This window comes from Mesorhizobium sp. NPDC059025 (genome assembly GCF_042739655.1).
Lineage (GTDB): Bacteria > Pseudomonadota > Alphaproteobacteria > Rhizobiales > Rhizobiaceae > Mesorhizobium.
This window is the reverse complement of the sequence record NZ_JBHYIM010000009.1, coordinates 1-57063: the sequence shown is the minus strand read 5'-3', so window position 1 is coordinate 57063 and position 57063 is coordinate 1. Positions and strand designations below refer to the sequence as shown.

The window sequence follows — 57063 nt, the reverse complement described above, 5'->3', positions numbered from 1 at the left end:
ATCGTAGAAATCGACGATGAAGCGGTTGTGCGAGGCGCTGTGGATCAGCCGATGGAAGCGCTCGTCCAGTTCCGAGAATTCGGGATAGCGATTGGCGATATCGCGCGCCAAAGCACGATGTTCGGCCTCCAGGCGGTCGAGATCGGCCCAGACCGGATTGTCACTCGGCAAGGCGACAAAGGCCGCTGCCGAGCGCAGTTCGAACATCTCGCGGATATCAGCCAGTTCCAGCGCAAAGGCACGGGTGAAACCTTTGAGAACCCAATGGCTGTTGCGGCGCTTTTCGATCAGGCCGAAGCGACTGAAGCGGATGAGGAACTCGCGCACGCTGGTGGTGCCGACGCCGATGTCGCGTGCCAGTTCCAGTTCGTTGATCTGCATGCCGGCTTCAGCTCCTTCGGCCAACAGCCGCCGCATGAAGGAGCGTTCGATGATCTGTGACAGCGAGTCGGTCTCTTCCTCCGGGAAGAAATCCTCTTCCGTCGGCGCACGCAGCACCGTCTTCTCGCGCTTGTCCCAGGTGATCAGCCCGTTGTCAGCCATCCGGGCCAGAATGCCGCGCACTGTGGTGCGGCTCACGCCCAATGTCGCTCCCAGTTCGGGCTCGGAAGGCAGGTTGCTGTTTTCCTCCAGCAGCCGCAGGCAGCGATTGTAGGCATCCTTGTAGACGTTGTTGTTCTTCGACATCCTGTTCTCTTGGCCCGCGCACCGTTCCCGGAGAGCGCTCTAACCGAAAATGCCAATTGACGCCCAAATGTTTTTTTACGATAAAAGACATTAGCTGCAGGATTGCCGGTGTCAATCCGGCATTCACCCAGGATAATCCCAGGAACCATCGTCGTGACCGCCGCCAATTCGATCGTGCTTTCGCCCTCCGACAATGTCGTTGTCGCCAATGGCCGACTTGAGAAAGGCACGACATTGCCGGGTGGAGCGACAACAGCCGATGCGATCGAATCCGGCCACAAGGTAGCGATCAGGTCGATCCCGGCAGGCTCGGCGGTCGTGAAATACGCACAGGCGATCGGCCGCGCCACGCAGGATATTGCTGCGGGCGAGCATGTTCATTCGCACAATCTGGTCTTCGAATCCGGACGCATGCCGGTGGTGCCGCCATCGGCCCCCCTGGAAGCCTCCGAGACCGACAAGGTCCGCACTTTCATGGGTTATCGCCGTGCTGACGGACGCGCCGGTACCCGCAATTTTGTCGGCATCGTCGCCAGTGTGAACTGTTCGGCCACCGTCTGCCACGCCATAGCCGACGAAGCCAACCGCCGCCTGCTGCCGCTCTATCCGGGCATCGATGGTTTCGTGCCGATCGTACACGGACAGGGCTGCGGCATGAGTGCCACCGGCGACGGCATGATGGTTCTGCACCGCACGCTGGCCGGCTACGCGCGCCATCCCAATTTCGGCGGCGTGCTGATGGTGGGGCTGGGATGCGAGGTCAACCAGCTCACCCTCTATGGCCAGAAGGGCGTCGCTGCCGGCAAGCGGCATTTCAATATCCAGGACGCAGGGGGCTCGCGCAGATCGGTCGAGATGGCGATGGGCGTGCTGGCCGAAATAGCCGAGGAAGTCGGCAGGCTGGAGCGTGAACCTATCCCGGTCTCGGAGATCGTGGTCGGCCTGCAGTGCGGAGGTTCAGACGGAATGTCCGGCATCACCGCCAACCCGGCCCTCGGCGCGGCAGTCGACCTGCTCGCCGGCGTCGGCGGCATCGGCATCCTTTCGGAGACCACCGAAATCTACGGTGCCGAACACCTGCTCGCCTATCGCGCCGCCACGCCGGAGATCGCCGACAAACTCGATCGCCTGATCAAATGGTGGGAGAACCATACCGCCATGCACGGCGCGTCCATCGACAACAACCCCTCGCCCGGCAACAAACGCGGCGGGCTGACCACCATTCTCGAAAAATCGCTCGGTGCCGTCGCCAAGGGTGGCCAGACGCCACTGAACGGGGTCTTCGCCTATGCCGAGAAGGTGACCGGCCGTGGCCTCGTCTTCATGGACACGCCCGGCTACGATCCCGTCTCCGCCACCGGCCAGGTGGCAGGTGGCGCCAACGTCATCGTCTTCACAACCGGGCGCGGCTCCTGCTTCGGCAGCCACCCGACCCCGTCGATCAAGGTGGCCACCAACACCACGCTCTTTGAAGCCATGGAAGAGGACATGGACGTCAACTGCGGGGTCATCGCCTCCGGCGACAGGACAATCGCGGAGATGGGGCGCGACATCTTCGAACTGATCATCGAGACCGCATCGGGCAAGAAGACCAAGAGCGAGTTGTTCGGCTACGGCGACAACGAGTTCGTGCCTTGGCATCTCGGCGCAACGCTGTAGCTTTGGCCGGAGCGTTTCCGCAAATTGGGAGTGTATGCATGAAGACGCGCCGCATCGGCAAAACCGCGCTCGATGTCACCGAGATCAGTTTCGGCGGCGCTTCGCTGGGCAATCTCTACCAGGCGGTGCCGAACAAAGACGCCGAGGCGGTTCTTGATGCGGCCTGGAATTCCGGCATCCGCTATTTCGACACGGCGCCCCACTATGGTTTTGGGCTTTCCGAACGCCGCTTCGGTGATTTCCTGCGTGACAAGCCGCGCGACAGCTATGCGCTTTCCACCAAGGTCGGCCGTCTCTTGAAGCCCGCGCCGGAACACGAAGTTCCCAATCTCGGTTTCTTCAACCCGCTGCCGTTCAAGCTGGAATATGACTACAGCTATGACGGCATCATGCGCTCGGTCGAGTTCAGCTATGCGCGCCTCGGCCTCAACCGCATCGACATCCTCTATGTGCACGACATCGGCGTCTACACGCACGGCGTCGAGCTTACCAAGGTGCATCTCGGCCAGTTGCTGGGCGGCGGCATCAAGGCACTGGAGGAGTTGAAGTCCGGTGGCGTCATTTCCGCTTACGGCCTCGGCGTCAACGAGGTGGAGATCTGCGTGGAGGTGATGCGCCGCGCCCCGCTGGACTGTATCCTGCTCGCCGGCCGCTATTCGCTGCTTGACCGCTCCGCCGAGGCGGAATTGCTGCCGCTCTGCCATCAAAGCGGCACCACGCTGGTCATCGGCGGCGTCTTCAACTCCGGCATTCTGGCGACAGGCGCAAAGCCCGGCTCGCATTTCGACTATGGCCCGGCCTCGCCCGAGATCCTGTCCAAGGTTTCGGCCATGGAAACGATCGCCGAAGCGGCCGGATATCCGCTGGCAGCGGCTGCGCTGCAATTCCCGCTGCATGATAAAGCGGTTTCGACAGTGCTGATCGGCACTGCCAAGGCCTCCAGCCTGACGCGCAACGTCGACCTGCTCAAGATCGAGGTTCCCGCACAGGACTTCGAGAAGTACCGCCCCTATACGACCGTGCAGCCGCGATTGACCGGAGCCGTGCGCGAATGAACCCGCTCGCGCGTCGCGACCAGACAATTGCAGACAAACCTGGAGCAATTCCGGGAAAAGTGCGGAACGGTTTTCGATCCGGAATTGCATAAAAACCAAGAGTTAGAGTGTTTCCGCGTTTCCGAAAAAACCGGAAACGCTCTCAGAAGGACATCGCCTGATGCTGCGCGGCATTCATCCTCTTCTCGGCCCCGACCTTCTGCATGCACTGCGCAGCATGGGCCATGGCGACGAGATCGTCATCGCAGACGGCAATTTTCCGGCAAGTACGCAGGGGCCCAAGGTCGTGCGCGCCGATGGGCTGGGCGGCGAGGCATTGCTCGAAGCGATCCTCACCCATATGCCGCTCGATACCTATGCGCCTGCCGCGGCCTTCCGCATGGCGGTCGTCGAAAACCCGGACCGCCTCCCCGAAATCTGCCGCTCCTACCAGTCGATCGTCGATCGACTGGCCGGCCCCTTTGTGATTGCTCCTCTGGAACGGTTCGCCTTCTATGAACGCGCGGCCAAGGCCGCCTACATCGTCGCTTCCGGCGAGCGCGCTGCCTATGCCAACATTCTGCTCAAGAAAGGCGTGGTCCGCTCGGAGCAGGATTGACCACGGAAGATACGTGATGACGCAATATGGAATGATTATTCCGCATTGACCTTATTTTGGAATTGATGCTTCATGTCAGAAAAAGGGTAAAGAGGGTCGTGAGGACCATAGGGGAGCGTCACACTTGCAAGCCCTGCCGCGATCCACTAAAAATCGAAATGCTGTTTTTTATCAATAAAGTCCTGATTGGACTTCGCCTATCCAGAAGGGACTTCGCGTAATCGACCGGGCGACTTTGGGAGGAAGCCTATGAAATTCGTGAAAAGCATACTCAGCCGCCGCACTTTCGTGGCGCTCGCCGCAGCCTCGATGCTGGCCGGTGCATTTCAGACGGGGCCGGCCGTTGCTGCCGACACCACCATTCCGATCATCGTGAAGGACACCACCTCCTTCTACTGGCAGATCGTTCTCGCCGGCGCCCGCAAGGCCGGCAAGGACCTCGGCGTCAACGTGCCGGAACTCGGCGCGCAGGCAGAGACCGACGTGAATGGCCAGATCTCGATTCTGGAAAACGCGGTGGCCGGCAATCCGGCCGCTGTCGTGATCGCGCCGACCGAAGCCAAGGCTCTCGGTAAACCGATCGACGAAGCCGCCAAGAAAGTGAAGATCATCGGCATCGACTCTTCGGCCGATTCCAAGGCCTTCACGTCCTTCCTGACCACCGACAACAAGGTCGGCGGCCAGGTTGCGGCCGATGGTCTGGCCGCCGCAATCGGCGCCGCCAATGGCGGCAAAGTCGAAGGCAAGGTAGCGATCATCACCGCGCTTCCAGGCGCCGGCTCACTTGAACAGCGGCGCGAGGGCTTCCTCGAACAGGTCAAGGCCAAATATCCGGGCCTGACGGTGGTCGCCGACAAATATGCCGATGGTCAGGCGACAACTGGTCTCAATATCGCAACCGACCTGATCACCGCGAATCCGGATCTCAAGGGCATCTTCGCCTCCAACCTGATCATGGCGCAGGGCGTCGGCCAGGCGATTGCCGAAAACAACCTTTCCGGCAAGGTCGGGCTGATCGGTTTCGACAGTGACGAGAAACTCATCAAGTTCCTCAATGACGGGGTCATTTCCGGCCTCGTCGTACAGGATCCGTATCGCATGGGTTACGACGGCATCAAGACCGCGCTGGCCGCCTCGAAGGGTGAGAAGGTCGAGACTTTCGTCGACACCGGCGCCAACCTCGTCACCAAGGCGAACATGAAGGAGCCGAAGATCGACGCGCTCCTCAATCCGAAACTCAACTGAGCACAGCTGAGGGAGTGTCTCCGGGGCCGTCTCGGCCCTGGAGAATTCGCCGGGATCGAGGCCTGCCGTACCCCGGCAACGAAACGGTACCGCTCTTGCGAGAGTTTTTCGGGAAGTCCGGCCGCAGAGACGCCTGTCCGGCTCGGAGCTCATGCGCTAGGCTGCACAAGCTGTCCTAAAGCGTGCCAATCGGGAGGATTGTCATGACATCAGCGGCATTGCATCAGCACCCCGCCCCGGAACTGGAACCCGGCAAGGTGATCCTGGAGCTGCGCGGCCTGGAGAAGAAATACCCGGGCACCCACGCGCTGAAGCCCGTGAATCTTGCCTTCAGGGCGGGCGAAATCCACGCGATCGTCGGTGAGAACGGCGCCGGCAAATCCACGCTCATCAAGCTGTTGACTGGGGTGATGCCGCGCACCTCCGGCGACGTGATCTGGGAAGGCAATTCGGTCGCGCTTGCCACCCCGCATGAAGCGATGGCGCTCGGCATCAATGCCGTCCACCAGGAAGTGGTGTTGTGCCGACACCTTACCGTAGCCGCCAACATGTTCCTCGGCGAAGAAAACGTCCGCTACGGTCTCCTGCAGCAGCGCGCCATGGTGCGTGACGCGCAGAAGATCATCAACGATCTCGGCTTCAACCTGCCCGCCCATGCCATGCTGGGCGACCTTACCATCGGCCAGCAGCAGCTGATCGCGGCAGCCCGCGCCACCGTTCGCGGCACCAAATTCCTGATCTTCGACGAGCCGACCGCCTACCTCACCCGCAAGGAAGCCGACCAGCTGTTCGCGCTGATCCGCCGCCTCAAGGCCGAGGGCGTCACCATCATCTACATCAGCCATCGCATGGAAGAGGTGTTCGAACTGGCCGACCGTGTCTCGGTGTTGCGCGACGGCACCTATGTCGGCACGCGCAACATCAAGGAGACCGACGAAGCCGAACTGGTGCGACTGATGATCAATCGCTCGATCGAACAGATCTACCACAAGGACACGTTCCCGATCGGCAAGACGATCCTGGAAGCCAGGCAGCTTTCCGGCAAGGGTTTCGAGAATGTCTCGATGACCGTGCACGAAGGCGAGATCGTTGGCCTCTACGGCCTGATAGGTGCCGGCCGCAGTGAATTCGTCACCACCCTCTATGGTCGCCACGCCAGATCCTCCGGCACGGTGTTGTGGGATGGCAAGGAAGTGCATATCCGTTCCGAGCATGACGCGATCAAGCTCGGCATGGCGCTGGCCCCTGAAAGCCGGCGCGATCAAGGCCTTTGCCTCAACCTGCCGGTGGGTCTGAACCTCAACCTGCCGATCTACAAGCGCATCAGCAGAAGCGCTCTGATCTCCGGCAGCGAAGAGACGAAACATGCCGAGCAGCAGATCGCCGGCCTGCGCATCAAGACCGCCGGACGACAGGCGCTGGCCTCCAGCCTCTCCGGCGGCAACCAGCAGAAGATCGTCATCGGCAAGTGGCTGAACCATGGCGCCAAGCTGTTCATCTTCGACGAGCCGACGGTGGGCGTCGACGTCGGCACCAAGGCCGAAATCTATCGCCTGTTCTCGACGCTCTTATCGCAAGGCGCCGGCATCATCCTGATCTCGTCCTATCTGCCGGAAGTCTATGAACTGGCCGATACGCTACATGTTTTCCGGCGCGGCAAGCTGGTCGCCACGCATGGTTTCCATACCGCCAGCCACGAAGACATCCTGACCCAGGCGCTGGCCGAGAAGCAGGAGAAAACGGGAGGACAACCATGAGCACCGAGGCGATCCCCGCGGAAAAACCGAAGCGCAATTACAATGCGCTGTTCGGGCTGACGCTGCTGGCGCTGCTGGTGCTGTTGTGGGTCCTGCTCTCCTTCTCGACCTCCAGCTTCGCCACAGCCAACAACATCTCCAACCTGCTGCGCCAGGGCTCGATGATCGCCATTCTGGCGGTCGGCCAGACATTCGTCATCATCACCGGCGGTATCGACCTTTCCGTCGGCGCAGTTGTCGGCTTTGCGACCGTGACGACGGCGATGCTGATCAATTCCGGCCTGCCGGTTTTTGTCGCCATCCTGATCACTCTGCTGATCGGCGTCGCCATCGGCCTCTTTCACGGCTTCGGCATCGTCAAGATGGGGCTGCCGCCCTTCATCATTACACTGGCCACATTGACCTCGCTGCGCGGCATCGGCCTTTTGATGACCAACGGCAACTCGATTTCCATCAACAACGACGCCTTCCAGGAATTCTCGCGCGGCTCCTTCGTCGGCGTTCCCAACCTGTTCTGGATGGTCATCCTTGTCGGCGTGCCCGCCTACGTCTTCCTGCACCACACACGCTGGGGCCGTTATCTGTTCTCGGTCGGCTCCAATGCCGAGGCAGCGCGCCTCTCCGGCGTCAACGTCCAGCGCACGATCTACATGGCCTATACGTTGTCAGGCCTGTGCGCCGCCTTTGTCGGCGTCCTGCTCGCCTCCCGCATCGGCATCGGCAATCCGACCCAGGCCGAAGGCTGGGAACTGCAGGCTATCGCCTCCTCGGTCATCGGCGGCACGTCGCTGTTCGGCGCCGTCGGTTCGGTGCACGGACCCTTGCTCGGTGCCTTCATCCTGGCCACCATCAACAACGGTGCCAACCTGCTCAACGTCAACGCCTTCTGGCAGCGGGTCATCACCGGCGTGCTGATTATCGTCATCGTCTATTTCGACGGGCTACGCCGGCGCGGCAGCAAATAACGAAAGGTCGATAGAGCAGATCCTGCTCTGTCGACTGCCTTCCACCTGGGACGGCTCAGGCCTTGAGCAAGGCCTCGACCGCAGCGGCAATCGCCAGCAGGCGGCGGTCGTCTCCGTGGCGACCGACAAGCATCAGGCCGGATGGCAAAACGGTGCCCGGCATCGGCAACGAGATCGCGCACTGATCGAAATAGTTGAACACCTCGGTGTTGCGCAGCAGCAAGCCTTCCATGCGATCCGCGAATTTCGGATCGGCCATCGCCGCTTCAATCAACGGGGCCATGATCGGCACGGTCGGCAGCGCCAGGACATCGAAATCGACCAACCTGCGGTCCATCTCGACAATGTGCCCGGCGCGACTGCGCATGGTGCGGATGTAGATCGGCACGGGTGCCTTGGCATAACGGGCCAACGGCACGCTGACATGTGGATCGACCGGCACATCCGTTCCAGCCTCCAGCCAATCGGCGTGAATGGCGGCCCCTTCCATGCCTGCGATCGAACCATATTGCGTGGCCTCATTCATCGCGTCGACCAGGTCGTCTATGGCAATGTCGAAGAGGCGCGCGCCTGACCGCTCCAGCTCGCGGATCGCATTCTCGAAGGCCCGCACGATCGGCTCTTCGGTATCGCTGAACAGGTAGCCGCGTGGAATACCGACGCGCAGGCCATCTAGCCTTGCCGGCAGGAGCGGCAGAGGCTCTTCGCCGGCCAGGACGGCATCGGTCGCAGCACATTCAGCAACGGTACGCGCCAGAGGCCCGAGCGAATCCAATGCGAAGGACAGTGGGAAGGCGCCATCCAAGGGTACACGGCGCGCCGTCGGCTTGAAGCCGACAACGCCGTTCAGCGCCGCCGGAATGCGGATCGATCCGCCGGTGTCCGACCCTATCGCAACGGTGCTGGTGCCTTCCGCCACCGACACGCCCGCGCCCGATGAAGAACCGCCTGGAATACGCCCGGCGTCGGCGCTATTGCCCGGCGTGCCGTAATGCGGATTGAGGCCAAGCGAGGTGAAGGCGAATTCGGTCATATTGGTCTTGCCGACGATGACGGCGCCGGCCCGGCGCAGTCGCTGTACCACAGGCGCATCCTGCTGCGCTGGTGGGGCGGTGCGGCGAAGCAGCGAACCGGCCAGCGTCGGCTCGCCGCCGACATCGAGCAGATCCTTGATCGAGACGATCTCGCCGTCGAGCGGCCCAAGCCGGATGCCGGCCTTCCGTCGAGCGTCGGCAACGTCGGCCGCCGCGCGGGCCACATCGGGATAGAGCTTGGTGAACACCTTCTCGCCGGCAGCCCGCTCCGCGAGGCGCGACAGAACAGCTTCAAGACGATCACGCGCTGAGGACATCGGCATCTCACCTCACGTTGACGAATTGGGACTGCTTTGCTGTCTCACGCGCCCCGCGAAACCGCAACGTTTTTGACCGGAACTGTGGCTGGTCCAGCGGACGGAAATTTCAACGCCAGGGCCTTTTGCGCCAATTCCTTCTCTGGCGAAACAGCCGACAAAGGTCATAATCCGTGTTGTGGAAGCAGGCGCCAAGGCCTGCCCGGAACTGTTGCACCCGCCTTGCGGGTAATTTTTTGGGGGTCAGTCATGTCGGATTTCAGCCTCACCAGACGCTCGGTGCTTTCTGGCGCCGCATTGTTGCTCGCCTCGACCGCCCTCCCCACCATTGGCTGGGCACAGGAACCGCAAAAAGGCGGGCGCCTGACGGTCGCGGCCGATTCCGAACCGCGCAATCTGAACCCGGCGATCGTCGCTTCCAACGGCGTCTTCTTCATCTCTTCCAAAATTGTCGAGCCGCTTGCCGAAGCCGACTATGAAGGCAAGGATGGCCTCAGCCCCCGCCTCGCCGTGAGTTGGGAAGGGTCGGAGGACGGCAAATCCGTCACCTTCAAGCTACGCGAAGGCGTGACATGGCATGACGGCAAGCCGTTCACCTCGGCCGATGTCGCCTTTTCGGCATTGCAGATCTGGAAGCCGTTGCAGAACCTCGGCCGCGTCGTCTTCAAGGACCTCGAAGCGGTCGAAACGCCGGACGAGCACACCGCCATCTTCAAATTCGCCAAGCCGACGCCTTTCCAGCTGATCCGCAACGCGCTGCCTGCGCTGACCAGCGTCGTGCCCAAGCACATCTATGAGAACGGCAAGATCGAGGAAAATCAGGCCAACACCGCGCCGATCGGCACGGGTCCGTTCAAGTTCGCCGAACACAAGGCCGGCCAGTATTACCGGCTGGAAAAGAACACGGCCTACTGGGGCAAGGGCGAGCCCAATCTCGACGAGATCGTCTACCAGGTGCTGCCGGATCGCTCGGCGGCGGCCAATGCGCTGGAGGCCGAGGAGATCCAGCTCGCCGCCTTCTCGGCCGTGCCGCTGGCTGACCTTGACCGTATCTCCAAGGTGCCGGGCCTCAAGGTCGTCACAAAGGGCTATGAGGGCCTCACCTATCAGCTCGTCGTGGAAATCAACCACCGCCGCAGGGAGCTGGCCGACGTAAAGGTACGGCAGGCGATCGCGCATGCGATCGACAAGGATTTTGTCGTCAAGACGATCTTCCTCGGCTACGCGGAAACCGCCTCCGGACCGGTGCCTAAGAACGACAAGCAGTTCTATACCTCCGACGTGCCGACCTATGCCTTCGACGTCGCCAAGGCCAACGCCCTGCTCGACGAGGCCGGCTACAAGGCCGGTGCCGACGGCAAGCGCTTCAAGCTCAAGCTGCTGCCGGCTCCCTATTTCAACGAAACCAAGCAATTCGGCGACTATCTGCGCCAGGCGCTGGCGGCCATCGGCATCGACGCCGAGCTGGTCAACAACGACTCGGCGGCACACATCAAAGCGGTCTATACCGATCATGCCTTCGACCTCGCGGTCGGCCCGCCAGTTTTCCGCGGCGACCCGGCGATCTCCACCACCATCCTGGCGCAGAGCGGTATTCCCGACGGCGTACCTTTCTCCAACCAGGGCGGCTACAAGAGCGCCGACATCGACGCCATCATCGCCAAGGCGGCCGAGACGCTGGATGCGAAGGCGCGTACCGATCTCTACAAGGAGTTCCAGAAGAAGGTGGTCGAAGACCTGCCCTTCATCAACGTTGCCGACTGGACTTTCATTTCGGTTGCCAGCGACAAGGTGGGCAACATCGCCGACAACCCGCGCTGGGCAGTGTCGAACTGGGCGGACACCTGGCTGGCGAAGTAATCTGGATCGGTGCTTGAGGTCGTCAGCCGCCAGCGGATAGACTGGCGTCTCCGGCCTCGAAGTTTTGTGCTCATGTCGCGTGCCTTCCTCCTCCTGCGCCGGCGGCTTGTCGGCTCCATCTTCGTGCTTCTGATCGTCGTTGTCGGCACCTTCCTCCTGCTCGAGGCGGCTCCCGGCGATGCGGTCGACGCCTATCTCGTATCGACCGGCGGCGATGCTGGCCTCGTCGAGGCGATGCGGCAGAGCTGGGGGCTCGATCAGTCCGCGGCGACACGGCTGGCCAACTACCTGTGGGCACTGCTGCATCTCGATCTCGGCCAGTCGGTTGCCTTCTCACGGCCGATTCGTGACGTCATCCTGGAACGCCTGCCGGTGACGCTCATCCTGATGGGTGCCTCGACCGCGCTGTCTTTCTGCCTTGGCTCGGCGCTCGGCATCTATGCCGGTGCGCGCCCCGGCAGCTTGCGCGACCGTTTCCTGTCGACGGCATCGCTGGCGCTCTATGCGGTTCCCGGCTTCTGGCTGGCGCTGGTTCTCGTCATCGTCTTTGCCGTCGATCTGCGCTGGTTCCCGATCTCCGGTTTCGAGACGATCGCCTCCGGCAAGACCGGCTTCGCGCGTGCAGCCGACATCGCCCATCACCTCGTCCTGCCGGTGACCTCGCTCGGCGTGATCTATCTGGCGCTCTATCTCAGGATGATGCGCGCCGGCATGGCCGAGGTTTGGCGGCTGGATTTCATACGCGCCGCCCGCGCCAGGGGGTTGAGCCGCCAGCGCATCGTGCTGGCCCATGTCGCGCGCAATGCACTGTTGCCCCTGGTCACCATGCTCGGCCTGCAGTCCGCCCAGATGCTGGGCGGCAGCGTCGTCATCGAAAGCATCTTTTCCGTGCCGGGCCTCGGCAGGCTGGCGCAGGAAGCCGTAGCGCTGCGCGACACGCCGCTGCTGCTCGGCATCATCCTGGTCAGCGCCATCCTGGTCGTCTTCATCAATCTCCTGGTCGATATCGCCTACGCCTTTCTCGACCCGCGCGTCGGTGCCAGCGAGGCCGGCGCATGAGGCGGTTTCTAGACGTCCCCGAAGCACTGGTTGGACTCGGCATCCTGGCCGCACTCGCGGTCATGGCGCTGGCAGCTTCCATGCTTTTCCCGGGCGATCCTCTCGCCATCAAGGGAGCACCGCTGCTGCCGCCGTTCCAGGACTGGTCGCTGCCGCTCGGCACCGATCGTCTCGGCCGCGACGTACTGGCCGAGCTTTTCCATGGCGCCCGCACATCGCTGGCCGTCGGGCTTGCCGCGGCGGCGGCGGCAATCGCCGTTGGCGCGGTAGTCGGCACATTGGCAGGCTTTGCCGGCGGCATGGTCGACGAGGCGCTGATGCGCATCACCGACGCTTTCCAGACCGTACCATCCTTCCTGTTGGCATTGGCTTTCGTCAGCGTCGTCGGCCCATCCCTTACTGTGGTGGTTATCGCCATCGCCCTTTCCGCGTGGACCGGACCGGCTCGCGTCGCACGCGCCGAAGTGCTTTCCATCCGCGAACGCGACTTCGTTGCCGGCGCACGGGTCATCGGCATGCATCCGCTGGAAATCGCTTTGCGCGAAGTGCTGCCGAATGCCTTGCCGCCGGTGCTCGCGCTCTCCTCCGTCATCGTCGCATCGGCGATCCTGATCGAGGCCGCGCTTTCCTTCCTCGGGCTCGGCGATCCCAACCGCGTCACCTGGGGCGGCATGATCGCGGAGGGCCGTACCGTCCTGCGTTCGGCACCGTTCCTCTCGATCTTCCCCGGCATCGCGCTGGTGCTGACCGTGCTTGGTGTCTATCTCGCCGGCGAAGGTGTGGTCGAAGGTACTGCAGTCAGGAAGAGGCTGTCGTGACCAGCCCTCTCGTCTCGATCCGCAACCTGTCCGTCTCCTATGAGCGCAACGCGACTTCACTTTCGCTCGGCAACATCGCTCTCGAGATCGCCGCCGGCGAGCGGCTGGCGATCATCGGCGAAAGCGGTTCCGGCAAGAGCACGCTGGCGCTTGCCATCGCCGGGCTGTTGCCGCCGACCGCGGCGGTGAAAGGCACGATCCTGTGGTCGGGGCAGCCGCAGCCGCCAAGTGGTGGCCACGACATCGGCTTCGTCTTCCAGGACGCCTCGGCGAGCCTGGACCCGGTGATGGCTGTCGGCCGGCAGATCGCAGAGGTTGCCCGCACCCATCTCGACCTCAGTCGGGCGCAGGCGCAAGGTCGCGCACTCGATCTGTTGCGACGCGTCAGATTGCCAGACCCCGACACCGCGCTGCATGCCTATCCGCACCAGTTGTCCGGCGGACAAAGACAGCGCGTGGCAATTGCCGCTGCCATCGCCGCCGGGCCCAGATTGCTGATCGCCGACGAAGCTACCAGCGCCTTGGATACCATTGTGCAGGCCGATATCGTCGCGCTCATCCGGCAACTGGTGGTCGAGGACGGAATGGCGTTGCTGTTCGTCAGCCATGACATCGCGCTTGCCGCGGAACTGGCCGACCGCATCGCTGTCTTCCGCAACGGCGAGATGGTCGAATTGGGCGTCGCCGACGCTGTGATCCAGAACCCTCGGCATGCCTACACCAGGAAGCTGCTGGACGCCCATATCGGCCTCGACGCCGCGCCAATGATCGTCCCCACGGAACGTGGCCATGTCTGAGCCGCTGCTTGCCGTCTCCGGACTCAGCAAACGGTTCCACCGCAGTGGAACAACCGTCACTGCCGCCGACGACATCTCCTTGTCCATTTCGCCCGGCGAAACGCTGGCGTTGGCGGGCCCTTCGGGCTCCGGCAAATCCACCATCGCCCGATTGATCCTGCGGCTGATCGAACCCGATGCCGGCCAGGTGGATTTCGAAGGCGGAGACTTTCTTGCCTTGCGCGGCGCGGCGCTGCGCGCCCAGCGTGCCCGGCTGCAGATGGTGTTTCAGGATCCGCTTGCCGCACTCAATCCGCGCGCGACGATCGCCCGTGTTCTGGATGATCCGTTGCGCATCCATGGACTTGCCGGCGGCAGTCAACGACCGGAGCGCATTGCAGCCCTCCTCGAACGCGTCGGCCTGTCACCGGATCTCGCCGGTCGCCATCTTCACGAGATTTCCGGCGGCCAGCGCCAGCGCGTGGCGATCGCCCGCGCCATCGCCACAAACCCATCCCTGATCGTGCTCGATGAAGCCGTTTCGGCGCTCGACGTTTCGGTGCGCGGCCAGATCCTCGAACTGCTCCTCGACCTGCAGCGTACCGGACGCATTGCCTATCTGTTCGTCTCCCACGACCTTGGCGTGGTGCGCGCCTTCGCGCATCGCGTCGTCCTTCTTGAGGGCGGCCGTATCGCCGAGCAAGGCGATGCCCGTGCCGTCATCGACAATCCGCAATCGACCATCGGCAAGGCGCTGGTTTCCGCTGTGCCCAGACTGATAAGAACACAGGACTGATCATGACCGATCCTCAGGCCCGCGCGGAAAAACTTGCGCGCGAACTCGATTCCGCCTTCCGCAACCGCGCCGATCTCTACCGGCTCATGCTGGACGAACTCACAACAGAACTTGGCGCGGAGCAGGCCGAAGCGATCATGGTGCGCGCCATCGAAAAACGCGGCCAGGAGGTAGCGACTGTGGCGTTCGGCAAGTTCGGCCCCAATGACGCACGCGCCATCGGCGAGGCCTTCCTGTCTGTCAGCCCGGATGACGGGCGCATGTATCCGACCGATGTCGAGCGGGCGCCGGACCGCATCGCCTTCAAAGTGAAGCGTTGCCCGCTCAAGGACGCCTGGGTCGAGGCCGGTGTCGGCGAGGAACAGCTCACCACGCTCTGCCGCATTGCTGGTGCCTTCGACCGCGGCCTGTTCGAGGCCACAGGCGTGCGCTTTGACAACGTCACCTGGTCGCCCGGCCATGGCAGCGGTTGCTGCCACATCGCGCTCACCGACCGCGACGCGTAATCGGCTTGATGGCCCTGGTGCGTCCTTCGAGGCTCGCCCGTATAAATCCGCACCCCTACCTCAAGCTTGTTGCGGGCTCGCGTCTCAGGATGAGGGCCGTCGGTGCCGGCGCACTCCAGCGATGGTTCCGGGCCGCTCAGCGGTCCTCATCCTGAGGCGTGAGCCCGCACGACCTTGGATAGATTGCACAACCGGGGCGGGCGAGCCTCGAAGGACGCACCTCCAGTTCGACCGAATTCGCGACCTTCGAAATAACGGCCTATTCCTTGCTGGCCTGCCTGAGCTCCACCCGGCGGATCTTGCCGGAGATGGTCTTGGGCAGCGCGTCGACGAATTCGATCTCGCGCGGATATTTGTAGGGCGCGGTCAGGTTGCGGCAGAACTCCTGGATATCGCGCGCGAGGTCATCCGACGCCGTGAACCCTTTTGCCAGGATCACATAGGCCTTGACGATCTGGCCGCGTGTCGGATCGGGCTTGCCGATGACGGCGCTTTCGGCGACCGCCTTGTGCTCGATCAGCGCGCTTTCCACTTCGAACGGGCTGATGCGGTAGCCGGCGGATGAAATCAGGTCATCGGAACGGCCGACGAACCAGAGATAGCCATCCTTGTCGCGCCGCGCGGTATCGCCGGTATAATACCAGCCATTGCGGAACGAGCCGGTGTCCAGCGCCTTGCCGGTATAATAGCCGTGGAACAGGCCGCCTGGATGTGGGTCGGTGACCCTGACCGCGATATGGCCGACTTCCTCGTCTGGCAGGCGCTTGCCGTCGTCATCGACGACGTCGACATCATAGCCCGGCACGGGTTTGCCCATTGAGCCGAACCGCACTTCCTCACCCGGGAAATTGGCGACGATGTTGATGGTCTCGGTCTGGCCATAGCCATCGGCAATCGTCGTGCCGGTCGCCTCCTTCCAGATACGCATCACCTCGGGATTGAGCGGCTCGCCCGCCCCCAGCGAACGGCGCAGGCTGGAAAGATCGTAGCGCTTCAGATCCTGTTGCGCGAACAGACGGTAGACGGTCGGAGGCGCGCAGAAGGTCGACACCTCGAGCTTGCCGATCAGCTTCAGATGCATGTCGGCATCGAAGGCGCCGTCGCCATTGTAGAGTACCGCCGGCGTGCCGAGCATCAACTGCGGAAACAGGATGCCCCAGGCCGCCTTGGCCCAGCCGGTGTCTGTCAGCGACCAGTGCACGTCGCCCGGCCTGAGATCCATCCAGAACAGGCCGGTCGCCACATGGGCGAGCGCATAGCCGTGGTCGCGCGGCACCATCTTCGGCAGCGAGGTCGTGCCGGAGGTGAAATAGGCCATCATCATGTCGGTGGCGCGGTTCGGCGGGAAATCCTTGCGGTCCAGCTGCGGCGAAGCCTCAGCCAGCAGCCTGTCGAACGACAGCCAGCCGTCGCGTTCGCCATCGACGACGATGAAGGTCTTCAGCGTCGGGCATTCGGCGCGGATGGCGTCGACCTTGGCGCAATGCTCGGAGGTGACGATGACCGCCGTGGCCTTCGAGTGGTTGACGCGATAAGCGATGTCGTGCGCGGTCAGCAGGTTGGTGCCCGGCATCGAGACGACGCCCGCCTTCATGCAGCCGAACAGCACCGTGTACCAGGCCGGCACGCGGCCGATGACGAGGCAGGCAAAGTCGCCCGCTCTGACACCCAGCTTGCGCAAGGCATTGGCGAAGCGGTTCGAACTTTCCGCAAGCTGCGAATAGGCAATGCGCTCGATGGTCTCGCCGTCGCGCGAGACGGCGATCACCGCTGTGCGGTCGTCCCGCTTGGCCCAGTCGTCGATGACGTCGAACGCGAAATTGAAATGCTCGGGTATTTCCAGGCGAAATCCCGTACGCGCCTTGGCATAGGTGCGGTCGACCGTCGAAAAATCCATCCTCTCCTCCGCGATGGCGATGCAACGTTCAGGTCGCATCACATAGCGCGGACCAACTTAGGAAGCCATCGAACCAAAGGCTATGCCTTTTAGTGCCACTTCGCCTGCATCAGCCATGATTCGAGAATGTTGTATTTTGTCAGCCCTCGCTCGCTGTGAACGAGCGAGAACGTTCGAACGGTGAAACGCAAGGGACCGATCTGCTGCGGGGCAACTGAGCGAGAACTGTAGAAAAGCGTGATATGCGGATTGAAGTTCAGCGCGCCGCGCAATCCGTTGGAGATAAGCGCAACACCAAGCCGACGCTGAAAATCCTTCAACGACGTGCTTCCGCCCAGAAGCACTGTTGCTCGCCTGTCCGGTCGACCACCGGGAAAGGTGACGATACGATCGAAACAGACGTCAAACGCATCAGTGCTAACGGAATTCGCAGCGCATTTGGCCGCAAACACATACTTTTCGCGCAAACGTCTGTCGTCCTTGATGTGCTGGAGCGAGATGTGCAGGTGCGTCAGCGGACGCAACTTCGCCTGGAACCCGTTTGCCGTCTGTATCTCGGACGCGATCTCCAGCGCCTGACTGGCGATCGGCATTTCGAGTAACGTCATCAGGATCAGTCGCTCGGGTTTCTTGGGCCGAGGCGGACCTTCTGACTGGCCGAAATCGAAAACACCTTGGGACATGTTTCGCCCAATTCGCAGGGTCGAAACACTCAAAATAGAACAAAACATGAACACTCGCAAGCGCGATCCTGAAGGACCGCACTTGCGCCATCAGCCCCTATGCCAGCGAAATCCAGGCCGTTTTCAGGTCCGAATATTTGTCGAAGGCGTGCAGTGACTTGTCGCGGCCGAAGCCGGACTGGCCGAAACCACCGAGCGGCACGGTCATGTCCGCGCCGCCATAGGTGTTGACGTGCACCACCCCGGCGCGGATCGCCCGCACCATGCGGTGCGCGCGGGCAAGGTTCGATGTCCACACCGCCGAAGCGAGCCCATAGACAGTGCCGTTGGCCAGCCGCACGGCTTCCGCCTCGTCCTCGAAGCGCTGCACGGCCAGCACCGGGCCGAACACCTCTTCGCGCGCCACGGTCATGCCGGGAGCAACACCACCGAAGATGGTCGGCTCCATGTAATAACCACCGGTTTCCTCGCGGATACGGCGGCCGCCTGAGACCAGCTGCGCGCCCTCGTCCAGCGCCGTCGCCACGTGGCCGAGATCTTTCTTGAGCTGTTCCATGCTGCTCACCGCGCCGATGTCCGACTTGATGTCGAGCGGGTCGCCGACCTTCATCTTCACTGTTGCCGCCACCAGCTTTTCCACGAAGGCGTCATAGATCGACGACTGGACGAGCAATCGCGAGCCGGCGACGCAGACCTGGCCGGCATTGCGGAAGATACCGTTTGCGGAAACCTTGGCCGCGATATCGAGATCTGGCGCATCGGCAAAGACGACGTTGGGCGACTTGCCGCCAAGTTCCAGTTGCACCCGCTTGAGGTTGGAGCGCGCCGAATAATCGAGCAGCCGACGCCCGACCCCGCCCGAGCCGGTAAAGACGATGGCATCGACATCCATGTGCAGGCCAAGTGCCTCGCCCGTCACACTGCCACGTCCCGTGACAATGTTGAGAACACCCTCCGGCAGGCCGGCTTCCGCCGCCAGCTCGCCCAGGCGCAGCAGCGTGAGAGATGCCACTTCTGCCGGCTTCAGCACCACGCTGTTGCCGGCGGCAAGTGCCGGCGCCACCTTCCAGGCACCGATCATCATCGGGAAATTCCACGGCACGATGGCAGCGACGACACCGAGCGGCTCCCGATGGATGAGGCCGAGCACGTCCGGCGCCGTCGGCGCGATCTCGCCATAGACCTTGTCGATGGCCTCGGCGTAATAGCGGAACGTGCCCGCCGCCGACAAAGGCTCGGCCTTGTAGGCCATGCCGATCTCGGTGCCGTTGTCGCGCACACCAAGCACGGCCAGTTCGAGAGCGTGTTTCTCGATCAGATCGGCGAGTTTCAGCAGCACTTTCTTGCGCGCGGCCGGCGCCGCACGGGACCAGCTACCCTTTTCGAAAGCAGCGCGTGCGGCGGCCACAGCACGATCGACATCGGCCGCTCCGGCATCGGCGATCGAGGTCAGCGTGGTGCCGTCGATCGGTGAGATGACGGGAAGCGTTTCTCCGTCCCGGCTGTCGGCGAATACCCCGCCGATGAAAAGCTTTTGCGCTGCGACAGGCTTCTGCCGCAGCGCGTCGATCGTGGCCTGGTCCATCAGGTCTTGTCTCCGAATGTCACATGAAGCGCGGTTGGCGCGCGGAATTCCCACCCCCGGAATACGGGGGTGTCGCCGTCTGCCAGTCGCATATTGGGGAACCGGGCCAGCAGCAAGGCCACCGCCAGGCACATCTGTTCACGCGCGAAGAAGCGGCCCGAACAGAAGTGATGACCGAAGCCGAAGGCGGCATGGCTGCCTTGATTGCGACGGATATCGAACCGGTCGGGGTCTGGAAACCGGCTCTCGTCACGGTTTGCCGACGAGACCAGTGCGGCAACAGGCGCGCCAGCCGGGATCGTCGCACCGCCAAGCTCGATCGCACGCGTGGTCTGCTTGGTCTGCGTGCCGATCGGTGCGATCCAGCGCAGACCTTCGTCCACCGCCTTCGACACCAGTCCGTCAGGATCGGCCAGTACGGCCCGCATTTGCTCGGGATGCGTCAGCAGGCCGGCAAGGACCGAACCAGCGCCATGACCCGGCTCCTGCATGCCACCCAAAAGGATGACCTTGATGGTCGGCATCAGAAAGTCGATCGACCGCGTCTGTCCGGGCGGCATGCCGTCATGCAACATATGCGAAAATGCCGAGTCGTCGGGTTCGCGAGCCAATCGCTCCAGCGTTGGCTTCACAATTTCGCTCACCTCGGCGCTGACGGCATCGGCGATCTCGTCGCGCTTCGGGTCGTTCTCGAAATTGATGGCGCCCTGCGCCAGCCCGTAGAACCAGCGCCTCAGCGTCGGCACATCGACGTCATGGAGCCCCATCGAATGAGCAAGCGCCAGGGTCGAGACTGGCTCGAAGTATTCGGCCATCAGCTCTGCCGAATCCCGCTTGGCCAGTTCATCCAGGAGGGGGTCGGCAATGCCGCGCACCAGATCGCCGGCATAGCCGGCGACCGTACGGGGACGATATTTGGGATCAACACCGGTTCGCAGCTCCCTGTGAACCTCCCCATCGGTGGTGAGGATGGTTGGCTTGCCGAAGGAACGCTCCACCGGAGAGGTGCCAACCACATTCGAGAAGATATCCGGCGTCTTGCCAACCGTCTCGACATCCTTCCAGCGCGTGACGAACCACAGGTCGACAGCCGGAACATAGGCCACCGGTGCGCTGCGCCTGAGCTCCGCATAGATCGGATAAGGATCGGCTTCGAGCGCCTCGACGGTTATGCTGTCCGCATAGGTCATGGCGCCGCCTCTATCCTTTCACCTCGTTGCCGAGCTGGGCGAAGGCAACCGGATCCTTGCTCTTGAGGGCGAGAGCCAGCACCAGGCCAAGCACTGCCGCGATCAGCACCAGCGACGGCAGGAACCATGACAGCGTGCCCGATGCACCCGACAGGCTGCCGAAGTTCGCCACGATCTGGATGATGATATAGGCAAGCACCAGGCCGGCAATGACCGGTGCCACCTTGGCCTTCAGCACATTGCCTTCGAGCGACGGGTTGCGGCTGAAGAAGGCAAGCACGGAGAAGGACGTCAGCGCCATCAACGTGATGATGCCCAGCGTGCCGACATTGGTGAGCCAGGAGAACAAGGCCAGCACCGGATCCTGGCCAGTGACGGCGAACAGCGCGATCACCAGGAAGGCGATTGCCGTCTGGATCAGCGAGCCGACATGCGGGCTCTTGAACACCGGATGCGTGACGCCAAGCGATTGCGGCAGGAGCTTTTCGCGGCCGGCGACATAGAAGTAGCGGGCGACGCCATTGTGGAAAGCGACCACGCCGGCGAACAGGCTGGACACGAACAGGATGCTCATCAGTTGCGTCACCGCCGAGCCGACATAGCGATCCGAAAGCGTGAACAGGAAGGTGGTCGGATCCTGAAGCGCCTGCAGCGACGGCACCAGCTTGTCGACACCCGCGCCATTCGCCATCAGCCAGGACGTGAACATGTAGAACACGCCGATGATGAGGATGGAGATGTAGGTGGCGCGCGGCACGGTGCGGTGCGGCTCGCGCGCCTCCTCGGAATAGATCGTGGTCGCTTCGACACCGATGAAAGCAGCGAAGCAGAAAAGCAGTCCGATGGCGGGTGCGCCGCTCAGGATCTGCGTCGGCGTGAACGGCGCCATGCTGAGACCGGAATCGCCGCCCTTGAACAGGATGGCCAGGTCGACCACCAGCACGATCAGATATTCGAGCAGAACCAGAACGGTGAGGATCTTGGCCGACAGGTCGACGCGACGATAGCCAAGCACGCCGACCAGAGCGACGCCGATGAAGCACCAAAGCCACCAGGGCAGATTGATGCCCCAGCCGGCAAACAGTCCAGCGGTGGCAGCCCCGAACATGCCGAAGACGCCGATCTGCATGGCATTGTAGGACAGGATGGCGATCAGCGCCGCAGCCCCACCCAGCGCACCACCGAGGCCCTTGGCCGTATAGGCGTAGAAGGCACCGGCATTGGTGACATGGCGAGCCATGGCGACATAGCCGACCGCGAAGATCAGCAGAACGGCGGTCACGATCAGGAAAGTGCCGGGAATGCCGGCGCCATTGCCCATCAGCATGGAAAGCGGCACGCCACCTGCCACCGCGGTCAGCGGCGCGGCGGCTGAAACCACCAGAAACGTTACGGCACCAACGCCAAGGCTGTTCTTTCTTAGCCGATTGGCTTCACCGGATTCCACTACGGTTGTCATGAAGTCCTCCTCCTTTCCCCGCCTGGCGGGGCCCACAAGCCCGTCCCCGCGAAGCGGGGCCAAAAAAGCCCAATGAAATGCCGAATGGCCGAAAGGCCTGTTTTCGTTTCATTATTTAAAACGACATTTCGAATATAGACTTGCAAAGATGCTCGGCACCTGTCAAGTTAATTCGCGCGTTAAGTATCTGGAGGAGAGACAAACGCAATGAGCACGGTGGCCAAGGCCGTGTCCCTGCTGGAGGTGCTGGGACAGGGCGAGCCGGAAAGAACGCTGGCGGATCTCGCCCGTTCAGTCGATTTCGACAAGGCGACGACCCGGCGTCTCCTTCTGGCATTGATGGACCAGGGGCTGGTCGAGCAGGACGGCGGCAGCCGTCTGTACCGGCTGGGCATTGGCGTGGCGCGTCTCGCCCTGATGCGCGAAGCGCAGTTCCCCTTTTTGAGAACCGCCGTTCCCATCGCTGAGGCATTGGCTGCCCGAACCGGCGAGACCGTACATTTCTCCGAACATTCAAGTCGAGGACTGATCTCGGTCCATGTGGTGGAATCGAGCAAGGCCAACCGTGTCGCCGTGCCGGTCGGAGAAACTCTGCCGCTGCATGCAACGGCTTCAGGCATCGCCTTCATGGCCTTTGCCGACCGTCGCGTCATGGATGCGGCCTTGGGCGGCAAGCTGGTCTCCTACACGCCGCATACCGTGACCAACCCGGCGGCAGTCAGGGAGCTGGTCTCGGCCGCCCGTGCCCGCGGCTATTCCATCGGCGCACAGGGCTATGAAGACGGCGTTTTTTCCGTCGCGGCACCCATCCTTGGTGCGCGCGGTACCGCTGTCGGTGCGCTTGCGATTGCGGCACCCCGCGCCCGCATCGAGCCTGCCGACACGGAGGCCTTGGGTGCAGCCGTTGTCGAATCCGCCTCCCAGATCAGCGAGCGCCTGACCGGCCGCCGCGCCAAGGCAGCCAACGACTAGAACAAGACATGACCAGAGCGGAACGAATGACCAAAACGCATATCCCGAAAATACTTCTGTGCGGCACCGGCGACACCAAGGCCGACGAATTGCTCTATATGGCCGAACGCATCCGCAGCGCCGGTGGCGATCCCGTCATGCTCGACGTCAGCGTGCTCGGCGATCCGCCCTACCGCCCTGAATACGACAAGCATGCGGTGGCCTCCGCGATAAGCACCACCATCGATGCGATTGCGCAGTCGGGCGATGAAAACAGCGCCATGGAACTGATGGCACGCGGTGCCTCCGTCCTCGTGCGGGACCTCGAAGCTGCAGGCAGGATCGACGCCTTCATTGCCATCGGCGGCACGATGGGCACCGATCTTGCGCTCGACATCGCGCTTGCGCTGCCGATCGGTGTGCCGAAGTTCATCGTCTCGACCATCGCCTATTCTCACCTGATCCCGCCGGAGCGGATCGCGCCGGACCTGATGATGATCTTATGGGCCGGTGGTCTCTATGGCCTCAACGACACCTGCAAGGCCGTCCTCTCCCAGGCCTCCGGCGCTGTTGTCGGCGCAGCTCTCACCACCGCGAAACCACGTCCGAACCTGCCGACGGTCGCGATCTCGTCGCTCGGCACGAGCTGCCTTTCCTACATGAAGACGTTGCGGCCCGAATTGGAGGAACGCGGCTACGAAGTCGTCATCTTCCACACTACCGGCATGGGTGGCCGCGCGCTTGAATCGCTCGCCGCCGACAAGCGTTTCGTCGCCGTTCTCGATTTCAGCCTGCAGGAAGTGGCCAACCATCTGAACGGCAGCGTCGTTTCTTCGGGCGTCGACCGGCTGGAAAATGCCGGCCGCGCCGGCATCCCGCAGATCGTGGCGCCGGGAGCCGTCGACATGGTCGATTTCCCCACCTGGAAGCCGGTTCCGCCAGGCCTCTCCGACCGGCCGTATCATGCACACAATCGCCTGCTCGCCTCCGTGACCACCGGCAAGGACGGACGTCGACACGTCGCACGGGCGATTTCGGAGAAGCTCGCCTTGGCCACCGGACCTGTCGCCTTCATCCTACCGGCCGGCGGCATCGAACAATGGGACCAGGAAGGCGAGCCGCTCCATGAACCCGACGCACTCGCGGCCTTCGCCGACGAGATGCGCACCGTCATCAAGGCTCCTGTCGAACTGCACGAGATCAAGGGGCATATCAACAGCGCCGAATTCACCACCACGGCGTTGGCGATCTTCGATCGCTGGGCGACAAGCGGGGTCATTGCACCCGGCATCCGTCGGGAGCAGACATCGTGAGCACACCCAAGGCCCTGGTGCTCGATTTCGGTGGCGTCGTCACCAGGACGCTGTTCGAGACGCACGAACTCACTGAAAAAGCGCTCAGCCTGAAGCCGGGCACGCTGACATGGCAAGGACCGTTCGACCTGGCTTCCGATCCGCTCTGGCGCTCGATGCAGGCAGACGAGATCAGCGAACGTGACTACTGGAAGACCCGCACCCGCGAAGTCGGCCAACTCATTGGCGAGAACTGGGATGCGATGGAGACCTTCGTACGCCGCGCCCGCGGTGCCGATCCGGAAGCAGTGGTACGGCCGGAAGCCGACCGCGCCATTCGCAAGGCACATGCCGCCGGTGTGCGGCTTGCGGTGCTCTCCAATGAACTCGACCTGTTCTATGGCGCTGACTTCCGCGGCCGGCTGCCGCTGCTTTCCCTGTTCGAGACAATCGTCGATGCCACCTATACGAAGATCCTGAAACCGGATCTTCGCGCCTACCAGTCCGTTGCCGATGCGCTTGGCCTGCCCATCGATGCCTGCGTGTTCGTAGACGACCAGCAACGCAACATCGATGGAGCGATCGCCGCCGGCATGCTGCCCGTTCATTTCGACGTGGCCAGCCCGGCCCGATCTTATGCCGAAGCGCTCGGCCATTTCGGCCTCACCCTTTAGGAATTGGAGACTTCAGATGCGCGACACCAACTTTTTCGCAGAGAACAATGCCAAGCCGATCTGGCATCCGATGGCGCATCCTGCAGAGATGCGTGCATCGCCGCCGCGGGTGATCATGAAAGGCGAAGGCGCCCATGTCACCGACATCGAAGGCCGCACCGTGCTGGACGCCGTCGGCGGCCTCTGGAATGTCAATCTCGGCTACAGTTGTGATCCGATCAAGCAGGCGATCGCAGCCCAGCTCGACACCCTCCCTTATTATTCAGGCTTCCGCGGCACCTCGACCGGCCCGTCGATCGAACTCGCCTATGAGCTTTCACAGTGGTTCGCCCCGGAAGGCATGGTGCGCACCTTCTTCACCTCCGGCGGTTCGGATTCCGTCGAGACCGCGCTGCGCCTCGCCCGCCAATACTGGAAGATCCGCGGCCAGGCCGACCGCACCAAATTCCTGGCGCTGAAGAAGGGCTACCATGGCACGCATTTCGGCGGCGCCTCGGTCAACGGCAATGCCAATTTCCGCCGCAACTACGAGCCGCTGTTGCCGGGCTGCTTCCACACACCGGCGCCCTGGACCTATCGCAACCCGTTCGACGAAACCGACCCGGTCAACCTCGCCAGGCTCTGCGCACGCGCCATCGAGGAAGAGATCGCCTTCCAGGGTGCCGACACCATCGCGGCCTTCATCATGGAGCCGGTTCTGGGTGCCGGCGGCGTCATCGTGCCGCCGGAAACCTTCATGCCACTGGTGCGCGAGATCTGCGACCGGCACGACATCCTGCTCATCGCCGACGAAGTGGTGACGGCTTTCGGCCGCACCGGCGCGTGGTCGGGCTCGCGGCTCTGGAATGTGAAGCCCGATTTCATGACCATCGCCAAGGCGATCACCTGCGGCTACTTCCCGCTCGGCGCCACGCTGATCGGGCAGAAAGTGGCGGATGTCTTCGAGGCCGACAAGACCAGTTTCGGCGCGATCGGCCATGGTTATACCTATTCCGGTCATCCGGTCGGCTGCGCCGCAGGCCTTGCCGCACTCGCCGAAACCAAACGTCTCGGTGTCAACGAGAATGCCGCCGCGCGGGGTGTTGAACTCGGCAAGGCGCTGGAGGCACTGAAGGCCAAGCATGCGCTGGTCGGCGATGTACGCAGCAAGGGGCTGATGGCAGCGCTCGAACTTGTGTCCGATCGCGGCGCCAAGAAAGCGGCCGACAAGAAGACCATGGCCAGGGTGGCCGATGCCGCCTACGACGCCGGCGTCATGCTGCGCGTATCGGGTAACATGATCATCCTGTCGCCGCCGCTCATCATCACCACCGCCGACGTCGCCAGGATCGCGGAAGGTCTCGATGCCGGCCTGACAGCGGCAAGCGTCTGAGCAAGGGCTTCAATCGGCGGAGGAGCCCAGGCGTTCCCTCCGCCAAGCCGCGGGCGATAGTCCCGTCGCCTTGCGGAAGAACCGCGAGAAATAGGCGGGATCGTTGAAACCCGTTTCGAAGGCTATGTCTTCGACCGATCGAATGGTGAAGGCGAGCAGCCGCTTGGCTTCAACCAGACGCCTTTCATTGACAGCTTGCCGCACCCCGGAACCCAGCACCTGCTGAGCGGCCTTGTCGAGCAGGTGTCTGGTCGTGCCCAGTGTTTCGACATAACGCTCCACCGGCCAGTCTTCACGAAAGCTCCGATCGATGAGGTGCCTCAACCTCGCTGCCAATGCTCCCGCCGCAGGCAACTCGATCGAGTGCGGCCCGCTGCCCAGCCGCGCAATGCCGGACAGCGCCACTGCGATCAGCGGTGGCAGGATTTTGTCCATGCCGGGCAACGCATCGGCATACTCCGTCTGAATGGATCGAACGCTTGCTTCCAGCCTGCCCCACAGAATGCCGTCGCCGCGCTCCGCGATGAAAACCGGCCGATCGAGCGGCAACAATGTGTTCGTCGCAATCGCAGCGAGCGCATCGTCGGCGACCGAGACCACGATCGCGTCGGTACCTGGTTCGATGATGAAGCCGTGCACCACGCCGCTCGGCACAAAACTCACCGCTGGCGCTGAAAAATCTTCGGAAAATTGTTCAATCCGGTAATTGCCGCGTCCGCTCGTCCAGAAGGTGATCTGGCCCATCTGCGGGTGCTTGTGTGCGTGCACGCGACCGCGATGAATGCCCTCCCGCGCCAGAACGGTTTCAACGTGGAAGAAACCGACATCGAGTGCGCGAGCCGGCTCGCCGTAGACGAAGAATTCCGGGATGGATATCTGGCTCATGGCCCTGAAAAAGTCCAAGCGGTTTTCGGCTTTTGTCCATAACCCATAGCGCTGCCCGGCGCTATTCTTAAGGCACCAAGGGAGGAATATGATGCGAGCGGAAGATTTCCGGGCCGACAAGACGCGCCCGTTCACGGGAGCCGAATATCTCGAAAGCCTGCGCGACGGCCGCGAGGTCTACATCAACGGCGAGCGGATAGCGGACGTCACCACCCATCCAGCGATGCGCAATTCCGCACGTTCGCTCGCCCGTCTCTATGACGCCCTCCACGACCCCAGGCAGCAGGCCGTTCTCACCTCGCCGACCGACACCGGCTCCGGCGGCTACACCCACAAATATTTCCGCGTCGCCCATTCGCCGGCCGATCTCGTCGCGCAGCAAGGCGCCATCGCCCATTGGGCACGCATGACCTATGGCTGGATGGGGCGCACCGCCGACTACAAGGCGGCGCTGATGAACACGCTGGGCGCCAATGCCGATTGGTACGGACCGTTCAAGGACAATGCGCGAGCCTGGCACAAACGCGCGCAGGAATCCGTCCTGTTCATGAACCACGCGATCGTCAACCCGCCGATCGACCGGCACAAGCCGGCGGAACAGGTGAAGGACGTCTTCGTCCATATCACCAAGGAGAACGATGCCGGCATCTGGGTCTCCGGCGCCAAGGTGGTGGCGACTTCGTCGGCGCTCACCCACTACAATTTCCTGGCGCAGAGTTCCGCCACCGTGACGGAAGACCCTTCGCTGTCGGTGATGTTCATCGTGCCGATGAATGCGCCGGGCGTGAAGATGTTCTGCCGCGTATCCTATGAGCAGACGGCCAACACGGTCGGCCAGCCTTTCGACTACCCGCTGTCGTCACGCTTCGACGAAAATGATGCCATCCTGGTGCTCGACAATGTCTTCGTCCCCTGGGAGGACGTGCTGGTGCTGCGCGATGCGCAGAAAATCCTGTCGTTCCATCCCGCTTCCGGCTTCATGCATGGCTACTGCTTCCAGGGCTGCACGCGTTTTGCCGTGAAGCTCGACTTCCTCGCTGGCCTGCTCGCCAAGGCGTTGCGCGCCACCGGCGGCGACGCCTTCCGCGGCAACCAGGCGGCGCTCGGCGAGGTGATCGCGCTACGTCATATGTTCTGGAGTTTCTCCAACGCGATGGCCTACAATCCTATCCCGTGGGCTGGCGGCGCGGTGCTGCCGAACATGGAAGGCGCACTGGCGTATCGCACCTTCATGTCCGAAGCCTACCCACGCGTCATCGAGACGGTGCGCAAGGTCGTAGCCTCCGGCCTGATCTACCTGCCCTCCTCCGCGAAGGATTTCGGCAACCCCGACATCGACCGCTATCTGGCGCAATATGTGCGGGGCTCGAATGATATGGGTCACATCGAGCGCATCAAGATCATGAAGCTGCTCTGGGACGCCACCGGCACGGAATTCGGCGGTCGCCACGCGCTTTACGAACTCAACTACGCCGGCGCCCAGGAAGAGGTACGCCTGCAGGTACTGAAAGGTGCCGAGCGCGGCGGCCGGCTGAAGCAGATGGAAGAGCTCGTCGATACCTGCATGGCCGACTATGACGAGAACGGCTGGACCGGAGACACCTGGTTGCCGCCGTTGGGCGCCGACAAGGGATGAGGACCAGCCATGCAATCGCAGGTCTCCAGGCTTGAATTTCGTGACGCCATGGCGCGCGTCTGCGCGCCGGTCAACATCGTCACCACGGACGGACCGGCCGGTCGCGGCGGCTTTACCGCGACCGCCATGTGCAGCGTTTCCGACGATCCGCCGACCTTGCTCATCTGCATGAATGAGCGCTCGGCGCAGACGGGAATGTTCCTCGACAACCGGCGTTTCTGCGTCAACGTGCTGACGCAGGCGCATATGCATCTCGCCTCGAAATTCGCCGGCGCGATCCGTGACATGACCGAGCGCTATCAGGCCGCGAACTGGCAGACCATGCCTTCCGGCATGCCGGCGCTGCTCGACGCCATCGTCTCGTTCGACTGCGAGATCGGTGACGTCAACAAGGTCGGCACGCACAATGTGATGTTCGGCCGGGTCATCGACATCCGCCATGGCAGCGGCGAAGCTGCTTTGCTCTACGTCGACCGCAATTACTCGCAACCGATGGCGCTCGGCAGCTTCGGTGGGTGAGAACCAGGAGGCGGCGGTCCGTCTGTCCTTGAGGAGAAAAAGCTCAGCCTTCGCTGCTCTCCGACTGGATCAGGCTTTCCAGCATGTCGAGCAACTGTTCGTACTGCTCGGCGCCGTATCGCCCCTCGATCGCCTCGTAGATGGCGATGCGTTCGGGTGCCAGATCCTCGATCAGCGCCACACCGCTTGGCGTGATGGCGAGCAGCGCACGCCGGCCGTCGTCCTTGACCCGGTTGCGCGTGATGAGCCGGCGCTCTTCCAGCGCCTTGATGATACGCGTCAGGCTTGGCGGCAGGATCGAAGCGCGGCCGGCAAGTTCGGTCGCCTCGAGCGGCCCCGTCTCGGCCAGCACGCGCAAAACGCGCCATTGCTGTTCGGTGATGTCGTGCCGGGCCAGCATCGGCCGGAAATGCGCCATGATCACTTCGCGGGCACGCAGGAGCGTCATCGGCAGGGAGCGTCGTGTGGAAGGCGGCAGCAAGGTGGTGTCTCCGCTCTGGTTCCGTCTGTTTCGCGAACCGGCGCACGCAGAACGCGTAGTCGGCTTTTAAGCGCTATATCCGCGATTTTGACGGTACCGGCAATCCCGCCGCGAGCGGATGGCACAACCCATTCAACAGCGCTTGACTTTCATCAGTCAAGATGTAATTCACATGTTAATTACAAACAGTCGACTTAATGGTGGAGGAACGCCGTGCCCCACATGGCGATCGAATATTCCGCGAACCTTGATGAAACAGTCGATATCCAGGGCCTGTGCACGCTGATTGCGGACACCATCCTGGAGACGGGCCTGTTCGAGATCGGCGCCATCCGCGTGCGTGCATTCCGCGCCGATGCCTATGCGATCGCCGACAGGCTGCCCCAGAACGGCTTCATCGATATGAATTTCCGCATCGGCAAGGGCCGCACGCCGGAGGAAAAGAAGCGTACCGGCGAAGCCATCTTTGCCGCCGTTTCGCAACGGCTGGCCCTGTTGTTCGCCACCCCTCATTTCGCGCTGTCGCTGGAGATCCGAGAGATCGACGCCGAATTGAGCTGGAAGAAGAATGCGATCCACCCGCGGCTGCGCGGCAAGTAACGAGGACGAAAGCATGAGCGCCCTGGACGACAATCTGCGCAAGGCAAGCGCGTATCTTGAACGCTTCAAGCGCGATGGCGTGCTCAATCACATCGCCGGCGAGGCTGTCCCGGCCGCCGACGGCTCGACCTTCGAGACCATCTCCCCGGTCGACCTGAAGCCGCTGGCCAGAGTGGCGCACGGCAAGGCCGCCGACATCGACCGTGCCGCCAAGGCTGCCAAGGCCGCATTCCGCGAATGGGCCGCCATGTCAGGCGATGCCCGCAAGAAGCTGCTGCACAAGATAGCCGATGCCATCGTCGCGCGTGCCGAAGAGATCGCTTTCGTCGAATGCATGGACACCGGCCAGTCGCTGAAATTCATGGCCAAGGCCGCATTGCGCGGCGCCGAGAACTTCCGCTTCTACGCCGACCGCGCCCCACAGGCCCGCGATGGCCGCACCCTGCAGGACGCCGGCCAGGTCAACATGACGACACGCGTGCCGATCGGCCCTGTCGGCATCATCACGCCCTGGAATACTCCTTTCATGCTGTCGACCTGGAAGATCGCGCCGGCGCTGGCCGCCGGCTGCACGATCGTCCATAAGCCGGCGGAATTCTCGCCACTGAGCGCGCGGCTACTGGTTGAGATCGCCGAGGAAGCCGGCCTGCCCAAGGGTGTGTGGAACCTCGTCAACGGCCTCGGCGAGGATGCCGGCAAGTCGCTGACCGAACACCCCGATATCAAGGCCATCGGTTTCGTCGGCGAGAGCCGCACCGGCTCCATGATCATGAAACAGGGCGCCGACACGCTGAAGCGCGTGCATTTCGAACTCGGAGGCAAGAACCCGGTCATCGTCTTCGCCGACGCCGACCTGGAACGTGCAGCCGATGCCGCAGTCTTCATGATCTATTCGCTGAACGGCGAACGCTGCACGTCCTCTTCGCGTCTGCTGGTCGAGGCCTCCATCCACGACAAGTTCACGGCGCTGGTCGCCGAGAAGGCCAAGCGCATCAAGATCGGCCATCCGCTCGACCCCGAGACTGTGGTCGGCCCGCTGATCCATCCCGTGCACGAGCAGAAAGTGCTTTCCTATATCGAGATCGCCAAGTCGGAAGGCGTCACCATTGCCGCCGGCGGCACCAAGTTCGAAGGCCCGGGTGGCGGCTGCTATGTCACTCCGACCCTCTTCACCGGTGCCAACAATTCGATGCGCATCGCCCGTGAAGAAGTCTTCGGCCCCGTGCTCACCGCCATTCCGTTCAAGGACGAAGCCGAGGCGCTGGCGATCGCCAATGACACCGAATACGGCCTCACCGGCTATCTGTGGACCTCCGATGTGACGCGCGCTTTCCGCTTCACCGAAGCGCTCGAGGCCGGCATGATCTGGGTGAATTCCGAGAACGTGCGTCATCTGCCGACACCTTTCGGCGGCGTGAAGAATTCAGGTATCGGTCGGGACGGCGGTGACTGGTCGTTCGACTTCTACATGGAAACCAAGAACATCGCTTTCGCGACCAGGCCGCACGCCATCCAGAAGCTTGGCGGCTGACGCAGTGCCGCGCGGCGAAGCCGCGCTGCGACACATACGAGGAGGAATCTCATGCCTTTGCCGCAACCCAATCTTCATCCCGCTTTCAACATCGTGCGGCTGAGCCATGTCGAACTTGCCGTCACGGACCTGGCAAAATCGCGCGCGTTTTATGTCGATACGCTCGGCCTGCAGGTGACCGACGAGAGCAAGGACGCCATCTACCTGCGTGCGCTGGAAGAGCGCGGCCATCACTGCATCGTTTTGCGCAAGGCCGACAAGGCGGAAGCCCGCGACCTCGGCTTCAAGCTCTACAGCGAGGAAGACCTCGACAAGGCCGAGCATTTCTTCAAGGCCAAGGGGCTGCCGGTGGAGTGGGTGGAGCGGCCCTATCAGTCCCGCACCTTCCGCACGCGCGACCCGCATGGCATTCCGCTCGAATTCTATTCGAAGATGGATCGCCTGCCGCCGATCCATCAGAAATACGCCCTCTACAAGGGCGTGAAACCGCTGCGCATCGACCACTTCAACTGCTACTCGCCGAATGTCGATGAATCGGTGGCCTTCTACAACGAGCTCGGCTTCCGCGTGACCGAATACACCGAAGACGCGGAGACCGGGAAGCTCTGGGCAGCCTGGACGCACCGCAAGGGCGGCGTGCACGACATCGCCTTCACCAACGGCCGTGGCCCGCGCCTGCATCATGTCGCCTTCTGGGTGCCGACGCCGCTCAACATCATCGATCTGCTCGACCTGATGGCCACCACCGGTTACATCGGCAACATCGAACGCGGTCCCGGTCGGCACGGCATCTCGAACGCTTTCTTCCTCTACGTCCGAGACCCCGACAACCACCGTATCGAGATCTATTGCTCGGACTACCAGACGGTTGATCCCGATCTCGAGCCGATCAAATGGGACCTGAAGGATCCGCAGCGACAGACCCTGTGGGGGGCGCCGGCGCCACGTTCCTGGTTCGAGGAAGGCAGCGTCTTCGCCGGCGTTGAGCCGCGCGAACCCGATCTCGCCGCTTCGCCCATCATCGCGCCCTGACGGCAGACACGACAATCGCAAGGAACCGGGCATGAGCGCACGCATCGCCACATTCGCCGCCGGCGGCAAGACACGCTACGGCGCCATCACCGAGAACGGTGCCGTCGACCTTTCCAGCCGCCATGGCGGCCAATGGCCAACGCTGCGGGAGGTCATCGAAGCCGGCGCCTTGCATAGCCTGGCGGAGGAAGCTGCCGGCCTGCCGGCTGACTTCGCCCTGTCCGACATCACCTATGAGATCCCGATCCCGATGCCGGAGAAACTCATCTGCGTCGGCGTCAACTTTCCCGACCGCAACGAAGAGTACAAGGACGGCCAGGCCGCGCCTTCCAACCCTTCGCTGTTCATCCGCTTCCCGCGTTCCTTCGTCGGCCATGGCGAAAATCTGGTACGCCCGCCGGAATCGCCGCAGCTTGATTACGAAGGCGAGATCGTCATCGTCATCGGCAAGGGCGGCCGCCGCATTCCGGAAGCCAGCGCGCTCGACCACATCGCCGCACTGTCGCTGTGCAACGAGGGCACGATCCGCGACTGGGTCCGCCACGCCAAATTCAACGTAACCCAGGGCAAGAACTTCGACCGCACCGGTTCGATCGGCCCCTGGCTGGTGCCTTTCACGGAAGAAGCGCAGATCGCCGACATCAAGCTCGAAACACGCGTCAACGGCGAGGTCCGCCAGAGCGATCGCACCAGCCGCATGATCTTCTCCTTCCGCAAGATCATCGCCTATGTCTCGACCTTCACCACGCTGGTGCCGGGCGATGTCATCGTCACCGGCACCCCGACCGGTGCCGGCGCCCGCTTCGACCCACCGATCTGGCTGAAGCCCGGCGATGTGATCGAAGTCGAGGCCGATGGCATCGGCATCCTGCGCAACGGAGTTGCTGACGAGTGAGCGCGACGACCATGACGCCAGCCGAAATCGATGATGCCGCCACGCGACTGTTCGAGGCCGAACGCGCGCGGCGCCAGATTCGTCTGCTCAGCCTGGATTTCCCGAACGCCACCATGGACGACGCCTACAAGGTACAGGCGGCCTTGGTGAAGAAAAAGACCGAGGCCGGCGCGGTTATCAAGGGCTGGAAGATCGGCCTGACGTCCAAGGCCATGCAGTCGGCGCTCAACATCGACATCCCGGATTCCGGCATCCTGTTCGACGACATGTTCTTCGCCGATGGCGGGACGGTTCCCGCCGATCGTTTCATTCAGCCGCGCATCGAGGCCGAGATCGCCTTTGTGATGAAGGCGCCGCTGCGCGGCCCGAATGTCACCATCTTCGATGTGCTGAACGCCACCGACTACATCACCCCGGCGCTCGAGATCCTCGACACGCGCATCGAACGCACGAACAGGGAAACCGGCAAGGCCCGCACCTTCTTCGACACCATCTCCGACAATGCCGCCAATGCCGGCATCGTGCTCGGCGGGCGACCGATCCGGCCGCTCGATGCCGACATGCGCTGGATCGGCGCCATCGTTTCGCGCAATGCCGAGGTGGAGGAGACCGGCCTGGGTGCCGGCGTTCTGAACCACCCGGCCATGGGCATCGTCTGGCTGGTCAATCGGCTGCACACCTACGGCATGGGCATCGCGGCCGGGGAAGTCGTGCTGTCCGGCTCTTTCGTGCGCCCGGTGGAAGCGCGGCACGGCGACACCATCGCCGCCGATTTCGGGCCCTACGGAACGATCAGCGTCTTCTTCGCATAGTTCCGCGAGGCATGACCGGCAACCTGGCCATGCCTCGTTCTGATCATGCCGCCAGTTGCTGCAGGTAGCGGTCCGCTTCTTCCGGCACCGCGAACCACGGGAACAGGTCTGGTGGATTGTTGAAGCCGTTGGCTATCCTTTTGGCGAGCGCCGGATAGGCCTGAGCCGACCCCATGATGTTGAGCACATGCGGTGGCGGTGGCGTCAGCAGCGCATTCGTCCAACCGACGACATACTGCGCATATTGCCAGTAACGGTCGAAGGCCGACTGCATGAAGGCGGCGTCGAACGGCCGGTCGCCATGCGCCAGGATGGCGTCCATATAGACCCTCGCCGCCTTCGAGGCGTTGTTCGATCCCTGCCCGGTAATCGGGTCGTTGAGGCAGACGGCATCCGCCAGGCCCAGCACCAGCCGCCCGGAAGGCAGCCGGCCGACCGGCTTGCGCACGGTTGGCGGGAATGCGCCTGAAAGGATGCCATTGGCATCGGTCAGCTCGACATTGCGGCAGCGATCCGCTTCCCAGGGCAGGAACGTGTCGAGGATCCATTTCGATCGCGCCAGATGTTCCTGCGGCGAGGTCACGTCCTTCCAGCAATCCATCGGCCCACCCGGGATGCCTTCCAGCACCATGATCTCGCAGGCACCGGAATTGGTCAGTGCCGGGAAGACGAAGTATTCGCCGACGCCTGGTATCAGGTTGAAGCAGACCGCCGAATGCTGCGGGCGCGGCGTCATGCCGTGGACATAGGTCAGCGCCAACGCGCGCTGCGGCTTGTCGAAGGGGGATTTCTCCGCATCGCGTTCAAACAGCCTGGCGATGTCGCCCTTGCCGGCTGCGACGATGGTGAGGTCCGACGATGCGGCATAGGTCTCGAGATCGCCGATCCCGGCTTCCTTGATCTCCAGCGTGCCGCCGCGCCGCTCGAACTCGCTCATCCAGACCGGGATTTTCACGCGCTGGTCGACGCTTTGCGCCGGCTTGTCGAGCTTGCCGTTCCAGTCGATCGCCTTGGCCCCTGGCTGATCGGGCGACGGCACGACGAAATTGATGGAATCGACGGTCGGACACTCTTTTTCCCAGAAATTGAGGCCGACATCGCGTTCGTTCTGCAGCGCTGTATCGAACATGCACTGGCTGGACAGCACCTTGCCTGTGCGCATGTCTTCCGCCGTGCGGTTCTGGACGACCTTCACCTCATAGCCGCCATGTTGAAGCAGACCGCAAGCCAGCTGCAGGCCGGCCTGCCCTCCCCCCAATATCGTGATACGCTTGCTCATTGCGTTCCCTTCCCTTGTTGTCGTTGCGGCGCTTGCCGGACTTATTCCATCAGGAGCGGGATGGCCGGATCGATGCGTTCCGGACCCATCGCCGTGTAGCCACCATCGACGCGGATATCGGTGCCGGTGATGAAGCTCGCCGCATCGGAAAGCAGGAATGCCACCGCCTCCGCCACTTCGGCGGGGTCGCCGGTGCGCCTCAGCAAATGGAAAGGCGCCGCGACGCCGTCGGTTTTCGGCCGATTGTCGTTGGACAGCTGGCGCATGATGTTGCTCCAGGTCCAGCCAGGCGACACCGCGTTGACGCGGATTCCATCGGCGGCGAGATCGAGCGCCTGGTTGCGGGTCAATTGCAGGATTGCCGCCTTGGACACCGGATAGGCCCAGCGCCCGACCTGGGCGACACGTGCCGAGATCGAGCCGAAATTGACGATCGCGCCCTTGGTCCTGGCGAGATGCGGACGCGCCTCCTGCATCAGCATCACCGAGCCGATGACATTGACGTCGAACGCCTTCAGCCATTCGGCACGCGTGGTTTCCGCGCCATTGTCGAGATAGGTTGCGGCGACATTGACCAGGAAGTCGAGGCGGCCATGACGCTTCACTGTCGCTTCAACCAGCGCCTTGATATCTTCGTCGCTGGTGATGTCGGTACGGATGAAACTGGCCCCCGCGCCGATCCGGCTGGCCACCGCCTCGCCATCCGCTTCATTGATGTCGGCAATGATGACGTTGACGCCGTAGCCGGCAAGAACTGCAGCGCAGCCTTCGCCGATCAGCGTGGCACCACCTGAAATGATCGCCGTTTTTCCGTTCAAGCCTTTCATTGAATTCCTCCCGTTTCTTCCCACCGGTTCAGGCTGCAGACCGGACATGTCCCACCGCTGAAAAACCGCCCTCGACGTAGACCAGCGATTGTCCGTCCCCGAGTAGCGTCTCGACCACGTGACCAATCAGGATCACATGGGTGGTGTGCTCTACGACCTGTGCCAGTCGGCATTCGAACGAGGCCAGCGCACCGCGCACGACCGGCACACCTGTCACCCCGGGATGCCAATCACCGACACCAAATCTGTCACCCGCTGCGAGGTCGGTCTGCCCGGCAAAGGTACGCGCCACGTCCTCCTGCAGATGCGACAGCACGTTGACCGCGAACACGCCTGAATCCGGCACGAACTGCGCCACCCAGGTCTTGCGGTTGACGCAGGCGATCAGCGATGGCGGCTCGGTCGACAGCGAACAGACCGCAGTCGCCGTGAGGCCGCGCTGCTCCCCATCGCTGCCTGTCGTGGTGATCACGCAAACAGCGCCTGCAACCTTGCGCATGCCGGCGATGAAAGGCGCGGACGTCATGATCTCCTCCCGGTATTCCCGTCCCCGACGCGTTGCCCGCCGCTTGGCGGACTCGCGTTTCTTTTAGACTTCAACTAGATTGATGGTGAGGTGGAAGCGCCGCGGCCGCAATCCAATACGCGCAAAGACTATCCAGAATGCGCGGCCGCATGGTGCCAATGGGAAGGCTGCCGGCATGGACGCAGTCAATCTGAGATCGCCGCTGGCCCGGCACGCTTTGGTGGACACGTTTTCACCGGAGGAGGCTCGCCAGGAAATCGGCCGTATCTTCTGCCCGCACTTCCTGTCGCCGCGCCAGGCCAACGCGTCCGGCTTTCACGCGGTACACCGCGCCTCGCGCCAGCGTGGCTATTCTCTGAATTTTGTGGGGTACGGATCGGAAGTCGAGATCGACCCCGGCGAGCTGTCCTCCTTCTTTCTTTTGCAGATACCGCTCGCCGGATCGGCCGAAGTGCGCTGCGGCACCACCACGGCGTTGGCCAATCCGGGCCATATGGCCTCACTGCTGTCGCCGACGCTGCCGACCCGTATGCGCTGGTCGGACGGTTGCGCGAAGCTGATCGTGCTGATCGAGCGGGAGGTCATTCAGCGGCAGTGTGCAGAGCTGACAGACCGCGCCATCGACAAGGTCGAATTCGAGACAGCCGTCGACCTGTCGAGCCTTGCAGGACGGCTGGCGCTCGATCATGTCGGCTTGATGCTGGAGAGCGTCGAGAACGGCAACGCCGCGTTCGGCACCTATCTGGCAAGACTCGGCGAAAGCCTCTCTTCCCTGCTGCTTTCCTCGCTTGCTCATTCACAACGTGCATTGCTCGATGCACCTGCCCCGGCGGCGGCGCCGTCCGCCGTCTGTCGGGCGCAGGATTGGATCCGTGCCAACATCGAACGTGACTTCAGCGTGGGCGACATCGCTCTTGCGGTCGATGTCAGCCTGCGCACGCTGCAGGAGACTGTCCGCCGCCATAATGGAACGACACTGGTGCAGATGGTCGAGACCCTGCGCCTCGACCACTTCCATACGCTGCTGACCGGCCCGCAGAGCGGCCAATCCGTGACCGAACTGGCTGGCCAGGCAGGCCTGGGGCATCTCGGCCGCGCGGCAGCTGCCTATCGCTCAAGATATGGTGAAACCCCCTCCCAGACGCTCCGTCGCAGCCGGTGATCTGAAACCCGCATCGACTTTTGTCCCCGTACAAGTGAGCTCGGATGCTGAAGGGCCTCCGAAGCCGGCTCTTCTTGGCACGTCTTAAGCATCTGTTCGCCAAGCTTCACATCTTCTTCCAAACCACGGCGCTGCCAATCATTTGGTTAGAAGTTGCTGATACGACGCTGCCCATACGTAAAGTTGTGTTCGAGATTGGAAGCGTAGACGTGTTCAGGATTGGCCGAGGCGACAAGCATGCCTGAGATCAGACCGGTAACGGCTCAGGATCTGCCGGCTGTCGCTGCGCTTTTCCAGCGGCTCCTGCGCAGCAACGGCGTGGATCCGCGTGCCCTCGCCGACTATCTGAAGACGCTTTTCCTCGAAGGTCCGAACTACGATCCCGAACTGGCCTCCAAGGTCCATGTGCGGGACGATGGCACCGTGAGCGGTTTCTTCGGCATCTTCCCGCTTGCGATGGAACATGCCGGCAGGACGCTGCGCGCAGCCGTCTGCGGCACCTTCATGGTGGATGCCCGCGAAGACGACCCTTTCGCCGGTGCCCGGCTGTTGCGGGATGTGCTCTCAGGCCCACAGGATCTCTCCTTCACCGAAACCTCGAACGACCTGTCGACGGCTCTGTGGCAGAAGGTGAACGGGCATATCCTGCCGGATTACAGCCTCGAATGGCTGCGCATCCTGCGCCCGGTGTCCTTTGTCGCTGACAGTGTCGCGAAGCGCGTGCCCGGGGCACGGCTTGTCACTCCCCTGCTTCGACCTTTCGATGCCCTGGCGCAGCGCGCCAAGTCGGACTGGTATGGTTACGTGCCGGAGGCCAGCCGGGCCGATGCATTCACCGACACCGATATCAGCGAGGACGAAGCCGCCGAGATCATCCCGACGTTCCTGCGCCAATTCGCGCTACGGCCGCAGTGGGATGCTGAACGCTTGCGCTATATGCTGGCGGAGGCTCGCCAGAAGGTTATCCATGGTGAAAGGGTGTTGCGGGTTGTTCGCGCCCGCTCGAACGGCGCACCAATCGGCCTGTTTCTCTATTACGGCGACAGAGGGCGTCTCGGTCGCGTCGTCCAGGTCCTGTCATTGCCCGGTCGCGAAGGACTGGTGATCGACCGGATGATGCGTCATGCCGATTCTCGCAACATGCCGGCGTTGCGCGGGCGTACGCAGCCTGCGCTTCTCGGCGCCATGATGGGACGTAAAATCGCATTCGTGCATGCCGCATCCACCATCGTTCATTCTCGCGACCCGAAGCTGATCGAGGCCTTCACCAGCGGACAGGCCTTCGTCAACGGCCTTGCCGGAGAAGGTTGGACACGCCTGATCGGCGACCGCTTCACATGACGGTGGCCTGATGTGCGGGGTGGCGGGGTATTTCGGAAAGGGTGTAGCGCCGGCTGATGCGAAGGCGCTGCTGGCTCGCATGACGAGCAAGCTCTCTCATCGAGGTCCGGATGACAGTGGTATCCACGTCGATGGCGAAGCCGGGCTGGCGCATCGACGGCTGTCGATCGTCGGTCTCGGCGATGGCCATCAGCCGATGTCGGACGCGTCCGACAATCTGGTGATTTCCTACAATGGCGAGATCTTCAACTACGTCGAGTTGCGCAACGAACTGATGGCCAGAGGCCGACAGTTCCGCACGCAGTCGGACACCGAGGTCATCCTGCATCTCTACGCCGAGAAGGGCCTGGACTGCCTTCACGACCTCAATGGGGACTTTGCCTTTGCGCTGTGGGACACGCGGCAAAGACGCATGGTGCTGGCCCGCGATCGCACGGGCGTACGCCCGTTGTTCCATGTCCAGCGTGGCGACACGCTGTTCTTTGCTTCCGAGATCAAGGCATTGCTCACCGTGCCGGGCATCGAGGCCAGCCTCGATCCACTCGCGCTCGACCAGATCTTCACTTTGTGGGCGCCGCTTGCACCCCGAACGGCATTCAAGGGCATTTCGGAATTGCCGCCCGGTCACTTGATGATCGTAGACGAGGGGCGCATCGACCGGCGCGCCTGGTGGCGGCAGAGCTATCCCGATGCCGGACATGTCCGGCCGCGAGCCGACGCTGTCGAAGAGCTGCGGGCATTGCTCGACGACGCCACCCGCATTCGCCTTCGCGCCGATGTTCCTGTCGGCTCCTATCTGTCCGGTGGCCTGGATTCCTCTTTCGTGTCGACACTCGCCGCCCGGGCACAGCCGGAGCGGCTCAGCACCTTTTCACTCGGCTTCGACAGTGAAGAACATGACGAGAGCAAATGGCAGGCCTTGATGGCCACGACTCTCGGCGTGGAACACACCACGGTCCGCTGCGCCGCCGGCGATATCTCGCAATTGTTCCCATCGGTCATCCGTCATGTCGAACGGCCGATCTTGCGCACCGCGCCGGCGCCACTCGCCAAGCTTTCGGCACTGGTGCACGACAATGGCATCAAGGCGGTGCTCACCGGCGAAGGTGCGGATGAGTTGTTTGCCGGATACGACATCTTCCGCGAAGCGAGACTGCGCCGCTTCTGCGGCCGTCAGCCCAACTCAAAATGGCGGCCGCTGCTCTTCCAGCGACTCTATCCCTATCTGCCTGGCCTGCAGCGGCAATCGCCGGAATATCTGGCCCGCTTCTTCGGTGCCGGGGACGATCGTATCGACGATCTTCTCTACTCACATCGGCCGCGCTTCCGTTCGACAAGTGCCGCCAAGCTGTTCTTCTCGCCCGAACTCAAGCGGGAACTCGGCGATTATGATGCGACGGCGGAACTGGCTTCCATGCTGCCGCCGGACTTTTCGCGCTGGCATCCATTGCACCAGGCTCAATATCTGGAAACGTCGTTCCTGCTGCCGGGCTACATCCTCTCCGCCCAGGGCGACCGGGTCATGATGGCAAACAGCGTCGAGGGCCGGTTCCCGTTCCTTGATCCGCGTGTCATCGACTTCGCAGCGGGCCTGTCGCCGGACATGAAGCTGCACGGGCTGCGGGAAAAGCACATCCTCAAGCAGGCCGCGAAGGGTCTGGTCCCCGAGGCAATCATCGAGCGGCCCAAACAGCCGTATCGCGCACCGGACAGCCAGGCCTTTGCCGCAACGCCGCCTGGCTACCTCGCAGAAGCGCTCTCCGCAGAGGCTGTTGCCAAGGGTGGCTTCTTCAATGCCGCGGCGGTCGAAAAACTGAAAAACAAGGTCTTGCATCAGGAGACAGCCAGCTTCCGGGACGATACCGCCTTTGTCGGCATCGTTTCGACCCAGCTCTGGCTGGACACGTTCTCCACGAAGACCGAATGATGGGAAACACCGGGGACAGAGATCATGGCAGACGACACCAAGACGGCGATCCGCGCCTTCATCATCGAGAACTTCCTGTTTGGCGACGATAACCAGCCGTTGCCCGACGATATGTCACTGATCGACAACGATCTTGTCGATTCGACAGGAATCCTCGAGCTGGTCGGCTATATTGAGAAGGAGTTCGGCTTCAAGGTGGAGGATCGCGAGATCGTTCCAGCCAATCTCGACTCGATCGCCCGCATTCTCGCTTATGTCGACAGCAAGCGGGCCGCTTAAGGCGGGCTGCGAGAGATGCGCCTAGAAGCCCACCTTCGCGCACGTGCAGCCGATACAGGCCGCCGAACGGCGCTGGTCTGTGGCGACCGGCGGATAAGCTATGCTGAATTCAATCAATCGGCGGAGCGTCTCGCCGCAGCGCTGGCCGGCGCCGGTGCACATCGGGGCGATCGCGTTCTGGTCTTCATGGACAATGGCATCGAGGCTGCCCTTTCCATCTTCGCAGTCTGGATATCGGGCGCTGTACTGGTGCCGGTCAATCCCTCGGCAAAGGCCGGGCGTATCGCTTTCCTTCTCAACCACTGCCGTCCGGCCGCCATTGTGGCGCAAGGCAGGCTGGCCCCGGTGGTTGCAGAAGCCGCGCAGCAATTTCCAGCACCGCTCCATGTTCTGTTGACGGAATCGCACGCCACGCTGCCAAACGCATCCCTTTTCACGAGTGCCCTGCTCGCCGAGCCGATGTCTACGAACGGCAACGGTCGGCAAGAGGAAGATCTTGCAGCGATCCTCTATACGTCCGGCTCCACGGGCGACCCCAAGGGGGTGATGATGGCGCATGCCAATCTCGACGCGGCTGCATCCTCCATCGTCTCCTATCTCGAAAACACCACCGACGACATCATCCTTAGCGTCCTGCCGCTGTCCTTCGGCTATGGGCTGACGCAGCTTTTGACCGCTGTGCTCAGCGGCGCGACGCTCGTTCTCGAAAAATCCTTTGCTTTTCCCTATGCCGTCTTCGAGCGCTTGCGCGACGAGCGCGCCACCGGCTTTCCCTTGGTGCCTTCGATGGTCGCCATGATGCTGCAGATGAAAGATCTCGACCCGGCCCTGTTCGCCAGCCTGCGCTATCTCACCAGCGCTGCCGCACCATTGCCGGTCGATCATATTCGTCGACTAAGAAACTTCCTGCCTGGTGCCCGTCTCTATTCGATGTACGGCCAGACCGAATGCATTCGCGCCACCTATCTGCCGCCCGAACAGTTGGAAAAACGACCCGGCTCCGCAGGCATCGCCATCCCGGGAATGCGGGCCTACGTCATGGACGAAGCCGGCAAACCGGCAGAGCCCGACACCGTCGGCGAACTGGTGGTCAGGGGGCCAAATGTGATGAAGGGATATTGGGAAGCGCCGGAGGCAACCGCCAAGGTGCTACGCACACATCCGGAAACCGGGGCACTGGAGCTCCATACCGGCGACCTTTTCACCGCCGATGCCGACGGCTTCCTCACCTTCGTGGCCCGCCGCGACGACATCATCAAATCGCGCGGCGAAAAGGTGGCGCCGAAAGAAGTCGAGACCGTCCTGCATGCGTTGCCCGGCGTCGCCGAAGCGCTGGTGGCTGGTGTTCCCGACCCGGTGCTCGGACAGTCCATCAAGGCCTTTGTGGTGTTGGCCGATCTGAAGTTGACCGAACGCGAAGTGCTGCGCCACTGCGCGCGCCACCTGGAGGACTACATGGTTCCCAAGGTGATTGAATTCGTCGCCGCTTTGCCCAAAACCGACAGCGGCAAGCTCAGCCGCCGGCTGGCGGCTGAAATGCACCTCACCAGGAAAGGGCCTGACGTATGACCATCCGCTTTTCGGCCTCGGCGCTCGATTTCGATCCAGCGGCGGAGACCGACCGCATTGCCGGGATGATCCGTGAAAGCCTGCGCAAGGATCTGCGGCGACGCGGTCTCGTCCTTGGCCTCTCCGGCGGCATCGATTCCAGCGTCTGCGCCGGGCTGGCGGTGCGTGCGCTTGGCCCCGGTCACGTCTTTGCACTGCTGATGCCCGAAGCCGATTCCGATCCCGAAAGCCGGCGACTCGGGACATTGGTCGCCGATACGTTCGGCATTGAGCGCACCGTCGAGGACATGGCGCCGATGTTGGCCGCCATGGGATGCTATGAGCGCCGCGATGCCTTCATCCGCCAGGTCGAACCGGACTACGGCGTGGGCTGGGCATCCAAAATCGTCTTCGACAACGGCCTCACCACCGGCGGCTACAATCTCTCATCGCTGGTCGTTCGTTCGCCGGACGGAGTGGAGAAGAAGCTGCGACTGCCGGTGGAGACCTATCTTGGCATCGTCGCCGCCACCAACATGAAGCAGCGCACCCGCAAGCAGCTGGAATATTATCATGCCGACCGGTTGAATTATGCCGTGCTCGGCACGCCGAACCGGCTGGAGTACGACCAGGGCTTCTTCGTCAAGAATGGTGATGGAGCCGCCGACATCAAGCCGATCGCGCATCTCTACAAGACACAGGTCTACAAGCTCGCCGAATATCTCGGCGTTCCTGCCGAGATTCGTGCGCGGCCACCGACGACGGACACCTATTCGCTGCCGCAGACGCAAGAAGAGTTCTACTTCGTGCTGCCTTACGACAAGATGGATCTTTGCCTTTACGCGTTGGACCATGCAGTGCCTGCCCCGGAAGTTGCCCTGGCTGTTGGCCTCACCATCGATCAGGTCGAGTTTGTCTGGAAGGATATCGCCGCCAAGCGCAAGGCAGCACGCTATCTGCACATGACGCCGCAATTGATCGCCGAATAGGCGCGCCACCGGCTATTTGGCTGCAACGAGCGAAGATGCATGCCGGCATCGGCCCGCGCGCAATTTTCGCTCGTCATTTGACGAGAAATGCAGCGCTATTCTCCCCTCTGACGCAATACTGTTCCATCAGCACAGACCGACACGATCATGCAACGTCTCCGTTGGCGAACGGTGAAACGTGCATCCGTGCCATGTGCGTAACCGTCAGACTGGATCGACAATGGACCTTCTTTATCAGACCCACTCCCCATATGCGCGCAAGGTTCTGGTCTTCGCGCATGAAGCGGGACTTGCTGCGCAGCTATGTGTCATTCACCACGAAACCAGCCCAACCAATCGCAACGACCAGGTCTTCGCGGTCAATCCCCTGGGCAAGGTGCCGGTTCTCGTTCTTGCTGACGGCGAGGCGATCTTCGATTCCATCGTGATCTGCGACTATCTCGAAACGCTCAACAGGCACGCTGCATTGATACCGCCTGCCGGTGCTCGGCGCCGGGCGGCCCTGCGCATGCAGGCGGTCGCGCAAGGCATGTGCGAAGCCGGCATCGGTTTGCGCTGGGACACCTCGCGCCGTCCGGAACACCTCCGTTATCCCGCCCTTGCCGAAGGGATGAAGACGAAGCTCATCGAATCCTACGATTATCTCGAGCAGGCGACTGAGTTGGATGAGCGGCTGCATGTCGGCCACATCGCTGTGGCCACTGCGCTCGACTGGCTGGCCTTCCGCAACCTGCCCGACTTCGAAACGGGAAGGCCGCGGCTGTCGAAATGGTTCAGAGAGTTTCTGCAGCGCCCTTCCATGCAAGCCACCCAGTATGATGGCGAGACGCACGACTGATTGCCTAACGGATCCAATCCGCTCGACACAGAGTTATTCATCCTGAGTTCGAAGACGGCCCTTTCTGCGCCTTGCCGTGCAGAGAGGGCCGTCTCGCGTTCGATTTCGAACCGCATTCTAGGATCTGGAGCGTAGGCGATTTTCGACTATCCCGCCTCCTGATACGCGCCCGCGATCGGAAGACTCTCCCAGCCATGTCGACGCCTCTCGACGATGAAGTCCGTCAGCCCTCTCCTTCGCAAGAGTGAGCGCTTCACGACGCGCCAACGTGCGCGAACGAAAAATCGCGCAACAACAATTTTGATCGTCAATGCTTGACTCATCCAAAACGATCACTATCAATCACAACAGGAGGACAACATGGAAAGCTCTCGAACGCGGTTTCCGCACGAGCGGCATCAGCAGATGCTGGACCTCATCGTTGAATTGAAGCGCGTGGGCACCACCGAGCTGGCATCCCGCCTTGGCATTTCGCTCGCCACCATTCGTCGCGACTTGTCGGTGCTGGAGCAGGCAGGCCTGGTTGCCCGCACGCATGGCGGCGTCGTGGCGCGTGGCGTCGGCGAAAGCATCACCGAACCGCTTTTCCTCGAGAAGCTTCGCGTCCATCAAAATCTCAAGCAACGCATCGGCGTTGCGGCCGCTGCCACGGTCGAGAACAAGAAAGTGGTCATCCTTGATTCCGGCACCACCGCGCTGGCCGTTGCACGGGCTTTGGCGGGACGTCCGCTGACGATCGTGACCATGGACCTGAAAGTGGCGGAAGCGGCAGCGAGTGGCGACACCGAAGTGCATCTGGTCGGCGGTCGTGTCCGCAACGGCTACTTCAGCATTGTCGGTGCCTGGGTCGCCGACGCCCTGAAAGACATCCGTGCCGACACGTTCTTCCTCGCAGCAGACGCCATCGATGAGACCGGCATCACGAATTCCACTCAGGACGAGGCGCAGACGAAGCGCATTGCGATCGCCCAGGCGACGCGCACGGTCCTGGTCGCCGACCACAGCAAGCTCAATACGAGTAGCTTCACGGCGGTGTGCCCGCTGGAAGCCGTCGACCTGTTCATCACCGATACCGACGCCGAACCGCTGCTTGCTCCCTATCGCGGCCGGTTTGGCGCCATCCAGACGGTGTGACGTCTCGTCACCCGCAACTTAGAAAGGCAATACCAGAAATGAGCAAATTCAACGCGCTGTTCGGCGGCAAGAAACCGATCATCGCCATGGTGCACCTGAACCCGCTGCCTGGCACACCGCTCTACGACGCCGAGGCGGGTATCGACGGCATCGTGGAAGCGGCGCGTCGCGACCTCAAGGCACTCCAGGCTGCGGATGTCGATGCCGTCATGTTCGGCAATGAGAATGACCGCCCTTACGAGCTCAAGGTCGACGTCGCCTCGACCGCGACCATGGCCTATGTCATCGGCCAGTTGCGCTCCGAAATCGAAAAGCCGTTCGGCGTCAACGTGCTGTGGGATCCGACCAGCACGGTCGCGCTTGCGGCAGCCACCGGTGCGTCCTTCGTCCGTGAAATCTTCACCGGCACCTACGCATCCGACATGGGCCCGTGGGAGCCGAACGCCGGCGCCGCGATGCGTTACCGCAACAGGCTGAACCGCGCCGATCTGGTGATGCTCTATAACGTGTCGGCTGAATTCGCCGACTCCCTTGACCGCCGCGCGCTCGCCGATCGCGCGCGCTCGGCGGTCTTCTCTTCCATCCCCGACGCCGTTCTCGTCTCCGGAGCCATCACTGGCGAGGCGGCGGAAATGAACGCACTGGAATCGGTAAAGGCGGTCCTGTCGACCACGCCCGTGCTCGCCAATACCGGGGTGCGCCACAACACCGTCGCCGACATCCTCAGGATCGCGGACGGCTGCATCGTCGGTTCTTCGCTGAAGATCGACGGCGACACCTGGAAGGCTGTCGATCCGGAGCGGGCCAAGGAGTTCATGCGCATCGTGAAGACCGCGCGGGGTCACTGAGATCAGCCACTGAGATCGGCGCGCGAGTGGGAGGAAACATGAACGCCAGACAAGACACGACGAACAGTTACCTGAAGAGCCTCGCTGTTCTGACAGTGCTGATCTTCGTCGTGCTGGCCGTGACCTCCCCGAGCTTCCTGACCGCAACCAATCTGAACTCGATGGGCTTCCAGTTTCCCGAGTTCGGACTGCTGGCGCTGGCGGTGCTGCCGACGATGGTATCAGGCGGCATCGACCTCTCTGTGGTGGCCACCGCGAACCTTGCCGCCATCACAGCCGCCGTCATCATGAAAGCCGCGCCTGAACTGGCCTGGCTCGCCGTCCCTGCGGCACTCGCCGTGGGAACGGCATGCGGCGCCTTCAACGGCTTTCTGATCGCCTACCTGCGGCTGCCACCGATCCTTGCGACCCTTGGCACGATGCAGCTTTTTGCCGGCTTCGGCATTGCAATCACTCGCAGGCCGGCGATCACCGGTTTGCCCGATTGGTACACGGCTTTCGGCAACTGGTCGATTGGCGGCCTCCTGCCCTTGCCACTGCTGCTCTTCGCCCTCGTCGCCCTGGCGCTCTCCGTATTGCTGAAACGAACTCCGGTTGGCCTCAGGCTGCGGCTCTTCGGTGCCAATCCGGTTGCCGCCAGGTTCGCCGGCATCCGTGAACGCGGACTGCTGATCCGCATCTATGCCATCACCGGTTTCATTGCAGCGCTTGCCGGACTTGTCGTGCTAGCGCGCGTGAACTCGGCCAATGCCGACTACGGCTCGTCCTATCTCCTGCTGGTGATCCTCATCAACATCCTCGCCGGCGTCAGCCCTGCGGGCGGTTTCGGCACCGTCGCCGGCGTCGTGCTGGCGGTGATCAGCCTGCAGTTCATTTCGAGCGGGCTGAACAGCCTCTCCTTCAGCGCGTTCTCGCGCGACCTGTTCTTCGGCGGCCTTCTGGTGGCCGTCATGTCACTGCGCGCGGTTGCCGGATCGGTCGGTTTTGCCACGCTGTTCCAACGAAAGGCCAAGCCCTCATGAAGGCGCGTCTCCGCTCCCTGCTCGAATCCCTGATGCTCACTCCTGGCCTGTCGGGCCATGAGGATCGCGTGCGCCGCCTGATCGCCCGCGAGCTTGCCGACCTGCCGCTGAAACTGCGCACGGACAAACTCGGTAACCTGATCGCCACGCTGGAAGGCGATGAAGCAGCACCCTCGGTGATGCTGTTCGCTCACATCGACCAGCTCGGCTTCATCGTGCGCAAGATTGAAGCCAACGGCCTGGTCCGCATCGAGCGGCTCGGCGGCATTCCGGAAAAGGCCTTGCCGGCGCAGGCGGTTCTCTTCTGCGTTGGCGAGGGCAAGGACGTACATGGCGTCATCGCCAACAAGAGTCATCATGCCACGCCGGCCGAGGAGAAGTACAAGGTCACGCCTTATGCCGACCTCTTCATCGATGTCGGCGCGCAGGATGCCGAAGCGGTGCGCGCTCTGGGTATCGAGATCGGCACGCCCGTGGTTTATGATCCGCGCGTCATCCACCTCAACGAAAACCGGCTGATCGGAACCTCCGTCGACGACCGTGCCGGCTGTGCCGTTGTCGTGGAGGTCGCACGGCAGCTTGCCAAAAGCGACGTCAGGCCGACCGTCCATTTCGTCTTCGCCGTCCTGGAGGAATTCAACCTGCGCGGCGCGATGGTCGCGGCCCAGGCGATCAAGCCCGACATTGCAATCCAGCTCGATCTCGCACTCAACTCCGACACCCCCGACATGGCGCATCGCGGCGAGGTCGAACTTGGCGCGGGGCCTGCCATGGCTCTCTATTCCTTCCACGGCCGCGGCACGCTGAACGGAACGATCCCGCATCCGGCACTGCCGCGTCTTTTCGACGAAACGGCGACAGCCGAGGACATCAACCTGCAGCGCACGGCGCACACCGGCGCCCTGACTGACTCGTCCTATGTGCAACTGGTCGGCGAAGGGGTCGCCTGCATCGATCTCTGCTTCCCTTGCCGCTACACCCATACGGCGCTCGAAATGTGCGACCTGCGCGATCTCGAAGGGCTGACCAGGCTGCTTGTCGCCGGTATCCGCCGGATCGATTCCAAGTTCAGCCTCGATCGCGATCTCTACACCTGATGCCGTACTATCTTGGTATCGATATCGGGACTTACGAGTCCAAGGGCGTCCTCGTCGACGGTCACGGTGTCATCGCCGCGACCGCGACGCGGCCGCACAAGATGCTCGTGCCGCGTCCGGGTTGGGCCGAGCACGACGCGATGCGCGACTGGTGGCTCGAATTCTGCTCGATCAGCAAGGAGTTGATCGCAACGAGCGGCGTTGCGCCCGCCGATATCCGCTCGGTCGGAACCAGCGGCATCGGCCCATGCATGCTGCCGGTGGATGCCGACGGCGAACCGCTGATGAACGCCGTGCTCTACGGTGTCGATACGCGCGCGACAGTCGAGATCGAGGAACTCACGAACGAGATCGGTCTTGAAGAGCTGATCCGGTCGGGAGGCAATTCACTCACCTCTCAGTCGGTCGGGCCGAAGATCCTGTGGCTGAAGAAGAACCGGCCCGATCTTTATGCGCGCACCCACAAGGTCCTCAACTCATCGTCCTTTCTCATCCATCGCCTGACCGGTCGCTACGTGATCGATCACTATTCAGCCGGCAGCTCCAGTCCACTTTATGACGTGCGCACGCATCAATGGAGTGATCGTTATGCCGAGCGCATCATCGCGCCGGAGCGCCTCCCGGACCTGCTCTGGACGACCGATATCGCCGGGACGGTAAGCCAGGCTGCGGCCGAGGCGACGGGTCTCGCGGTCGGGACACCGGTTACCGCTGGAACCATCGATGCAGCATCCGAAGCGGTCAGCGTCGGTGTTCTCGGCGCTGGCGAGATGATGATGATGTACGGTTCGACCATGTTCATCATCCTCGTCACCGACAGCCGGGTCGAGGATCCGAGGCTGTGGTACGCGCCATGGCTGTTCGAGGGACAGCATGCGTGCATGTCCGGCACCTCGACCAGTGGCACGCTGACGCGCTGGTTCCAGGAGCAGTTTGCCCGCGAGCTTGATCCCCAATCCGCCCTGCGGCAGCTCGCGGAAGAAGCCGAGACATCCCCGGTCGGGGCAAACGGCGTTCTGGTCCTTCCCTATTTCTCGGGTGAGCGCACGCCGATCCACGATCCGCACGCCAGGGGCATGGTGTTTGGCCTGGATCTCACCCACCGGCGCGCCGACATCTACCGCGGCCTGCTGGAGGGTATCGCCTACGGTGTCAACGACATTGTCGAGACGTACCGGAATGCCGGCGCGCCACTGCAGCGCATAGCGGCGGTCGGCGGCGGCACCAAGAACCGTGTCTGGTCGCAGGCGATCTCCGACGTCACCGGGTGGAAGCAGGCCGTATGCGTCAAGACCATCGGTGCGGCCCTTGGCAACGCCTTCCTCGCTGCCGTCGCCGTGGGTGATGTCCGGCGCGGCGATATCCAGAACTGGAATCCGGTTGAGCGCGAAATCGAGCCGGACGCGCGAAACCGGTCTGTCTACGCATCCGGCTATCGAACCTACAGGGAGCTCTACGCCAGGACGAAGGATCTGACGGTGGGGCTCGGCAGGTAGAAAACAGTCCCGAACAGCGGGCTGCAAAGAGCAAACAAGAAGAGTGGTGGAGGACTTATGACTTTCAACTTCAGGAAAATGGCAACGGGAGCGGCGTTGGGCGCCGTGTTGCTCGGAGGAGCCATGGTGGCTTCCAATGCCCAGGATGCCAAACATACGATCGTCACGGTGGTGAAGCTCTCCGGCATCGCCTGGTTCAACCGCATGGAAGAAGGCGTCAAGCAGTATGCCGCGGACACGGGGCAAAATGCCTCGCAGGTCGGCCCGGCCTCGGCCGATGCCGCACTTCAGGTGCAGATGATCGAGGATCTGATTGCCAAGAAGGTCGACGCCATCACCGTGGTGCCGAATTCTCCCGAGGCGCTCGAACCGGTTCTGGCCAAGGCGCTGGGTCAAGGCATCAAGGTCGTTGGCCACGAGGCATCGAGCCTCAAGAACGTCACCTACGACGTCGAAGCCTTCGACAATGCCGCTTATGGCGAACATCTCATGGAAGCGCTTGCCAAGGCGATGGGCGGTGAAGGCGAGTACGCGGTTTTCGTCGGCAATCTGAGCGCCAAGACCCACAACGAATGGGTGGATGCCGCGATCGCCTACCAGAAGGCCAAGTACCCCAAGATGAAGCTGGTCGCCGACAAGATCGAAAGCACCGAGCAGCAGCAGGTTGCCTACCAGAAGACCAAGGAATTGCTGCGCACCTATCCGAACCTGAAGGGTATCCAGGGGTCGGCCGGTGAAGACGTCGTCGGCGCCGCCCTCGCGGTGGAGGAAGCAGGACTGACCGGCAAGGTCTCGATCGTCGGCACCAGCCTCGTCTCGGTCGCCGGGCCATATCTGGAGAGCGGCGAGATCAACATGATCTCCTTCTGGGATCCGGCCAAGGCAGGCATCGCCATGAACAAGGTCGCTGCGATGGCGATCGAGGGCAAGGAGGTCACCGACGGCATGGATCTCGGCGTCGAGGGCTACAACAAGGTGCGTCTCAACGGCAAGGTGATCTATGGCCAGGCCTGGGTCGACGTGACCAAGGACAATATGGGCGAATACAAGTTCTGACCCTCGGCTCCCTGTGACGCCAGTTGCCGCCGGGCCTTGCGCTCGGCGGTCATGGCGGAGGCCCCATGACACCAGAAGCAAAAGACAAACCGGCCATGCTTGAGATGCGGGCCATACGCAAGGCGTATGGTCCGGTACGCGTCCTGGCGGATGTAAGCCTTTCCCTCGCGGAGGGCGAGGTTCGCTGCCTCGCCGGGGAGAACGGCTCCGGCAAATCGACACTGATCAAGATCCTGTCGGGCGTCGTCAGCGCCGATGCGGGCACGGTGACCATTGCAGGCAGGCTGCAGGGCAATGACGCCAAGGCCGCGATCTCAGCCGGCCTTTCGGTGATCTATCAGGATTTCTCCCTGTTCCCGAACCTTACGGTCTGGGAAAACATCGGATTTCTCGCCGCCGTGACGGCTGGCGATACATTGCATCGCCGCGGCGCGCGGCGCGCGCTTGCGGCCGAAACGCTGAAGCGCATGCGCGTCGAGATCGACCCGGACACACCGGTCGAGCGGCTGCCGGTCGCCTCCAAGCAGCTGGTGGCGATCGCCCGCGCGCTTGCCAACAACGCACGCATCATCGTGATGGACGAACCGACGACGGCGCTTACCCGCAGCGAGGTTGCGCGCCTGCTGGAGATCGTCGGCGCCCTGCGCGATGAAGGCGTCGCCTTCCTGTTCGTCAGCCACAAGATCGAGGAAGTCTTCGCGATCTGCGACACCATCACCGTGCTGCGTGACGGTCGTGTGGTGGTCGAAGGGCCAATCCAGAACTTCGATGCCGCAAGCCTCGTCGAGGCGATGACCGGGCGTTCGATCGACAGTCAGCGCTTGCCGCGAACCCAGGCCGAGCCGGCGTCACCGTTCCTTTCCATCCGGAAACTTGGGCGGCGCGGTGAGTATGCCGATGTCGACATCGACCTCAGGCCCGGCGAGATCGTCTCCGTCGTCGGCCTGCTCGGTTCGGGTCGTACCGAGCTGGCGCTCACGCTGTTCGGCACCCTGGCGGCGGATGAAGGACGCATCGAGATCGAGGGGCGACCGGTTGTTTTCGCCAGCGAAAGCGACGCCATCGATCACGGCATTGCTTATGTTCCCGAGGATCGCCTGACCGAAGGCCTGTTCCTCAACCAGACCATTCGCGACAACATCGTCGTCTCGAGCCTGGAGAAGAACCTGCGCGCGGGATTTATCGATGCACGCGCTATGGTTCAGCGTGCCCGTGACGCGGTCAAGGCACTGCGCATCAAGACCCCGGACGTGACGCCTTCCGTCGCCACGCTATCCGGTGGCAACCAGCAGCGCGTGGTGCTGGCGCGCTGGATGGAGCGCAATCCGAAGCTGATGATCCTCAACGGCCCGACGGTCGGCGTCGATGTCGGCTCGAAACGCGAGATCCATGAATTGCTGGTCGCGCTCAGCCGATCCGGCACGGCCGTGATGGTCGTGACCGACGACATCAGCGAGGCGATCGCACTGTCCGATACGATCCTGGTCATGGTGCGCGGGAAAATCACCGGTCGTTTCGACGCGAACGACGTCGATGAGGATCGGCTCTACAACGAAGTCATCAAGGAGGGCCGGGCATGAGCAAGCCTCTTTCCCGGATTCTGGCCCGGATTCTGGCAACGCCACAGGGCGTGGTGCTCATCACGGTACTGGTTTTCGCGCTGGTGCTCGGCATCATCAACCCCGCCTTCTTTTCGGTCGCAACCTTGATCGACCTGCTGCGCAACTCGCTGGTGACCGGCATTTTCGCGCTCGGCGTGATGATGGTGCTGGCATCTGGCGGCATCGATGTCTCCTGCACGGCCATCGGTGCCTTCGCCATGTATGCCACGATGAAGATCGTACTCGGTGTGGACGTCGATCTGCCGATCTTCGCTTTCTTCGCCCTCAGTGCGTTGATCGGCGCCATGCTTGGTCTGTTCAACGGATTGCTCATCGGCATGCTCGGCCTGCCGACGCTTATCGTGACCCTCGGCACGCTCAGCCTCTACCGCGGCGTGCTGCTCACCTTCCTCGGCACCACCTACATCACAACCGTACCGCGCGAGATCATCGCTTTCTCGCGAAAGGTCCTGGTTCGAATGGAGAATGCAGCCGGACAGATGGTCTCGCTGCCCTATTCGTTCCTGGTGCTGGTCGGGGTCGCAGCGGTCGTTGCTATCCTCATCAACCTCACTTTGTTCGGACGCAAGATCTACGCGATCGGCGGCTCCGAGGAAGCGGCTGAACGCATCGGCATCAAGGTCAGGCATGTCAAGATGATGATCTATGTCCTTGCCGGCGCGATAGCGGGCCTGGCCGGCATGACCCATGTGACGCTGTCGCGCATGGCCAATCCCTTCGATCTCGTCGGCATGGAACTCAACGTGATCGCTGCCGTGGTGCTCGGCGGCGCCCGTATCACCGGTGGTTACGGCACGGTGACAGGCACCCTGCTCGGCGTCTTCGTCATCACCATGATCAACACCACGCTGCTGATGGCCGGCGTCCCGTCCTACTGGCAGAAGGTCGTCATCGGTGGCCTGATCATTGTCGGCACCGGCCTGCCGATCGTCATCGAACGCCTGTCCCGCCATCGCGAGCGCATCTCGCGGTCCCTCAGCGCATGATCCCGAAGGAAACAGCGATGAAGAAAATCCTCAACAATCCCGCCGACTACGTCGATGAAATGCTGGAAGGTCTGGTGGCGGCCCATCCGGAATATTATGCGCAGCCCGCCCGCCGGGTGATCGCCCGCGCGGGCGGAACGACAACAGGCAAGGTTGGCATCGTCACCGGCGGCGGCTCCGGTCATCTGCCGGTCTTTACCGGCTATGTCGGCAAGGGCCTGCTCGATGCGTGTGCGATCGGCAACGTCTTCGCCAGCCCTTCGGCCGAGCAGATGGCCGAAGCCATCCGGTTGGCCGATGGTGGTGCCGGGGTACTCCGCCTCTATGGCAACTATGGCGGCGACGTGATGAATTTCGATATGGCCGGCGAAACGGTGGAGCTGGAGCACGACATCCGCTCGACCACCGTGGTTCTGGCCGACGATGTTGTCTCCGCGCCGAAGGACGAGGCGGCCAAGCGTCGGGGCGTCGCCGGCATGATCTATGCATTCAAGGTGGCTGGCGCATACGCAGAGACCGGCGCGGACCTCGATGAGGTCACCCGTGTCGCGCAGAAGGCCGCCGATGCCTGTCGTTCGATCGGCATGGCGTTGACACCCTGCACCATTCCGCAGGTTGGCAGGCCGACCTTCGAGATCGGCGACGGCGAAATGGAAATGGGAATGGGTATCCATGGCGAACCTGGCATCTGGCGTGCCGCGATCAGGCCCGCTGATACCATTGCCGACGAGATGATCGAACGCCTGGTCTACGACCAGCCGCTTGCTCCTGGAGATCGAATTTCGATCCTCGTGAACTCGCTCGGTGCGACACCTGCGGAAGAGCTCTATATCCTCTATCGCCACGCCAGGAAGCGTCTTGATGCACTCGGTGTCGAGATCGTTATGCCGCTGGTCGGCCGCTACGCCACTTCGATGGAGATGACGGGCGCCACGATCACCATCATCAAGCTGGACGAGGAGCTCGAACGCCTGCTCAGGGCGCCGGCTGACTGCGCCTTCTGGCGCGTGTAGAGCATTTTCGCTTTTGGAAACGCCCCGACCTTTGTTTATACGCAAAACCGCTGCCGCTTGCCCGAATTTCCCTGGCACCAGCCAGCTACGAGCCGCTTAGGGAGGAATTCGCGATGATAGACACCAAGATGCTGAGCTCGGCTCTGCAACGCGTTTCAACAGCAGCTGCTGCCGCATCGGCCGAACTCTGTGCAGCCGATGGCGCGCTTGGCGATGGCGACCTCGGCATCACCGTTTCGGAAGGTTTTGCCGAAGCCGCGAATGCCGCGTTGCCAGAAGATTTTGGCCTGGCGCTGCTTGAGGTCGCCAAGGCGTTCCAGCGCGTTTCCTCGTCATCCTACGGCACGCTGGTGGCAACCGGCTTCATGGCCGCAGCCAAGGCGACCAAAGGCAGGACAAAGATAGAGCCCGGAGAAATACCGGCCCTGGTCGCTGCTGCACGCGACGCCATGATGGCACGTGGCAAGGGCGCGCTCGGCGACAAGACCGTGCTCGACAGCCTCGATGCGATTGCCAGGGCGACCGACGGCGTGACTTACGACACGATGATCGACAAGGCGGTCGAAGCGGCACGCGAGACCGTTGAGACCTTCAAGACCCAGCCGAACAAACTCGGTCGCGCGCGCATGTTCGCCGACAGGAGCATCGGCCTTGCCGATCCGGGTCAGCTCGCGCTTCAACGCATCGTGGAAGGCCTTTAGCCCTCGTTTTTTGCTTGGTTGAGGGCGGCAACCCCAGCCCCGGCGCAGCTGAAAGCGTGATCAGCATAAACTGGATTGCTTTCGTCCCGCGGGCATAGAAATCCGATCTGCCCTTTTGCGGCATCCCCAAAAACACAAACGGCCCGTCTTGCGACGGGCCGTTTTGATTTGGTTGCGGGAGTAGGATTTGAACCTACGACCTTCAGGTTATGAGCCTGACGAGCTACCGGGCTGCTCCATCCCGCGTCAACCATATAAAGATAAGCTTTCGCTTACCAAAATTCCACCTCGCCAAATGAAAAGGCCGCTTTCGCGGCCCCGAAGTCCCGTTTGGCGGGGCTTTAAACATCAAAAGAGAAGCTTACGTGCATTTAGCAGACCTGGCAGCGACCTACTCTCCCGCGTCTTGAGACGAAGTACCATTGGCGCTGGAGCGTTTCACGGCCGAGTTCGGAATGGGATCGGGTGCAGCCGCTCCGCCATAACCACCAGGTCGGCAAAACGCACGTAATCGAGAAGCTGTATTTGTGCCATTGGCGCTTGCAGTTTTGTTACGGGCTATTGCCCGCAAGCGCGACTGCGCGTCGCCGGTTCATCCGGCGCCCTCGCGGAGCTTGGGCCCGTTAGGGCCGCTCAAGCGTGAGCGCTTTTGATGGACATAAGGAATGAGAACGATCAAGCCGATCGAACTATTAGTACCGGTAAGCTTCAAGCGTTGCCGCTCTTCCACACCCGGCCTATCAACG

At 62.5% G+C, this 57063-nt stretch carries 52 protein-coding genes, 1 tRNA gene and 2 rRNA genes (1 of these 55 only partly in view); 40 read left to right on the top strand and 15 right to left on the bottom strand.

What is annotated here, in order from left to right; all coding sequences use genetic code 11:
• Positions 1–687: the 5' portion of an FCD domain-containing protein gene (locus tag ACFWYE_RS20975; RefSeq protein ID WP_379114042.1), read on the bottom strand. It extends 234 nt beyond the left edge of the window; only the first 687 of its 921 coding nucleotides appear in the window; the start codon lies at positions 685–687; the stop codon falls past the left edge of the window.
• Positions 688–840: 153 nt separating this feature from the next.
• Between ACFWYE_RS20975 and ACFWYE_RS20970 the strand changes: the two genes are divergently transcribed.
• The 6 genes from ACFWYE_RS20970 (at position 841) to ACFWYE_RS20945 (ending at position 7966) form a co-directional block, all read left to right on the top strand.
• A complete protein-coding gene (locus ACFWYE_RS20970) occupies positions 841–2346 on the top strand; it encodes a UxaA family hydrolase (protein ID WP_379114040.1) in 1506 nt (501 codons plus the stop codon).
• 38 nt (positions 2347–2384) lie between these two features.
• Complete coding sequence (locus ACFWYE_RS20965) at positions 2385–3401, top strand: aldo/keto reductase (protein WP_379114038.1); 1017 nt, start codon at positions 2385–2387, stop codon at positions 3399–3401.
• 160 nt (positions 3402–3561) lie between these two features.
• Positions 3562–3999: an RbsD/FucU family protein gene (locus tag ACFWYE_RS20960; protein ID WP_379066486.1), complete on the top strand. Its 438-nt coding sequence runs from the start codon at positions 3562–3564 to the stop codon at positions 3997–3999.
• Positions 4000–4248: 249 nt separating this feature from the next.
• Entirely contained in the window at positions 4249–5244 is a 996-nt protein-coding gene (locus tag ACFWYE_RS20955; protein WP_379114036.1) for an ABC transporter substrate-binding protein, read from the top strand.
• Between the two features lie 203 nt (positions 5245–5447).
• Positions 5448–7001: a sugar ABC transporter ATP-binding protein gene (locus tag ACFWYE_RS20950; RefSeq protein ID WP_379114034.1), complete on the top strand. Its 1554-nt coding sequence runs from the start codon at positions 5448–5450 to the stop codon at positions 6999–7001.
• A complete protein-coding gene (locus ACFWYE_RS20945) occupies positions 6998–7966 on the top strand; it encodes an ABC transporter permease (protein ID WP_379066481.1) in 969 nt (322 codons plus the stop codon). Before ACFWYE_RS20950 ends, ACFWYE_RS20945 begins: the two co-directional genes overlap by 4 nt.
• A 55-nt stretch (positions 7967–8021) precedes the next feature.
• Here the strand turns inward: ACFWYE_RS20945 and ACFWYE_RS20940 are convergent, their stop codons facing one another.
• A complete protein-coding gene (locus ACFWYE_RS20940; protein WP_379114032.1) occupies positions 8022–9317 on the bottom strand; it encodes an amidase in 1296 nt (431 codons plus the stop codon).
• A 249-nt stretch (positions 9318–9566) separates the two neighbouring features.
• On the opposite strand from ACFWYE_RS20940, the gene ACFWYE_RS20935 reads away from it, so the two are divergent.
• The 6 genes from ACFWYE_RS20935 (at position 9567) to ACFWYE_RS20910 (ending at position 15132) form a co-directional block, all read left to right on the top strand.
• Positions 9567–11177, top strand: coding sequence for an ABC transporter substrate-binding protein (locus tag ACFWYE_RS20935; RefSeq protein WP_379114031.1), 1611 nt, complete (start codon positions 9567–9569; stop codon positions 11175–11177).
• Positions 11178–11249: 72 nt separating this feature from the next.
• Complete coding sequence (locus tag ACFWYE_RS20930; protein ID WP_379114029.1) at positions 11250–12236, top strand: ABC transporter permease; 987 nt, start codon at positions 11250–11252, stop codon at positions 12234–12236.
• The gene (locus ACFWYE_RS20925; protein ID WP_379066473.1) at positions 12233–13054 is read left to right on the top strand and encodes an ABC transporter permease; all 822 of its coding nucleotides are present in this window, start codon (positions 12233–12235) and stop codon (positions 13052–13054) included. The genes ACFWYE_RS20930 and ACFWYE_RS20925 overlap by 4 nt, the downstream gene beginning before the upstream one ends.
• Entirely contained in the window at positions 13051–13851 is an 801-nt protein-coding gene (locus ACFWYE_RS20920) for an ABC transporter ATP-binding protein (RefSeq protein ID WP_379114027.1), read from the top strand. The genes ACFWYE_RS20925 and ACFWYE_RS20920 overlap by 4 nt, the downstream gene beginning before the upstream one ends.
• Positions 13844–14626: an ATP-binding cassette domain-containing protein gene (locus ACFWYE_RS20915; protein WP_379114025.1), complete on the top strand. Its 783-nt coding sequence runs from the start codon at positions 13844–13846 to the stop codon at positions 14624–14626. The genes ACFWYE_RS20920 and ACFWYE_RS20915 overlap by 8 nt, the downstream gene beginning before the upstream one ends.
• Positions 14627–14628: 2 nt before the next feature.
• Positions 14629–15132 (top strand): L-2-amino-thiazoline-4-carboxylic acid hydrolase, encoded by a 504-nt coding sequence (locus ACFWYE_RS20910; RefSeq protein ID WP_379114023.1) that lies wholly within the window; start codon positions 14629–14631, stop codon positions 15130–15132.
• A 259-nt stretch (positions 15133–15391) separates the two neighbouring features.
• Here the strand turns inward: ACFWYE_RS20910 and ACFWYE_RS20905 are convergent, their stop codons facing one another.
• The 5 genes from ACFWYE_RS20905 to ACFWYE_RS20885 form a co-directional block, all read right to left on the bottom strand.
• Positions 15392–17029: an acyl-CoA synthetase gene (locus ACFWYE_RS20905; protein ID WP_379114021.1), complete on the bottom strand. Its 1638-nt coding sequence runs from the start codon at positions 17027–17029 to the stop codon at positions 15392–15394.
• Positions 17030–17118: 89 nt separating this feature from the next.
• Positions 17119–17712, bottom strand: coding sequence for a 2'-5' RNA ligase family protein (locus ACFWYE_RS20900; protein ID WP_379114019.1), 594 nt, complete (start codon positions 17710–17712; stop codon positions 17119–17121).
• Positions 17713–17809: 97 nt separating this feature from the next.
• The gene (locus tag ACFWYE_RS20895) at positions 17810–19297 is read right to left on the bottom strand and encodes an aldehyde dehydrogenase (protein ID WP_379114017.1); all 1488 of its coding nucleotides are present in this window, start codon (positions 19295–19297) and stop codon (positions 17810–17812) included.
• A complete protein-coding gene (locus ACFWYE_RS20890; protein ID WP_379114015.1) occupies positions 19297–20487 on the bottom strand; it encodes a cytochrome P450 in 1191 nt (396 codons plus the stop codon). The genes ACFWYE_RS20895 and ACFWYE_RS20890 overlap by 1 nt, the downstream gene beginning before the upstream one ends.
• A gap of 10 nt (positions 20488–20497) precedes the next feature.
• Positions 20498–21946: an APC family permease gene (locus ACFWYE_RS20885; protein ID WP_379114013.1), complete on the bottom strand. Its 1449-nt coding sequence runs from the start codon at positions 21944–21946 to the stop codon at positions 20498–20500.
• Between the two features lie 207 nt (positions 21947–22153).
• On the opposite strand from ACFWYE_RS20885, the gene ACFWYE_RS20880 reads away from it, so the two are divergent.
• Genes ACFWYE_RS20880 through ACFWYE_RS20865 form a run of 4 tightly spaced genes read left to right on the top strand, consistent with a single transcriptional unit; the run spans position 22154 to position 26235 of the window.
• Positions 22154–22918 (top strand): IclR family transcriptional regulator, encoded by a 765-nt coding sequence (locus ACFWYE_RS20880; protein ID WP_379114011.1) that lies wholly within the window; start codon positions 22154–22156, stop codon positions 22916–22918.
• A gap of 26 nt (positions 22919–22944) precedes the next feature.
• On the top strand, positions 22945–24210 hold the full coding sequence (locus ACFWYE_RS20875; RefSeq protein ID WP_379114009.1) for a Tm-1-like ATP-binding domain-containing protein: 1266 nt from the start codon (positions 22945–22947) through the stop codon (positions 24208–24210).
• Positions 24207–24863 carry an HAD family hydrolase gene (locus tag ACFWYE_RS20870; protein ID WP_379114007.1) on the top strand — a complete coding sequence of 219 codons (657 nt, stop codon included), beginning with the start codon at positions 24207–24209 and terminating at the stop codon, positions 24861–24863. Before ACFWYE_RS20875 ends, ACFWYE_RS20870 begins: the two co-directional genes overlap by 4 nt.
• Positions 24864–24879: 16 nt before the next feature.
• Positions 24880–26235 carry an aminotransferase class III-fold pyridoxal phosphate-dependent enzyme gene (locus ACFWYE_RS20865; RefSeq protein WP_379114005.1) on the top strand — a complete coding sequence of 452 codons (1356 nt, stop codon included), beginning with the start codon at positions 24880–24882 and terminating at the stop codon, positions 26233–26235.
• Between the two features lie 9 nt (positions 26236–26244).
• Here the strand turns inward: ACFWYE_RS20865 and ACFWYE_RS20860 are convergent, their stop codons facing one another.
• The gene (locus ACFWYE_RS20860; protein WP_379114003.1) at positions 26245–27120 is read right to left on the bottom strand and encodes a helix-turn-helix domain-containing protein; all 876 of its coding nucleotides are present in this window, start codon (positions 27118–27120) and stop codon (positions 26245–26247) included.
• Positions 27121–27211: 91 nt separating this feature from the next.
• Here ACFWYE_RS20860 and ACFWYE_RS20855 point away from each other — a divergent pair, with 91 nt between their 5' ends.
• Positions 27212–28756: a 4-hydroxyphenylacetate 3-hydroxylase N-terminal domain-containing protein gene (locus ACFWYE_RS20855; RefSeq protein ID WP_379114001.1), complete on the top strand. Its 1545-nt coding sequence runs from the start codon at positions 27212–27214 to the stop codon at positions 28754–28756.
• A gap of 9 nt (positions 28757–28765) precedes the next feature.
• Positions 28766–29275, top strand: coding sequence for a flavin reductase (locus tag ACFWYE_RS20850; protein WP_379113999.1), 510 nt, complete (start codon positions 28766–28768; stop codon positions 29273–29275).
• A 43-nt stretch (positions 29276–29318) separates the two neighbouring features.
• Here the strand turns inward: ACFWYE_RS20850 and hpaR are convergent, their stop codons facing one another.
• Complete coding sequence (gene hpaR / locus ACFWYE_RS20845; RefSeq protein WP_162839659.1) at positions 29319–29723, bottom strand: homoprotocatechuate degradation operon regulator HpaR; 405 nt, start codon at positions 29721–29723, stop codon at positions 29319–29321.
• A 246-nt stretch (positions 29724–29969) separates the two neighbouring features.
• On the opposite strand from hpaR, the gene ACFWYE_RS20840 reads away from it, so the two are divergent.
• The 5 genes from ACFWYE_RS20840 to hpaH are packed head-to-tail and all read left to right on the top strand — an operon-like array spanning position 29970 to position 34626.
• Entirely contained in the window at positions 29970–30356 is a 387-nt protein-coding gene (locus ACFWYE_RS20840) for a 5-carboxymethyl-2-hydroxymuconate Delta-isomerase (RefSeq protein ID WP_379113997.1), read from the top strand.
• A 13-nt stretch (positions 30357–30369) separates the two neighbouring features.
• Positions 30370–31887, top strand: a complete 1518-nt coding sequence (gene hpaE / locus ACFWYE_RS20835; protein ID WP_379113995.1) for a 5-carboxymethyl-2-hydroxymuconate semialdehyde dehydrogenase — start codon at positions 30370–30372, stop codon at positions 31885–31887.
• 51 nt (positions 31888–31938) lie between these two features.
• Positions 31939–32919 carry a 3,4-dihydroxyphenylacetate 2,3-dioxygenase gene (gene hpaD / locus ACFWYE_RS20830; RefSeq protein WP_379113993.1) on the top strand — a complete coding sequence of 327 codons (981 nt, stop codon included), beginning with the start codon at positions 31939–31941 and terminating at the stop codon, positions 32917–32919.
• A 31-nt stretch (positions 32920–32950) separates the two neighbouring features.
• A complete protein-coding gene (locus ACFWYE_RS20825) occupies positions 32951–33814 on the top strand; it encodes a fumarylacetoacetate hydrolase family protein (RefSeq protein WP_379113991.1) in 864 nt (287 codons plus the stop codon).
• Between the two features lie 11 nt (positions 33815–33825).
• Positions 33826–34626: a 2-oxo-hept-4-ene-1,7-dioate hydratase gene (gene hpaH, locus ACFWYE_RS20820; protein ID WP_379114267.1), complete on the top strand. Its 801-nt coding sequence runs from the start codon at positions 33826–33828 to the stop codon at positions 34624–34626.
• Positions 34627–34669: 43 nt separating this feature from the next.
• On the opposite strand, the gene ACFWYE_RS20815 is transcribed toward hpaH, so the two are convergent.
• From ACFWYE_RS20815 to ACFWYE_RS20805, 3 genes are read right to left on the bottom strand one after another with little or no spacing between them, the layout of a single operon-like run.
• Complete coding sequence (locus tag ACFWYE_RS20815; RefSeq protein WP_379113989.1) at positions 34670–35905, bottom strand: styrene monooxygenase/indole monooxygenase family protein; 1236 nt, start codon at positions 35903–35905, stop codon at positions 34670–34672.
• Positions 35906–35946: 41 nt separating this feature from the next.
• Positions 35947–36732 carry an SDR family oxidoreductase gene (locus ACFWYE_RS20810; RefSeq protein ID WP_379066435.1) on the bottom strand — a complete coding sequence of 262 codons (786 nt, stop codon included), beginning with the start codon at positions 36730–36732 and terminating at the stop codon, positions 35947–35949.
• A gap of 28 nt (positions 36733–36760) precedes the next feature.
• The gene (locus ACFWYE_RS20805) at positions 36761–37258 is read right to left on the bottom strand and encodes a flavin reductase family protein (RefSeq protein ID WP_379066433.1); all 498 of its coding nucleotides are present in this window, start codon (positions 37256–37258) and stop codon (positions 36761–36763) included.
• A gap of 175 nt (positions 37259–37433) precedes the next feature.
• On the opposite strand from ACFWYE_RS20805, the gene ACFWYE_RS20800 reads away from it, so the two are divergent.
• The 17 genes from ACFWYE_RS20800 to ACFWYE_RS20720 all read left to right on the top strand — a co-directional run bounded on the left by ACFWYE_RS20800 (position 37434) and on the right by ACFWYE_RS20720 (position 56317).
• Positions 37434–38420 (top strand): AraC family transcriptional regulator, encoded by a 987-nt coding sequence (locus ACFWYE_RS20800; protein ID WP_379113987.1) that lies wholly within the window; start codon positions 37434–37436, stop codon positions 38418–38420.
• Positions 38421–38657: 237 nt separating this feature from the next.
• Positions 38658–39761 carry a hypothetical protein gene (locus ACFWYE_RS20795; protein WP_379113985.1) on the top strand — a complete coding sequence of 368 codons (1104 nt, stop codon included), beginning with the start codon at positions 38658–38660 and terminating at the stop codon, positions 39759–39761.
• A gap of 10 nt (positions 39762–39771) precedes the next feature.
• The gene (asnB, locus tag ACFWYE_RS20790) at positions 39772–41688 is read left to right on the top strand and encodes an asparagine synthase (glutamine-hydrolyzing) (RefSeq protein WP_379113983.1); all 1917 of its coding nucleotides are present in this window, start codon (positions 39772–39774) and stop codon (positions 41686–41688) included.
• Between the two features lie 24 nt (positions 41689–41712).
• Positions 41713–41967 carry an acyl carrier protein gene (locus ACFWYE_RS20785; protein ID WP_379066424.1) on the top strand — a complete coding sequence of 85 codons (255 nt, stop codon included), beginning with the start codon at positions 41713–41715 and terminating at the stop codon, positions 41965–41967.
• A 15-nt stretch (positions 41968–41982) separates the two neighbouring features.
• On the top strand, positions 41983–43536 hold the full coding sequence (locus ACFWYE_RS20780) for a class I adenylate-forming enzyme family protein (protein ID WP_379113981.1): 1554 nt from the start codon (positions 41983–41985) through the stop codon (positions 43534–43536).
• The gene (gene nadE / locus ACFWYE_RS20775; protein ID WP_379113979.1) at positions 43533–44504 is read left to right on the top strand and encodes an NAD(+) synthase; all 972 of its coding nucleotides are present in this window, start codon (positions 43533–43535) and stop codon (positions 44502–44504) included. Before ACFWYE_RS20780 ends, nadE begins: the two co-directional genes overlap by 4 nt.
• Before the next feature lie 220 nt (positions 44505–44724).
• Positions 44725–45342, top strand: coding sequence for a glutathione S-transferase family protein (locus tag ACFWYE_RS20770; RefSeq protein WP_379113977.1), 618 nt, complete (start codon positions 44725–44727; stop codon positions 45340–45342).
• A 360-nt stretch (positions 45343–45702) separates the two neighbouring features.
• Entirely contained in the window at positions 45703–46476 is a 774-nt protein-coding gene (locus ACFWYE_RS20765; RefSeq protein ID WP_379113975.1) for a DeoR/GlpR family DNA-binding transcription regulator, read from the top strand.
• Between the two features lie 38 nt (positions 46477–46514).
• Positions 46515–47324 carry a BtpA/SgcQ family protein gene (locus ACFWYE_RS20760; protein ID WP_379066410.1) on the top strand — a complete coding sequence of 270 codons (810 nt, stop codon included), beginning with the start codon at positions 46515–46517 and terminating at the stop codon, positions 47322–47324.
• A 38-nt stretch (positions 47325–47362) separates the two neighbouring features.
• Complete coding sequence (locus ACFWYE_RS20755; RefSeq protein ID WP_379113973.1) at positions 47363–48346, top strand: ABC transporter permease; 984 nt, start codon at positions 47363–47365, stop codon at positions 48344–48346.
• Positions 48343–49443 (top strand): M42 family metallopeptidase, encoded by a 1101-nt coding sequence (locus ACFWYE_RS20750; protein ID WP_379066406.1) that lies wholly within the window; start codon positions 48343–48345, stop codon positions 49441–49443. The genes ACFWYE_RS20755 and ACFWYE_RS20750 overlap by 4 nt, the downstream gene beginning before the upstream one ends.
• On the top strand, positions 49443–50939 hold the full coding sequence (locus ACFWYE_RS20745; protein ID WP_379113971.1) for an FGGY-family carbohydrate kinase: 1497 nt from the start codon (positions 49443–49445) through the stop codon (positions 50937–50939). The genes ACFWYE_RS20750 and ACFWYE_RS20745 overlap by 1 nt, the downstream gene beginning before the upstream one ends.
• A gap of 57 nt (positions 50940–50996) precedes the next feature.
• On the top strand, positions 50997–51995 hold the full coding sequence (locus tag ACFWYE_RS20740; protein WP_379066402.1) for an autoinducer 2 ABC transporter substrate-binding protein: 999 nt from the start codon (positions 50997–50999) through the stop codon (positions 51993–51995).
• A 65-nt stretch (positions 51996–52060) separates the two neighbouring features.
• Positions 52061–53575 carry a sugar ABC transporter ATP-binding protein gene (locus tag ACFWYE_RS20735; protein ID WP_379113969.1) on the top strand — a complete coding sequence of 505 codons (1515 nt, stop codon included), beginning with the start codon at positions 52061–52063 and terminating at the stop codon, positions 53573–53575.
• Positions 53572–54603 (top strand): ABC transporter permease, encoded by a 1032-nt coding sequence (locus ACFWYE_RS20730; RefSeq protein ID WP_379113967.1) that lies wholly within the window; start codon positions 53572–53574, stop codon positions 54601–54603. The genes ACFWYE_RS20735 and ACFWYE_RS20730 overlap by 4 nt, the downstream gene beginning before the upstream one ends.
• A 17-nt stretch (positions 54604–54620) precedes the next feature.
• Positions 54621–55616: a dihydroxyacetone kinase subunit DhaK gene (locus ACFWYE_RS20725; RefSeq protein WP_379113965.1), complete on the top strand. Its 996-nt coding sequence runs from the start codon at positions 54621–54623 to the stop codon at positions 55614–55616.
• Between the two features lie 113 nt (positions 55617–55729).
• Positions 55730–56317, top strand: a complete 588-nt coding sequence (locus tag ACFWYE_RS20720) for a dihydroxyacetone kinase subunit L (RefSeq protein WP_379113963.1) — start codon at positions 55730–55732, stop codon at positions 56315–56317.
• 169 nt (positions 56318–56486) lie between these two features.
• Here the strand turns inward: ACFWYE_RS20720 and ACFWYE_RS20715 are convergent.
• From ACFWYE_RS20715 to ACFWYE_RS20705, 3 genes are all read right to left on the bottom strand, one after another.
• Positions 56487–56563 (bottom strand) — tRNA-Met (locus ACFWYE_RS20715).
• Between the two features lie 132 nt (positions 56564–56695).
• A 5S ribosomal RNA gene (rrf, locus tag ACFWYE_RS20710) occupies positions 56696–56810 on the bottom strand.
• A gap of 178 nt (positions 56811–56988) precedes the next feature.
• Positions 56989–57063: ribosomal RNA gene (locus ACFWYE_RS20705) — 23S ribosomal RNA — on the bottom strand; the annotation flags it as partial.

Bases quoted from the DNA above. Each gene is read 5' to 3' on its own strand.
- ACFWYE_RS20965 (WP_379114038.1), top strand. From the start codon at position 2,385: ATGAAGACGCGCCGCATCGGCAAAACCGCGCTCGATGTCACCGAGATC.
- ACFWYE_RS20960 (WP_379066486.1), top strand. From the start codon at position 3,562: ATGCTGCGCGGCATTCATCCTCTTCTCGGCCCCGACCTTCTGCATGCA.
- ACFWYE_RS20955 (WP_379114036.1), top strand. From the start codon at position 4,249: ATGAAATTCGTGAAAAGCATACTCAGCCGCCGCACTTTCGTGGCGCTC.
- ACFWYE_RS20950 (WP_379114034.1), top strand. From the start codon at position 5,448: ATGACATCAGCGGCATTGCATCAGCACCCCGCCCCGGAACTGGAACCC.
- ACFWYE_RS20945 (WP_379066481.1), top strand. From the start codon at position 6,998: ATGAGCACCGAGGCGATCCCCGCGGAAAAACCGAAGCGCAATTACAAT.
- ACFWYE_RS20940 (WP_379114032.1), bottom strand. From the start codon at position 9,317: ATGTCCTCAGCGCGTGATCGTCTTGAAGCTGTTCTGTCGCGCCTCGCG.
- ACFWYE_RS20935 (WP_379114031.1), top strand. From the start codon at position 9,567: ATGTCGGATTTCAGCCTCACCAGACGCTCGGTGCTTTCTGGCGCCGCA.
- ACFWYE_RS20930 (WP_379114029.1), top strand. From the start codon at position 11,250: ATGTCGCGTGCCTTCCTCCTCCTGCGCCGGCGGCTTGTCGGCTCCATC.
- ACFWYE_RS20925 (WP_379066473.1), top strand. From the start codon at position 12,233: ATGAGGCGGTTTCTAGACGTCCCCGAAGCACTGGTTGGACTCGGCATC.
- ACFWYE_RS20915 (WP_379114025.1), top strand. From the start codon at position 13,844: ATGTCTGAGCCGCTGCTTGCCGTCTCCGGACTCAGCAAACGGTTCCAC.
- ACFWYE_RS20910 (WP_379114023.1), top strand. From the start codon at position 14,629: ATGACCGATCCTCAGGCCCGCGCGGAAAAACTTGCGCGCGAACTCGAT.
- ACFWYE_RS20905 (WP_379114021.1), bottom strand. From the start codon at position 17,029: ATGGATTTTTCGACGGTCGACCGCACCTATGCCAAGGCGCGTACGGGA.
- ACFWYE_RS20900 (WP_379114019.1), bottom strand. From the start codon at position 17,712: ATGTCCCAAGGTGTTTTCGATTTCGGCCAGTCAGAAGGTCCGCCTCGG.
- ACFWYE_RS20895 (WP_379114017.1), bottom strand. From the start codon at position 19,297: ATGGACCAGGCCACGATCGACGCGCTGCGGCAGAAGCCTGTCGCAGCG.
- ACFWYE_RS20890 (WP_379114015.1), bottom strand. From the start codon at position 20,487: ATGACCTATGCGGACAGCATAACCGTCGAGGCGCTCGAAGCCGATCCT.
- ACFWYE_RS20885 (WP_379114013.1), bottom strand. From the start codon at position 21,946: ATGACAACCGTAGTGGAATCCGGTGAAGCCAATCGGCTAAGAAAGAAC.
- ACFWYE_RS20880 (WP_379114011.1), top strand. From the start codon at position 22,154: ATGAGCACGGTGGCCAAGGCCGTGTCCCTGCTGGAGGTGCTGGGACAG.
- ACFWYE_RS20875 (WP_379114009.1), top strand. From the start codon at position 22,945: ATGACCAAAACGCATATCCCGAAAATACTTCTGTGCGGCACCGGCGAC.
- ACFWYE_RS20865 (WP_379114005.1), top strand. From the start codon at position 24,880: ATGCGCGACACCAACTTTTTCGCAGAGAACAATGCCAAGCCGATCTGG.
- ACFWYE_RS20860 (WP_379114003.1), bottom strand. From the start codon at position 27,120: ATGAGCCAGATATCCATCCCGGAATTCTTCGTCTACGGCGAGCCGGCT.
- ACFWYE_RS20855 (WP_379114001.1), top strand. From the start codon at position 27,212: ATGCGAGCGGAAGATTTCCGGGCCGACAAGACGCGCCCGTTCACGGGA.
- ACFWYE_RS20850 (WP_379113999.1), top strand. From the start codon at position 28,766: ATGCAATCGCAGGTCTCCAGGCTTGAATTTCGTGACGCCATGGCGCGC.
- hpaR (WP_162839659.1), bottom strand. From the start codon at position 29,723: ATGACGCTCCTGCGTGCCCGCGAAGTGATCATGGCGCATTTCCGGCCG.
- hpaE (WP_379113995.1), top strand. From the start codon at position 30,370: ATGAGCGCCCTGGACGACAATCTGCGCAAGGCAAGCGCGTATCTTGAA.
- hpaD (WP_379113993.1), top strand. From the start codon at position 31,939: ATGCCTTTGCCGCAACCCAATCTTCATCCCGCTTTCAACATCGTGCGG.
- ACFWYE_RS20825 (WP_379113991.1), top strand. From the start codon at position 32,951: ATGAGCGCACGCATCGCCACATTCGCCGCCGGCGGCAAGACACGCTAC.
- hpaH (WP_379114267.1), top strand. From the start codon at position 33,826: ATGACGCCAGCCGAAATCGATGATGCCGCCACGCGACTGTTCGAGGCC.
- ACFWYE_RS20815 (WP_379113989.1), bottom strand. From the start codon at position 35,905: ATGAGCAAGCGTATCACGATATTGGGGGGAGGGCAGGCCGGCCTGCAG.
- ACFWYE_RS20810 (WP_379066435.1), bottom strand. From the start codon at position 36,732: ATGAAAGGCTTGAACGGAAAAACGGCGATCATTTCAGGTGGTGCCACG.
- ACFWYE_RS20805 (WP_379066433.1), bottom strand. From the start codon at position 37,258: ATGACGTCCGCGCCTTTCATCGCCGGCATGCGCAAGGTTGCAGGCGCT.
- ACFWYE_RS20800 (WP_379113987.1), top strand. From the start codon at position 37,434: ATGGACGCAGTCAATCTGAGATCGCCGCTGGCCCGGCACGCTTTGGTG.
- ACFWYE_RS20795 (WP_379113985.1), top strand. From the start codon at position 38,658: ATGCCTGAGATCAGACCGGTAACGGCTCAGGATCTGCCGGCTGTCGCT.
- asnB (WP_379113983.1), top strand. From the start codon at position 39,772: ATGTGCGGGGTGGCGGGGTATTTCGGAAAGGGTGTAGCGCCGGCTGAT.
- ACFWYE_RS20785 (WP_379066424.1), top strand. From the start codon at position 41,713: ATGGCAGACGACACCAAGACGGCGATCCGCGCCTTCATCATCGAGAAC.
- ACFWYE_RS20780 (WP_379113981.1), top strand. From the start codon at position 41,983: ATGCGCCTAGAAGCCCACCTTCGCGCACGTGCAGCCGATACAGGCCGC.
- nadE (WP_379113979.1), top strand. From the start codon at position 43,533: ATGACCATCCGCTTTTCGGCCTCGGCGCTCGATTTCGATCCAGCGGCG.
- ACFWYE_RS20770 (WP_379113977.1), top strand. From the start codon at position 44,725: ATGGACCTTCTTTATCAGACCCACTCCCCATATGCGCGCAAGGTTCTG.
- ACFWYE_RS20765 (WP_379113975.1), top strand. From the start codon at position 45,703: ATGGAAAGCTCTCGAACGCGGTTTCCGCACGAGCGGCATCAGCAGATG.
- ACFWYE_RS20760 (WP_379066410.1), top strand. From the start codon at position 46,515: ATGAGCAAATTCAACGCGCTGTTCGGCGGCAAGAAACCGATCATCGCC.
- ACFWYE_RS20755 (WP_379113973.1), top strand. From the start codon at position 47,363: ATGAACGCCAGACAAGACACGACGAACAGTTACCTGAAGAGCCTCGCT.
- ACFWYE_RS20750 (WP_379066406.1), top strand. From the start codon at position 48,343: ATGAAGGCGCGTCTCCGCTCCCTGCTCGAATCCCTGATGCTCACTCCT.
- ACFWYE_RS20745 (WP_379113971.1), top strand. From the start codon at position 49,443: ATGCCGTACTATCTTGGTATCGATATCGGGACTTACGAGTCCAAGGGC.
- ACFWYE_RS20740 (WP_379066402.1), top strand. From the start codon at position 50,997: ATGACTTTCAACTTCAGGAAAATGGCAACGGGAGCGGCGTTGGGCGCC.
- ACFWYE_RS20735 (WP_379113969.1), top strand. From the start codon at position 52,061: ATGACACCAGAAGCAAAAGACAAACCGGCCATGCTTGAGATGCGGGCC.
- ACFWYE_RS20730 (WP_379113967.1), top strand. From the start codon at position 53,572: ATGAGCAAGCCTCTTTCCCGGATTCTGGCCCGGATTCTGGCAACGCCA.
- ACFWYE_RS20725 (WP_379113965.1), top strand. From the start codon at position 54,621: ATGAAGAAAATCCTCAACAATCCCGCCGACTACGTCGATGAAATGCTG.
- ACFWYE_RS20720 (WP_379113963.1), top strand. From the start codon at position 55,730: ATGATAGACACCAAGATGCTGAGCTCGGCTCTGCAACGCGTTTCAACA.